This window comes from Streptomyces sp. NPDC051104 (assembly GCF_040682835.1).
GTDB classification, from domain to species: Bacteria; Actinomycetota; Actinomycetes; order Streptomycetales; family Streptomycetaceae; genus Streptomyces; species Streptomyces cynarae.
Genome location: NZ_JBFBBS010000010.1, coordinates 112,030 through 164,314, shown reverse-complemented (window position 1 = coordinate 164,314; position 52,285 = coordinate 112,030). Strand labels below are relative to the sequence as shown.

At 69.9% G+C, this 52,285-nt stretch carries 70 protein-coding genes (3 of these 70 only partly in view); 11 read left to right on the top strand and 59 right to left on the bottom strand.

Features of this window, described 5'->3' with window-relative positions; genetic code table 11:
• The 18 genes from AB0N14_RS17820 to AB0N14_RS17735 all read right to left on the bottom strand — a co-directional run.
• Window positions 1–242, bottom strand: partial view of a hypothetical protein gene (locus tag AB0N14_RS17820; protein ID WP_366026598.1) — the 5' portion only. It extends 346 nt beyond the left edge of the window; the window shows 242 of its 588 coding nt (coding positions 1–242); the start codon lies at window positions 240–242; its stop codon lies beyond the left edge, outside the window.
• Window positions 239–1,192, bottom strand: a complete 954-nt coding sequence (locus AB0N14_RS17815; RefSeq protein ID WP_366026597.1) for a ParB N-terminal domain-containing protein — start codon at window positions 1,190–1,192, stop codon at window positions 239–241. Before AB0N14_RS17815 ends, AB0N14_RS17820 begins: the two co-directional genes overlap by 4 nt.
• Window positions 1,189–2,532, bottom strand: coding sequence for a hypothetical protein (locus AB0N14_RS17810; RefSeq protein ID WP_366026596.1), 1,344 nt, complete (start codon window positions 2,530–2,532; stop codon window positions 1,189–1,191). Before AB0N14_RS17810 ends, AB0N14_RS17815 begins: the two co-directional genes overlap by 4 nt.
• 353 nt (window positions 2,533–2,885) lie before the next feature.
• A complete protein-coding gene (locus AB0N14_RS17805) occupies window positions 2,886–3,554 on the bottom strand; it encodes a hypothetical protein (RefSeq protein WP_366026595.1) in 669 nt (222 codons plus the stop codon).
• Window positions 3,555–3,687: 133 nt separating this feature from the next.
• The gene (locus tag AB0N14_RS17800) at window positions 3,688–4,440 is read right to left on the bottom strand and encodes a hypothetical protein (RefSeq protein ID WP_366026594.1); all 753 of its coding nucleotides are present in this window, start codon (window positions 4,438–4,440) and stop codon (window positions 3,688–3,690) included.
• A gap of 88 nt (window positions 4,441–4,528) precedes the next feature.
• Window positions 4,529–5,434: a magnesium chelatase domain-containing protein gene (locus AB0N14_RS17795; protein WP_366026593.1), complete on the bottom strand. Its 906-nt coding sequence runs from the start codon at window positions 5,432–5,434 to the stop codon at window positions 4,529–4,531.
• A gap of 191 nt (window positions 5,435–5,625) precedes the next feature.
• A complete protein-coding gene (locus AB0N14_RS17790; protein WP_366026592.1) occupies window positions 5,626–8,511 on the bottom strand; it encodes a DNA cytosine methyltransferase in 2,886 nt (961 codons plus the stop codon).
• A 159-nt stretch (window positions 8,512–8,670) separates the two neighbouring features.
• Window positions 8,671–9,567 carry a hypothetical protein gene (locus tag AB0N14_RS17785; RefSeq protein WP_366026591.1) on the bottom strand — a complete coding sequence of 299 codons (897 nt, stop codon included), beginning with the start codon at window positions 9,565–9,567 and terminating at the stop codon, window positions 8,671–8,673.
• A 79-nt stretch (window positions 9,568–9,646) separates the two neighbouring features.
• Window positions 9,647–10,555, bottom strand: coding sequence for a hypothetical protein (locus AB0N14_RS17780; protein ID WP_366026589.1), 909 nt, complete (start codon window positions 10,553–10,555; stop codon window positions 9,647–9,649).
• A gap of 73 nt (window positions 10,556–10,628) precedes the next feature.
• Complete coding sequence (locus AB0N14_RS17775) at window positions 10,629–10,811, bottom strand: hypothetical protein (protein ID WP_366026588.1); 183 nt, start codon at window positions 10,809–10,811, stop codon at window positions 10,629–10,631.
• A 33-nt stretch (window positions 10,812–10,844) separates the two neighbouring features.
• Window positions 10,845–11,276, bottom strand: a complete 432-nt coding sequence (locus AB0N14_RS17770) for a hypothetical protein (protein ID WP_366026587.1) — start codon at window positions 11,274–11,276, stop codon at window positions 10,845–10,847.
• Window positions 11,277–11,402: 126 nt separating this feature from the next.
• Window positions 11,403–12,233 (bottom strand): class I SAM-dependent methyltransferase, encoded by an 831-nt coding sequence (locus AB0N14_RS17765; protein WP_366026586.1) that lies wholly within the window; start codon window positions 12,231–12,233, stop codon window positions 11,403–11,405.
• A 97-nt stretch (window positions 12,234–12,330) separates the two neighbouring features.
• Window positions 12,331–15,786: a ParB/RepB/Spo0J family partition protein gene (locus tag AB0N14_RS17760; protein WP_366026585.1), complete on the bottom strand. Its 3,456-nt coding sequence runs from the start codon at window positions 15,784–15,786 to the stop codon at window positions 12,331–12,333.
• 69 nt (window positions 15,787–15,855) lie between these two features.
• Window positions 15,856–16,113, bottom strand: coding sequence for a hypothetical protein (locus AB0N14_RS17755; protein WP_366026584.1), 258 nt, complete (start codon window positions 16,111–16,113; stop codon window positions 15,856–15,858).
• 139 nt (window positions 16,114–16,252) lie between these two features.
• Entirely contained in the window at window positions 16,253–16,570 is a 318-nt protein-coding gene (locus AB0N14_RS17750) for a hypothetical protein (RefSeq protein WP_366026583.1), read from the bottom strand.
• Between the two features lie 33 nt (window positions 16,571–16,603).
• On the bottom strand, window positions 16,604–16,918 hold the full coding sequence (locus AB0N14_RS17745) for a hypothetical protein (protein ID WP_366026582.1): 315 nt from the start codon (window positions 16,916–16,918) through the stop codon (window positions 16,604–16,606).
• 101 nt (window positions 16,919–17,019) lie between these two features.
• A complete protein-coding gene (locus AB0N14_RS17740; protein WP_366026580.1) occupies window positions 17,020–17,337 on the bottom strand; it encodes a hypothetical protein in 318 nt (105 codons plus the stop codon).
• Window positions 17,338–17,402: 65 nt separating this feature from the next.
• On the bottom strand, window positions 17,403–18,077 hold the full coding sequence (locus tag AB0N14_RS17735) for a hypothetical protein (RefSeq protein WP_366026579.1): 675 nt from the start codon (window positions 18,075–18,077) through the stop codon (window positions 17,403–17,405).
• A gap of 168 nt (window positions 18,078–18,245) precedes the next feature.
• Here AB0N14_RS17735 and AB0N14_RS17730 point away from each other — a divergent pair, with 168 nt between their 5' ends.
• Both AB0N14_RS17730 and AB0N14_RS17725 read left to right on the top strand, forming a co-directional pair.
• Window positions 18,246–18,542, top strand: coding sequence for a sigma-70 family RNA polymerase sigma factor (locus AB0N14_RS17730; protein WP_366026578.1), 297 nt, complete (start codon window positions 18,246–18,248; stop codon window positions 18,540–18,542).
• 548 nt (window positions 18,543–19,090) lie between these two features.
• A complete protein-coding gene (locus AB0N14_RS17725; RefSeq protein WP_366026577.1) occupies window positions 19,091–20,323 on the top strand; it encodes an AAA family ATPase in 1,233 nt (410 codons plus the stop codon).
• Here AB0N14_RS17725 and AB0N14_RS17720 read toward each other — a convergent pair.
• The 6 genes from AB0N14_RS17720 to AB0N14_RS17695 all read right to left on the bottom strand — a co-directional run bounded on the left by AB0N14_RS17720 (window position 20,295) and on the right by AB0N14_RS17695 (window position 23,305).
• A complete protein-coding gene (locus AB0N14_RS17720; protein ID WP_366026576.1) occupies window positions 20,295–20,933 on the bottom strand; it encodes a hypothetical protein in 639 nt (212 codons plus the stop codon). The two genes, AB0N14_RS17725 and AB0N14_RS17720, sit on opposite strands and share 29 nt — an antisense overlap.
• Before the next feature lie 61 nt (window positions 20,934–20,994).
• Window positions 20,995–21,372, bottom strand: a complete 378-nt coding sequence (locus AB0N14_RS17715) for a hypothetical protein (protein ID WP_366026575.1) — start codon at window positions 21,370–21,372, stop codon at window positions 20,995–20,997.
• A gap of 157 nt (window positions 21,373–21,529) precedes the next feature.
• Window positions 21,530–21,655, bottom strand: a complete 126-nt coding sequence (locus AB0N14_RS17710) for a hypothetical protein (RefSeq protein ID WP_366026574.1) — start codon at window positions 21,653–21,655, stop codon at window positions 21,530–21,532.
• A 15-nt stretch (window positions 21,656–21,670) separates the two neighbouring features.
• On the bottom strand, window positions 21,671–22,030 hold the full coding sequence (locus tag AB0N14_RS17705; protein ID WP_366026573.1) for a hypothetical protein: 360 nt from the start codon (window positions 22,028–22,030) through the stop codon (window positions 21,671–21,673).
• A 151-nt stretch (window positions 22,031–22,181) separates the two neighbouring features.
• A complete protein-coding gene (locus tag AB0N14_RS17700) occupies window positions 22,182–22,688 on the bottom strand; it encodes a hypothetical protein (protein ID WP_366026572.1) in 507 nt (168 codons plus the stop codon).
• Window positions 22,689–22,768: 80 nt separating this feature from the next.
• Complete coding sequence (locus AB0N14_RS17695; RefSeq protein WP_366026571.1) at window positions 22,769–23,305, bottom strand: hypothetical protein; 537 nt, start codon at window positions 23,303–23,305, stop codon at window positions 22,769–22,771.
• A 187-nt stretch (window positions 23,306–23,492) separates the two neighbouring features.
• On the opposite strand from AB0N14_RS17695, the gene AB0N14_RS17690 reads away from it, so the two are divergent.
• A complete protein-coding gene (locus AB0N14_RS17690; RefSeq protein ID WP_366026570.1) occupies window positions 23,493–23,780 on the top strand; it encodes a hypothetical protein in 288 nt (95 codons plus the stop codon).
• 64 nt (window positions 23,781–23,844) lie between these two features.
• Here the strand turns inward: AB0N14_RS17690 and AB0N14_RS17685 are convergent, their stop codons facing one another.
• From AB0N14_RS17685 to AB0N14_RS17640, 10 genes are all read right to left on the bottom strand, one after another.
• Window positions 23,845–24,081, bottom strand: coding sequence for a hypothetical protein (locus tag AB0N14_RS17685; RefSeq protein ID WP_366026569.1), 237 nt, complete (start codon window positions 24,079–24,081; stop codon window positions 23,845–23,847).
• 359 nt (window positions 24,082–24,440) lie between these two features.
• Window positions 24,441–25,388: a hypothetical protein gene (locus AB0N14_RS17680; RefSeq protein WP_366026568.1), complete on the bottom strand. Its 948-nt coding sequence runs from the start codon at window positions 25,386–25,388 to the stop codon at window positions 24,441–24,443.
• Complete coding sequence (locus AB0N14_RS17675) at window positions 25,385–25,855, bottom strand: hypothetical protein (protein WP_366026567.1); 471 nt, start codon at window positions 25,853–25,855, stop codon at window positions 25,385–25,387. Before AB0N14_RS17675 ends, AB0N14_RS17680 begins: the two co-directional genes overlap by 4 nt.
• Window positions 25,856–25,865: 10 nt before the next feature.
• Window positions 25,866–26,822 (bottom strand): hypothetical protein, encoded by a 957-nt coding sequence (locus AB0N14_RS17670; RefSeq protein ID WP_366026566.1) that lies wholly within the window; start codon window positions 26,820–26,822, stop codon window positions 25,866–25,868.
• A complete protein-coding gene (locus AB0N14_RS17665) occupies window positions 26,819–26,998 on the bottom strand; it encodes a hypothetical protein (RefSeq protein ID WP_366026565.1) in 180 nt (59 codons plus the stop codon). Before AB0N14_RS17665 ends, AB0N14_RS17670 begins: the two co-directional genes overlap by 4 nt.
• Before the next feature lie 2 nt (window positions 26,999–27,000).
• On the bottom strand, window positions 27,001–27,693 hold the full coding sequence (locus AB0N14_RS17660) for a nuclease-related domain-containing protein (protein ID WP_366026564.1): 693 nt from the start codon (window positions 27,691–27,693) through the stop codon (window positions 27,001–27,003).
• A complete protein-coding gene (locus AB0N14_RS17655; RefSeq protein WP_366026563.1) occupies window positions 27,693–28,853 on the bottom strand; it encodes a hypothetical protein in 1,161 nt (386 codons plus the stop codon). Before AB0N14_RS17655 ends, AB0N14_RS17660 begins: the two co-directional genes overlap by 1 nt.
• Before the next feature lie 82 nt (window positions 28,854–28,935).
• Window positions 28,936–29,178: a hypothetical protein gene (locus tag AB0N14_RS17650; RefSeq protein WP_366026562.1), complete on the bottom strand. Its 243-nt coding sequence runs from the start codon at window positions 29,176–29,178 to the stop codon at window positions 28,936–28,938.
• A 109-nt stretch (window positions 29,179–29,287) separates the two neighbouring features.
• Complete coding sequence (locus tag AB0N14_RS17645; protein ID WP_366026561.1) at window positions 29,288–29,437, bottom strand: hypothetical protein; 150 nt, start codon at window positions 29,435–29,437, stop codon at window positions 29,288–29,290.
• Window positions 29,434–29,826, bottom strand: coding sequence for a hypothetical protein (locus AB0N14_RS17640; RefSeq protein ID WP_366026560.1), 393 nt, complete (start codon window positions 29,824–29,826; stop codon window positions 29,434–29,436). Before AB0N14_RS17640 ends, AB0N14_RS17645 begins: the two co-directional genes overlap by 4 nt.
• 146 nt (window positions 29,827–29,972) lie before the next feature.
• On the opposite strand from AB0N14_RS17640, the gene AB0N14_RS17635 reads away from it, so the two are divergent.
• On the top strand, window positions 29,973–30,311 hold the full coding sequence (locus tag AB0N14_RS17635) for a hypothetical protein (protein WP_366026559.1): 339 nt from the start codon (window positions 29,973–29,975) through the stop codon (window positions 30,309–30,311).
• Entirely contained in the window at window positions 30,274–30,726 is a 453-nt protein-coding gene (locus AB0N14_RS17630; protein ID WP_366026558.1) for a type II toxin-antitoxin system prevent-host-death family antitoxin, read from the top strand. The genes AB0N14_RS17635 and AB0N14_RS17630 overlap by 38 nt, the downstream gene beginning before the upstream one ends.
• A gap of 158 nt (window positions 30,727–30,884) precedes the next feature.
• Here the strand turns inward: AB0N14_RS17630 and AB0N14_RS17625 are convergent, their stop codons facing one another.
• On the bottom strand, window positions 30,885–31,145 hold the full coding sequence (locus tag AB0N14_RS17625; protein WP_366026557.1) for a hypothetical protein: 261 nt from the start codon (window positions 31,143–31,145) through the stop codon (window positions 30,885–30,887).
• A 496-nt stretch (window positions 31,146–31,641) separates the two neighbouring features.
• Window positions 31,642–32,457, bottom strand: coding sequence for a sulfite exporter TauE/SafE family protein (locus tag AB0N14_RS17620; RefSeq protein WP_366026556.1), 816 nt, complete (start codon window positions 32,455–32,457; stop codon window positions 31,642–31,644).
• A 228-nt stretch (window positions 32,458–32,685) separates the two neighbouring features.
• Here AB0N14_RS17620 and AB0N14_RS17615 point away from each other — a divergent pair, with 228 nt between their 5' ends.
• On the top strand, window positions 32,686–33,036 hold the full coding sequence (locus AB0N14_RS17615; protein WP_366026555.1) for a DUF6233 domain-containing protein: 351 nt from the start codon (window positions 32,686–32,688) through the stop codon (window positions 33,034–33,036).
• A gap of 54 nt (window positions 33,037–33,090) precedes the next feature.
• Window positions 33,091–33,303 carry a hypothetical protein gene (locus tag AB0N14_RS17610; protein ID WP_366026554.1) on the top strand — a complete coding sequence of 71 codons (213 nt, stop codon included), beginning with the start codon at window positions 33,091–33,093 and terminating at the stop codon, window positions 33,301–33,303.
• Window positions 33,304–33,316: 13 nt separating this feature from the next.
• Here AB0N14_RS17610 and AB0N14_RS17605 read toward each other — a convergent pair whose 3' ends face one another.
• Both AB0N14_RS17605 and AB0N14_RS17600 read right to left on the bottom strand, forming a co-directional pair.
• Window positions 33,317–34,333, bottom strand: coding sequence for an ATP-dependent DNA ligase (locus tag AB0N14_RS17605; protein WP_366026553.1), 1,017 nt, complete (start codon window positions 34,331–34,333; stop codon window positions 33,317–33,319).
• Between the two features lie 26 nt (window positions 34,334–34,359).
• Entirely contained in the window at window positions 34,360–34,545 is a 186-nt protein-coding gene (locus AB0N14_RS17600; protein WP_366026552.1) for a hypothetical protein, read from the bottom strand.
• 409 nt (window positions 34,546–34,954) lie between these two features.
• Between AB0N14_RS17600 and AB0N14_RS17595 the strand changes: the two genes are divergently transcribed.
• Both AB0N14_RS17595 and AB0N14_RS17590 read left to right on the top strand, forming a co-directional pair.
• Window positions 34,955–35,173: a hypothetical protein gene (locus AB0N14_RS17595; RefSeq protein WP_366026551.1), complete on the top strand. Its 219-nt coding sequence runs from the start codon at window positions 34,955–34,957 to the stop codon at window positions 35,171–35,173.
• Window positions 35,174–35,291: 118 nt separating this feature from the next.
• Window positions 35,292–36,503, top strand: a complete 1,212-nt coding sequence (locus tag AB0N14_RS17590; RefSeq protein ID WP_366026550.1) for a UDP-N-acetylglucosamine--N-acetylmuramyl-(pentapeptide) pyrophosphoryl-undecaprenol N-acetylglucosamine transferase — start codon at window positions 35,292–35,294, stop codon at window positions 36,501–36,503.
• On the opposite strand, the gene AB0N14_RS17585 is transcribed toward AB0N14_RS17590, so the two are convergent.
• The 5 genes from AB0N14_RS17585 to AB0N14_RS17565 are packed head-to-tail and all read right to left on the bottom strand — an operon-like array spanning window position 36,457 to window position 41,287.
• On the bottom strand, window positions 36,457–36,888 hold the full coding sequence (locus AB0N14_RS17585; RefSeq protein ID WP_366026549.1) for a low molecular weight phosphotyrosine protein phosphatase: 432 nt from the start codon (window positions 36,886–36,888) through the stop codon (window positions 36,457–36,459). The two genes, AB0N14_RS17590 and AB0N14_RS17585, sit on opposite strands and share 47 nt — an antisense overlap.
• On the bottom strand, window positions 36,873–38,021 hold the full coding sequence (locus tag AB0N14_RS17580) for a DegT/DnrJ/EryC1/StrS family aminotransferase (RefSeq protein ID WP_366026548.1): 1,149 nt from the start codon (window positions 38,019–38,021) through the stop codon (window positions 36,873–36,875). Before AB0N14_RS17580 ends, AB0N14_RS17585 begins: the two co-directional genes overlap by 16 nt.
• On the bottom strand, window positions 38,018–39,271 hold the full coding sequence (locus AB0N14_RS17575; RefSeq protein WP_366026547.1) for an ATP-grasp domain-containing protein: 1,254 nt from the start codon (window positions 39,269–39,271) through the stop codon (window positions 38,018–38,020). The genes AB0N14_RS17580 and AB0N14_RS17575 overlap by 4 nt, the downstream gene beginning before the upstream one ends.
• A complete protein-coding gene (locus AB0N14_RS17570; protein WP_366026545.1) occupies window positions 39,268–40,272 on the bottom strand; it encodes an ATP-grasp domain-containing protein in 1,005 nt (334 codons plus the stop codon). The genes AB0N14_RS17575 and AB0N14_RS17570 overlap by 4 nt, the downstream gene beginning before the upstream one ends.
• Window positions 40,265–41,287: a dTDP-glucose 4,6-dehydratase gene (locus AB0N14_RS17565; RefSeq protein ID WP_366026544.1), complete on the bottom strand. Its 1,023-nt coding sequence runs from the start codon at window positions 41,285–41,287 to the stop codon at window positions 40,265–40,267. Before AB0N14_RS17565 ends, AB0N14_RS17570 begins: the two co-directional genes overlap by 8 nt.
• A gap of 255 nt (window positions 41,288–41,542) precedes the next feature.
• Here AB0N14_RS17565 and AB0N14_RS17560 point away from each other — a divergent pair, with 255 nt between their 5' ends.
• On the top strand, window positions 41,543–42,817 hold the full coding sequence (locus AB0N14_RS17560; protein ID WP_366026543.1) for a helix-turn-helix transcriptional regulator: 1,275 nt from the start codon (window positions 41,543–41,545) through the stop codon (window positions 42,815–42,817).
• A 278-nt stretch (window positions 42,818–43,095) separates the two neighbouring features.
• Here the strand turns inward: AB0N14_RS17560 and AB0N14_RS17555 are convergent, their stop codons facing one another.
• From AB0N14_RS17555 to AB0N14_RS17510, 10 genes are all read right to left on the bottom strand, one after another.
• Window positions 43,096–43,788, bottom strand: a complete 693-nt coding sequence (locus AB0N14_RS17555; protein ID WP_366026542.1) for a hypothetical protein — start codon at window positions 43,786–43,788, stop codon at window positions 43,096–43,098.
• A gap of 248 nt (window positions 43,789–44,036) precedes the next feature.
• Window positions 44,037–45,206, bottom strand: a complete 1,170-nt coding sequence (locus tag AB0N14_RS17550) for an XRE family transcriptional regulator (protein ID WP_366026541.1) — start codon at window positions 45,204–45,206, stop codon at window positions 44,037–44,039.
• Window positions 45,166–45,783 (bottom strand): hypothetical protein, encoded by a 618-nt coding sequence (locus AB0N14_RS17545; RefSeq protein ID WP_366026540.1) that lies wholly within the window; start codon window positions 45,781–45,783, stop codon window positions 45,166–45,168. The genes AB0N14_RS17550 and AB0N14_RS17545 overlap by 41 nt, the downstream gene beginning before the upstream one ends.
• A gap of 103 nt (window positions 45,784–45,886) precedes the next feature.
• A complete protein-coding gene (locus AB0N14_RS17540) occupies window positions 45,887–46,612 on the bottom strand; it encodes a hypothetical protein (protein WP_366026538.1) in 726 nt (241 codons plus the stop codon).
• Window positions 46,573–46,989 carry a hypothetical protein gene (locus tag AB0N14_RS17535; RefSeq protein WP_366026537.1) on the bottom strand — a complete coding sequence of 139 codons (417 nt, stop codon included), beginning with the start codon at window positions 46,987–46,989 and terminating at the stop codon, window positions 46,573–46,575. The genes AB0N14_RS17540 and AB0N14_RS17535 overlap by 40 nt, the downstream gene beginning before the upstream one ends.
• Complete coding sequence (locus AB0N14_RS17530) at window positions 46,986–47,462, bottom strand: hypothetical protein (protein ID WP_366026536.1); 477 nt, start codon at window positions 47,460–47,462, stop codon at window positions 46,986–46,988. Before AB0N14_RS17530 ends, AB0N14_RS17535 begins: the two co-directional genes overlap by 4 nt.
• 1 nt (window position 47,463) lies before the next feature.
• Window positions 47,464–47,868: a hypothetical protein gene (locus AB0N14_RS17525; RefSeq protein ID WP_366026535.1), complete on the bottom strand. Its 405-nt coding sequence runs from the start codon at window positions 47,866–47,868 to the stop codon at window positions 47,464–47,466.
• Complete coding sequence (locus tag AB0N14_RS17520; RefSeq protein ID WP_366026534.1) at window positions 47,865–48,275, bottom strand: hypothetical protein; 411 nt, start codon at window positions 48,273–48,275, stop codon at window positions 47,865–47,867. Before AB0N14_RS17520 ends, AB0N14_RS17525 begins: the two co-directional genes overlap by 4 nt.
• Window positions 48,272–48,820, bottom strand: a complete 549-nt coding sequence (locus AB0N14_RS17515) for a hypothetical protein (RefSeq protein ID WP_366026533.1) — start codon at window positions 48,818–48,820, stop codon at window positions 48,272–48,274. The genes AB0N14_RS17520 and AB0N14_RS17515 overlap by 4 nt, the downstream gene beginning before the upstream one ends.
• Window positions 48,821–49,605: 785 nt before the next feature.
• A complete protein-coding gene (locus AB0N14_RS17510; protein ID WP_366026532.1) occupies window positions 49,606–50,139 on the bottom strand; it encodes a GIY-YIG nuclease family protein in 534 nt (177 codons plus the stop codon).
• A 78-nt stretch (window positions 50,140–50,217) separates the two neighbouring features.
• Between AB0N14_RS17510 and AB0N14_RS17505 the strand changes: the two genes are divergently transcribed.
• Entirely contained in the window at window positions 50,218–50,409 is a 192-nt protein-coding gene (locus AB0N14_RS17505; RefSeq protein WP_366026531.1) for a type II toxin-antitoxin system Phd/YefM family antitoxin, read from the top strand.
• 77 nt (window positions 50,410–50,486) lie between these two features.
• Here the strand turns inward: AB0N14_RS17505 and AB0N14_RS17500 are convergent, their stop codons facing one another.
• Window positions 50,487–50,921 (bottom strand): hypothetical protein, encoded by a 435-nt coding sequence (locus AB0N14_RS17500; RefSeq protein ID WP_366026530.1) that lies wholly within the window; start codon window positions 50,919–50,921, stop codon window positions 50,487–50,489.
• Entirely contained in the window at window positions 50,918–51,400 is a 483-nt protein-coding gene (locus tag AB0N14_RS17495) for a hypothetical protein (RefSeq protein ID WP_366026529.1), read from the bottom strand. Before AB0N14_RS17495 ends, AB0N14_RS17500 begins: the two co-directional genes overlap by 4 nt.
• Before the next feature lie 32 nt (window positions 51,401–51,432).
• The gene (locus AB0N14_RS17490) at window positions 51,433–51,774 is read right to left on the bottom strand and encodes a hypothetical protein (RefSeq protein ID WP_366026528.1); all 342 of its coding nucleotides are present in this window, start codon (window positions 51,772–51,774) and stop codon (window positions 51,433–51,435) included.
• 80 nt (window positions 51,775–51,854) lie between these two features.
• Window positions 51,855–52,064 (bottom strand): helix-turn-helix domain-containing protein, encoded by a 210-nt coding sequence (locus AB0N14_RS17485; protein WP_366026527.1) that lies wholly within the window; start codon window positions 52,062–52,064, stop codon window positions 51,855–51,857.
• Window positions 52,061–52,285, bottom strand: the 3' portion of a protein-coding gene (locus AB0N14_RS17480; RefSeq protein ID WP_366026526.1) for a hypothetical protein. The gene runs 30 nt beyond the window's last position; only the last 225 of its 255 coding nucleotides appear in the window; its start codon lies off the right edge, out of view; it ends in the stop codon at window positions 52,061–52,063. The genes AB0N14_RS17485 and AB0N14_RS17480 overlap by 4 nt, the downstream gene beginning before the upstream one ends.
• Window positions 52,284–52,285, bottom strand: a 2-nt sliver of a protein-coding gene (locus tag AB0N14_RS17475) for a WhiB family transcriptional regulator (protein ID WP_366026525.1). The gene runs 298 nt beyond the window's last position; a 2-nt sliver of its 300-nt coding sequence is all that appears in the window; its start codon lies off the right edge, out of view; only part of the stop codon is in view: it crosses the right edge, with 2 bases visible at window positions 52,284–52,285. Before AB0N14_RS17475 ends, AB0N14_RS17480 begins: the two co-directional genes overlap by 32 nt.

Genomic DNA, 52,285 nt, shown 5'->3' with positions numbered 1-52,285 from the left:
TCGTACTGGACGTCCAGGTGCCGGTCGTACGCCTCGACCCGCTCACGCCACCGGAACTCGGACGCCAGGTTCCTCACGTGCCCGTACGCGAGTGTCAGCTTCTGCGCGGCTTCCGTAAGGGTCCGGGTGCGTCCGAGGTCTCGGAAGGTGACGAACTGGCCGTGCTTCTTGGCCGTCTCGCTGGGCTGGCGCTCCCAGGGGTCCAGGGACGGGTCGAGGGTGATCGGGGTGCGGGTGCTCACTCGGGTCCGTCCGAGAGGAGTTCGTGGTTGGGTCCGGACAGGTACTCGCCGGCGAGACGCTCAAGGAGGCGCCATCCCTGGCCTTGCTCGATTTCGCCGCGTCCTTCTGCGGCTGCGATGGCCTTGTTGATGGTGACGGCGGCGGGTGCTGGGAGGGTGCGGGAGCCGAGGACGGTTTCGAGGCCGACGTGCCCGGTGTGGAGGTGGGTGCCGTCTGGGGCGGTGTAGCCCTCGGCGAGTTCGTCGAGGTGGCGTTCCACGATGGCGAGGATGGCGTGGAGCGCGGTGGCGACGTTGCCGACTTTGTGGGCGGCGTGGGTGGAGGCGAGCGTGTCGAGGGTTTGCTCGTAGTCGGCGCGTGCGGCGAGCCAGCTTTCGTTCTGGCCGAGGCGGGCCTGGTCGAAGGCTTCGCGGGCGGCTTCGAGCTCGGGCGGCAGGAAGATGAGGCTGACGGTGGCGAAGTCGAGGTTCGCCTCCGAGAGGCCTTCGGGCTGGACTTCGGCGAGGAGCTTCAGCTGGTCGTCGTCCAGGCCGGAGTAGGCGCGCCAGTCGACGTCTTCGATCTGGTCGTACAGCTGCTGGAGGGTGGCCGGGTCGTCCTTGCCGGTGATGGCGTTGTGTGACAGCTGGCGGGCGATCAGCTGGTCTTTCGTCTGGGCGTCCTCGATCAGCATGCAGGTGATCTCGGGCAGGCCGGCTTCCACGGAGGCGTCGCAGCGGTGGTTGCCGGACAGGATCAGTTCCTCGCCCTCCGGGTATTCGCCTGCGCCGTAGATCAGGGGGACGCTGGTGAGGCAGCCGTCTTCCCGGATGTTCGCTACGAGCCGGTCGTACTCCTCCTTGGTCTGGTAGTGGGCGTTGACGGGGAGGCGGGTGAGGTTGCGCGGGTCGCGCTGGACGAAGCGGGGCCGGATCTGTGTGGTCGGGGCGGCGGGGGTGTCGGTGGTCATCGCATGTCCTTGCCGTGCTTGGTCTTCCACAGGGTCAGGGCCTCGTTGAGGTCGTAGGTGCCGAGGGGGCCGCCGTACTGGAGCTGGTAGCGGTGGATGCCGTCGGCGCCGGGCTCGGTGCGCTTCTGCAGCTTCACGCCGGGGATGCCGCGCCCGTACTTCGCCGAGTTGGGGCGGTCGGTGAACGCGGTGGTGGACCAGGCGTCGATCCGCTTGGACAGCGAGCGTTGGACGAGGAGCTGTGCCTCGCGGGTGGAGGCCGCCATCACGATCAGCTTGGCGAGGCGCCGATAGCGGGTCCACGACACCGGGAAGTCCGACATCAGGTAGGCGGTGTTCGGGTCGAACTTCGGCGGCAGGTAGGCGAACGCGCCGATGACCTTGCCGTCGACGGCGACCGCGCACGCGATGAGCGGACTGCCGGGCTTGATCGTCTTGGACATGAACTGCGAGCGGATCGCCGCGAACTGGCCGCCGGTCAGGATGTGGATCGTCATCCGGTCGCCCAGCTCCTCGTCCGCGCCGATCTTCGGCATGGGGATCGGCTCGACGGCCTGGCGGGGCCGGACGATGCGGCGGGGCCCGTTCGCGGCGTACACGTAGATCGGCAGGCCGCGGTTCGCGGTCTGGACGACGCCGGCGAGCTTGTCGCGCAGCTCGGGGCGTTCGATGTGCAGGCCGAGGACCCAGTTCGGCCGGTCCTGGACCTGCTCGATGATGCGTTCCTTGCCGTCCTCGGTCAGCTCATCGAACGACGGCTCGGGCCAGTCGAAGGCGGCGTCGATGGACGCGAACTGCGCCTGGTAGTCCTTGGCGTAGAACGGCGGGAACATCACCACCGGGGCGTCGGCGGGCACCTCTTGGTCGAGGTAGTCGCGGACGTCGCCGGCGAAGAACGAGCCGAGCCGTGTCTGCAGGTTCCGCAGCTTCGTGGCGGTTTTCTCGTGCATGCGCGGCCACTGCTCGCGGGTGGCGTCCAGCATCCGCCGGTAGTAGGCGCCGTCCTTGCCGACGTACTGCAGGAAGCGGGTGCCGAGCATGAGGGTGGCGAGGAGGTCGGTGCGGTCCTCCAGGTAGGGGTGCAGCCAGCCCAACGTCTCCGCGTACTCTTCGCGGAGCGTGTACCGGAGTTCGTCACCGGCGAGGAACCAGCCGAGGGCGCAGCTGTACGCCTGGATGTCGTTGCCGTGGACGCGGCGCTCGTTGCCGAACCGGGCGTGCAGCACCCGCTCGATCGTGAAGTTCCCCGAGCAGCCGACGTAGATGTCCTCTCCGGGCCAGGTGCCGGCGTGCTCGTAGATGATCGAGCGGAGGGGTGCGGGGATCGATCCGTGGAACATGGGCCGCTCCTGGGGGTCCTGCAGACAAAGGGCGGCAAAGATAGCTGACCTGGGGCAACTGAGGCCCGGGCAAGGCGAAGGCCCTCACCTGGTGGTGAGGGCCTGTCATGGAGCGCCGGCCACGACTTGAACGTGGTCCTGTCCCCTGGAAGGGGACCGTGCGGCGGTTACACCTCCGGCGCGTGCCGATCGCGCCGCTGCTCAGAACGACCGGACTGACGGTGATGGTACATGAACGCTGTGTGATGCCGTTTGTGTCTGCCCTGGGCTGGGCTCTGTGGGACTGTGGCCGGGCCTGTGGCCGCCTCGTTGCCGGGGCTTGGGGTGGTGGGAGGCGGCGGGGGGTTGGCGGCTTAGGCGGGCAGGTGGCCGGAGAACAGTGCGGGTTGGACCGCGGTACGGTTCTCGGCCGCCCGGTCGCCGGGCTCCTGGCGCTCGAGGTGCTCGGCGACCGTCCAGTTCCACCAGGCCGCCCGGTTCTCGCGCGGGCCGCCGTCGAGGAGCAGCCGGTCGGCGCGGACGTCGTGCACGGTGCCGTCGAGGATCAGCCACACCTCGCACCAGGGACCGACTGCAGTGAGCATGGCGAGCTGGTGGATGTCGCCCCAGCCGGGGTGCAGGCCGCCGGGCTTGACCCACGTCCAGGTGCCGGGCCGGATGTCGCCGGGGCCGGTGACCCTGTGCCGGGGGATCGGCGGGCGCTGGCGGCGGCGCCGGGACGGCTTGGGCGGGTAGTAGTGGCTCGGCGGGTAGTGCGGGCGCCGGGCTGCGGCCAGCTCGGCTCCCTGCCAAACGACAACGTCCTTCGCGGTGTAGCAGCGCTCCCCCAGGTGCCAGTTCCTCGGGCCGTGCTTCTCCCGGTAGACGGTCTGTCCGCATGTGCAGCGGTTGGAGGTCAGGTGCTCGGCGGCCTCCGCGCAGGGCCAGGCCGTGGAGCAGGCACGGCAGGTCCAGCCGTCGGCGATGCTGGGCAGGTGCTCGTCGGGGAGGCGGATCGGGCGGATCGTCCATCCTGTGGCCATCTGTGGCGTCCTATCTCGGCAGGGTCTGAGGTGGTGGTGGGCGGACCGGCGGGGTCGCGGTAGACCAAGCGGTGAGGCCGGGGAACGCTGCCTGTTCCCCGGCCTCGCGGCGGTCAGGTGCCTGTGCCGGCCGTCAGGGAACGTCGAAGCAGAGTGCGCTGTGCGCGTGCTGCTCGTCGGAGCAGTTCGAGGCGTGCCCGGAGGACTCGGGCTGGGCGGCATCGATCACGGTGCAGGGCCAGACGGCTGCCATGCCGTGCTTCGCGTAGATCAGGGCTCCCGCCTCGTTCTCGAACCGGGCGGCGTTCTCCGGGTCGTGGCCGCACCCGTGGTGCAGGACGCCGATGGTCGTGGTGCGCAGCGTGACCCCGTCGTCCGCCCGGATCACGTACGGCTCACCGCCTTCGGTGTCGTGAACGTGGTAGCTGGCCGGGCCATCGCCGTCGGCGGCTTCGATCCGGTCGAGGACGGCGATTGCACCCGGGGCGATGACGAGGGTGACGCTGCTGACGCCCTCCACCGTGTACGGCGGGGCGGGCTCCAGTCCGGCGGCCTTGCGCTTGGCGGCGACGTCGGCGGCCTGGATGCGGCGCTTGCGGGCGATCTCCTGGAAGGCCAGGCCGATCGCCTCGCGGCGGGTGCCGGCCGTGGCCCACACCCTGCGCTGGCCGTTGGCGTCTCGGACCTCCCACTCGTCCGGGTCGTCCTTCGTGCGGTAGACGGCCATCTCCCAGTCGGTCACGTTGGTGTGCGCCGGGGTGTCCTCCGGGAAGCTGCCGGGGACGGTGAACAGGTAGCCGTTCTCGGCGAAGGGCGAGTAACTCGGGAAGCGGCCGGGGCCGTAGACGGCGAGGTGGACGTCGCCGGTCAGGTAGTCGTCGCGCATGGCGTTCCTCTCGGGTGCGAGCTGGTTGGATGAGGGGTCCCGGGGCCGGGGAGCGCTGCCTGCTCCCCGGCCCCGCTGGGCGGGTCGGCTAGTTGGCGCGGCCGAAGCACTCCATGAGGACGAGGGCCTGGCGGAGGCTGTCGACGCCGTGGATGCCGATCCCGGCGACGTCGACGTTGCCCATGTCGTCGTCGGCGACGACCGCGGTGGTGTAGCCGCTGGCGTACGCGGTGCGGACGGCGGCGTTGACGTCGGCCACGGGCCGCACACGGCCGTCCAGGCCGAGTTCGCCGATGAACGCCACCTTGTGTAGGGCGCGCGGGTCGAAGGCGCCGGTGGCGGCGAGGGCGGTGACGGCCAGGGCGAGGTCGGCGGCGGTGGCGCCGCGGGCGAGGGTGCCGTGCGCGGTGACCGTGAGGGCGGCGTCCGGCACGTCGTACCCGGAGTTGGCCATCGCGGCGCGGATCCGGTCGCGGGTCTCCCGCTGGTACAGGGGGTGCGGGCCTTCCAGGTTGAAGGCCCGTTCCCCGGCGACGCATTCGGCGCGAACGTCGAGCATCCGGCCGGGGGTGGCGGCGAAGCCGTGGGCGGTGCGCCGCTCGGGCTTGGGGGCGCCTGGCAGGAGGACGGTCCGATACGGCAGGCCCTCGGCGGCGGTCTCCCAGCCGGCGTCTTCCAGGCCGCCGAAGGGCAGCACCTCGCGGAAGAGGGCTTCGACGTCGCCGGTGATGCTGTCGTGCAGCGGGCTCGCCGGGGTGAATGGCGCCCGGTACAGGGCCTTGCCGCCCGCGTCGCGGACCTCGTACAGCTCGCCATCCTCGGTGTCGACGGTGATCGCGGCGGCGTCGGGCAGTGCCTCGCGGATGAGGCGGGCGGCGTAGGCGATGGTGCCCTGCAGGTAGGTCGCGCGGGCGCTCAGCGCGATCTGCCGCGCCTCCTCGCAGGCGGCGGAGAGGTCGGCGGTGGTCGGGTCGGTGTGCAGGACCTGGGTCATCTCGGTTCCCTTCGGATGGGCGCCCGCCCGGGTGGGCGGGCGCTCGGATGGGTGGGCGGTCAGGCGGGGGGCTGCTCGTCGGCGTGGATGGCGCTCGCTTGGAGAGGGATTTAGTGGGTAGTCACTATGTCCAACGCGTGACTACCCCTGGAGTTCCGGGTTGGAGCCGGGCTTTTCGAGAAATGTGCAGGTCAGGCGGCCATCGCGTACCGGTCGATGTCCTGGCCGGTGATGCACTCGACCAGGGCGCACAGCAACACCTCCGCCGCGTTCGGCGTGACCGCGTTGCCCAGCTGCCTGATCTGGTCCCGCTTGCTGCCCAGGATCTTGTAGCCGTCCGCGAAAGCCATCGCCCTCTTGATCTCCTTGGGCTGGAGCATCCGGAACAGCACCTTCGACAGGTCGTACTCGCCGTTGGCGTCGAGGAGCGCGTACCGGTCCCGGGTCGGCAGGGCGCCGACCGGCTCGCTGACGGGCCGGGCCTGGCCGCTGCCGTACGGAACGAGCAGCGGGTCTGCCGTGATCAGCGACTGGTGGCCGGTGGTCGTCATGGTCCGGAACGGCTCGTCCGCGACGGTGACCATCTGTGCGGGGTCGCCGTTCGGGGTGTTGTTCCGCATGACCAGCGGGCGGGGCGCCATGACCAGGCCGTGGTGATTGCCGCCGGCCGAGACGGTGTGGACCGGGTGGCCGATGTGCCGGGCCTTCTCCAGGTCGCCGCCTCCCCGCATGGGGACCACGAACGGCACGTAGGCGATCGCCGTCTCAAGCCGCGTTGTCTGGGTGCGCAGCGGCTCGTCCATCCGCATGGCTTCCTTGCCTTCGCGGCCTTCGCAGGGCACCAGGATGGGCGGCACGACCAGGGCGTCGGACTCGACGGTCGTGCGGGTCGGCATCGGCTGGTTCACACCGGCCGGGCCGTTGCGCCAGGTGCCGCCGGTCGGCACGAGGAACGGAGCGATGCGGTCGGCGTCGGGCCGGTCGGCGAACAGTGTTTCCTGCCCGCCCTGCTCGCCTCCGGGCTGCGGCCAGTACTTCTTCACTCCCGCCCGGATGCGGGCCATCGTCTTCGGCGCGAGACCCTCGGGGCATTCTTCGGTCTTCGGCCGACTGCCGATCGGCGTGCCCTTGATGGACCAGTCGATGGCCGCCGCAGCGGGCAGGACGTCGGGGCGGACGATCGCGCGGCACGACTTCTTCGGGCACCGGTAGTCGTAACTCGACCCGTAGCGGCCCATGTCCTTGCCCGGCTTACGGAAGACCTGCAGCGCGCTCACCATCTCGTCACAGCTCGCGCAGTACGCCCTGGGGCGCAGCCACTTGTCCCAGTCCGGGGTGCGGCCGAGGCTCTTGTGCCAGTAGGCGACGTACAGCCGGTCACGGCTCTGCGGGGCCTTGTGCACGCTCCTGGGGTCGGCGTGCATCGAGTTCAGCGCGATGACCTTCGTCCGGTAGCCCAGCTTATGGAACTCGCCGAGCCAGGCGTCCCACTCGGACCACGCGCGGACGTCGGTGACGTTCTCGACCACGCCCGCCTTGATCAGGCCGCCGCGCTCGATCACGCCGCGCAGGTACAGGGGCACCTCCTCCATCAGCGCCCGGCTGGCCTCCTCCTCTTCGGTCGGCCCGTCGTCCTGCTGGTCGGCGGTCTTGAACTTCTCCTCCTCCACGTCCGCGTAGAGGCTGAGCAGGTCGCCCTGGACGGCCTTGGCGAACGACCGCTTCTTGCCCTTCGCGATCGACCAGTTCGTGCACTCCGGGCTCGCCCAGAAGATGTCGGTGATCGGCCAGGCCCAGACCGGGGCCTTGCGGATGTCGCCGATGTAGTGCGCGACGCCCGGGAAGTTCATCTGGTGGGTCTGGATGGCCTGCTTCCAGTGGTTCGCCGCGCGGGCCACCCGCAGGAAGGGGACAGCGTCCGCACCCTGACCCGACCCGCCTGCGCCGCAGTTGCCGGTCCAGTGCACCAGCCCGTTGCGCCTACAGAGCCAGGTGCCGTACTCGACCGTGGGGCACCAGACGGTGCCGGTGTGGGTCGTCCACTCGGCGACCGCCTGGCGGAGCGGCTTGACGGTCACCCGTTCCAGGAGCGACACCCGCCACATCGGGTACGCCTTGCCCTTGTGCTGCATCTCCCAGCGGTGGATGGAGGTCGTCCGGCCCGCGAGGATCGCAGCGAACTGGAACGCTTCCGCGCGGTCCTGCCGGTTCTGCGAGAGGGACGAGTCCCGCGCCCCATCGCGCACACGAGTCGTCCCATCCGCCAGCATCGACGCCTCGATCAGCAGGTCGAGCTGGGCCGGTGTGAGGGAGCGCAGCCAGTCCGGGTCGAGGACGTGGTCGGGGGCGGCAGCCAGGATGGGCGCCGCGGCGGCCACGTTGAGCCGCCAGTACCTCGTCCCCTCGTAGTCCGCGACGTTCCAGGCGGGCTCGCCGCGTCGCCGGCCAGCTCGGCCCATCGGGGGGCCGTAGAGCGCGGTCAGCGCCCGCTCGATCCGCTCGCACTTCGCGCGGTTCACCGTGGGCGACTGGGAGAGGTGCAAGCCGCCGTTCTCGCGGTAGCTGCCCTCGGTCCACGCCCAGCCGACCAGCTCGACCAGCGCGTCATCGTGGACGCTCTGGGTTGGGGCCTCGAAGGGAGCGCTACGGACGACCGAGGACTCCACATTGAGCCGGTCGGAGGTCCGGACTTGCCAGACCAGGCGACGCCCTGCCTGGGTGCCCACCCGCTGCTGGACGGGCCAGCGGTGGCCTTCCGTCACGAACGCCGAGAGCCCCTTGCCCTCCACCCGCAGCATCTTCGCGTCGGTCACCTCGAACACGTTCATCCGCTGGATCGGCACCCAGCGCGCGACGCCGCCCTCGGTGTTGAGGCTGGCCACCAGGTCACCGACCGCCACCTGGTCGTACCGTCGCCATCCGTGCGCCGTGAGGATCTCGGTCTCGGTGTCCGCGCAGAACCAGTCCATGACGCTGAGGTCGCCGCCGTCGTGCTTGTAGGCGCGCACGCGGCGGGGGGCGTTGGCGGCTTTGGAGGCTGCCGCCCACTGGCGGCTGGTGGAGTCGATGTAGGGCATCTGCCGTCTCCCTTGCTCTCATGGCTCCGGGCGAGCCGATCGCTGTCGGCTCGCCCGGTGGCTGGGGTGAAAGGTTTACACAATCATCTTTGCCAAATTAGCTTTGGAATATCGGTCATGATCCACGGAGTTCGGCAAAGGATCGTCAAACCGGCCCGGTCAGGGCCGGAACGGGATCTGCGGGTTGAGCTGGCCGCCGAGCGCGTACCACTGCCAGTCGTGGCCGCCGACCGCGTACCGGCCGTCCTTGTTCGGCTGGAGGACCTGGACCGCCTGCTCGCGCTTCTCCCCGTCCAGGTACATCCAGCAGACGACGAGCACGACCGCGTACTTCAAGGGCTCGGTGGAACCGTCGTGCCGCACGGCGCAGTCCCCGCCTTCCAGGACGTGCACCGTGTCGACCGAGTCGTGCCCGTAGCGGGCGGCGTCCGCCTGGGTTTGCTCGGCGATGCGCCGGACGGTGTCGAGGTCGAACCAGGGCTTCACGTACCCGTCGCGCTGGTCGTCGGGGTCGACCATCGCCGGGTACCGGTCGCTGTCGTTGGCGCACACCAAGACCTCGACCATCTGGCCCCGCTGCCGGACCGGTGCGGGTGCGCTCTCGTCGAGCTGGAGGGCTGCCGCCGGCAGCAGGTCGAGCCGGTAGGCCGGCCGCCCGTCGCGGTCGGGCTGCTCGGTGCACAGGTCGTACCAGACGTCGCGCGTGCTGTCGTTGAGGTAGGCCGTCCACTCGCTCATGCCGTGGATACCGTTCCCGGCCTCGGCGGCGCCGACCGTCTCGGTGAACGTCCGCTCCTCGCCGGCGAGCGTCCAGTACCGGCCGTTGGGGAACAGTGAGCCGTCCTCCCCTTCGACCAGCTCGACGGCACTCGCGTCGAACGGGGCGTCGGGCTCGTAGCCGGTCAGGATGTCGCGCACCGCGGCGGCGGTGGCGACGAGCATCGCGCGGCCGAGCTGGTCGCGCGCGGCCCGGTCGGCGTCCAGGGCGGCGTGCGCGGCGGCGCCGAGGTGGGTGGGGATCTCGTAGGCGGGGCGGGAGGCGGGCTGGGTGGTCATGTGACGTCCTCGTTTCCTTGTACTGATGTGGAGTGGGGGGCCGAGGCGGGCCTGTGAGCGCCCGTCCCAGCCGGGCGGGTTACTGGGGGGCGGGCGCGAAGGTGAGCCGGTAGAGCGCGCTGGACTTCTCGTCGGGGACCAGCACCCAGCCGGCCGCCGTCTCGTCCTCGGTGGTCTCCTCGTAGGCGGCCCGCAGGATCGCGTCGGCCTCGCCGAGCGTCTCGGTGTCGAAGGGGCCGGTGTCGTCGGCCGTGTCGATCTCGACGTCGCCCGCGAAGACCGCGCAGATGTAGGGCGGGCCAGTGACGTCGACCAGGGCCGACGTCGCCTCGGGGGCCAGTGTTCGCAGGACCTGCCCGGCCCTGTGGGTGGCGGCGGCGAGGGCCGTCGTCGGCTGGCCGTCGCGGGTCAGGCCGCACAGGCAGTCGGTCTCGTGCCAGTCCTGGGTGTTCCCGCAGGCGCAGTTCCAGGTGACCACGCACCACGGCCACTCCCTGCCCCCGAGGTAGTAGCCGCCGTCGACCTGCTCGATGACGTCGAAGGCGCCCGAGCCTTCGTCATCGACCCACTCCCAGTGGACGCACACGACGACCACGCGGGCGGCGCCGGCGCCCCGGCCCGTGGCCCTGTTCTTCGTCTTGCGGGCGGCCCTGCGGGCCTGCCGGTTGACGGCGATCGGCGTGACGGTCGGGGTCTTGCCGCGCCAGTTGATGCGCAGCGCGACGGCGCGGGCCGCTCGGTCGCCGTCCTCGTTGGCCGTGTAGGTCTCGCCGCTGTCGATGACGTGGACCGTGTCGGGGCTGCCCTGGCGGCCGTCGATGACGTGGATGGTCTCCATGGACGACCAGCCGTAGCTCTCGGCCATCTCGATCGTTCCGGCCGATACCTGCCGGGTGGCGTCGAGGGTGAAGCGGTAGGTGCGCCACTCGCTCTGCTGGCAGTCGTAGGGTCCGACGATGCTGTCCAGGGTGACGCGCGTGTCGATCACTGGGATTCCCTCCGGGTATGGGTCCGGCCGGGACCCCGCGGGTCCCGGCCGGTCGGTCGTGCGCTGGGCGGCCTTACTCGCTGTCCTGCGCGGGGCTGATGGCAGTGGTGTGGTCGTGTCCGGTCTCCGCGCGGTCGTGGGCCATGCCGCGCGCGCAGGTGGCGAGGTGTCCGGCCCATCCCTTCTGGGGGCCGTCGGGGATGATCCGGTAGACGAAGCAGCGGTGTCCGCAGAAGTTGCAGTAGGCACCGGCCATGTCGTCCTCCTTGTCGGGTGCCGGTCGGGCGGGTTAGAAGAGGCCGCCCTGCTGGTGGTCGGTCTTCGGCTGGGCGCCCAGCTCGGGCACCTCCTCCCCGGTCAGCTCGGTCCACCACTTCGCGAGGAACATGCGGTGGCACCAGCATTCAGGCGGCGCGAGCCGGTCGTACCGGTCGAAGCACAGGAGGACGAGCGGGCTGTCCAGGTCGTAGGCGCCCGCGATGCGGATCAGCTCGTCGCGGATGGCCCCGAAGCCGCGCGCGTTCAGCAGCCGGCGGTAGCTGAACTCGTAGGCGTCCCGCGCGTTGATGCCGAGCAGCTCCTTGGTCGGCGTGACCAACTTCGCGTGCGCGGTCAGCGGGTACGGGAGCGGGAAGCGCGGACGGCCGACCGTCGTGCGGACCGGTGTGCCCATGTCGGGCGTGAACTCCTGGTAGGTGCAGGTGGCGAGTCTGACGTCCACTCTGTCGTCCCTTTCGTGTGGGGTTGGGGTGGGTGGAAGGTTCTACCGTGATCCTTTCCTAAATCCACTTTGTTTAATCCATTTTGCGAAGCTGGATATGCAAAGTGGACTCAAAGAGATCGCGGGTCAGGCGGCGGTCTCGAAGAGGTCGAGCTGGCGGGGCTGGCGCAGCAGCCAGTCGTGCGTGCGCAGCGGTCCCCCGGCGTACCCGGGGAGGAACAGGAGGCAGGTGCGGACGTTCGTCCCGCAGACCGCGAAGGAGTCGTCGGGCAGGGCCTCGATCTCGCCGCCGACCTCCTCGACCACGGCCCGGAACTCGGCCGTCTTCTTGTCCTCCCACCACATGAGGCCCGCGCTCATGATGGAGACCAGCACGCCGTCGTCCTTCATGAACTGGATCGCGTGAAGGATGTGGTCGAGGCCGCCACTGAAAGGCGGGTTCATCACGATCCGGTCGAAGCCTTCCGCGTACTCCAGCGGGTCGAGCTTGAGAAAGTCGGCAGCGAAGACCCTGCGGCAGTCGCCCTGCGCACGGAGCATGTCCGCACGGAACTCGTCGCACTCGACGGCGTCGATCACGCCGCCGCGCCGGGCGATCTCGGCGGTCAGCGCGCCCGATCCGGCGGAGGGCTCCAGGACCCTGTCCCCGGCCCGGATGCCCGCCAGGTCGCAGACCCGCATGGCGAGCGCGGGCGGGGTGGGGAACCAGCCCTGCTCGTACTTCGACGGGTACTCGCCGGCCGCCAGGCACTGCCGCAGGTGCTCCTCGATCCGGTGCGGGAAGACGTGCGCGCGGACCTTCTTGGCGCCGACCCACCGGCCGCCCATCTCCTTGAGGACCTTGTCGACCTGCCCGTACACCGGCCGGTCGAGTTCGAAGGGGATGCGTACGAGGTCGTCGCGGATCTCGGTGCGCGGGTCGGTGAGGACCTTGAGGGCGTCGTCGGTGAAGCGCATGGTCTGCCTCCTGGGCGGGTTGGAGGGCGCGCGCCGCGCTGGGCGGCGCGCGCCGTAGGGGGAAAGGTCGGACTAGTGACTAGGCACTACATGCAGCTCAGGCGGCGGCCTCGGGGTTGATGACGATGCCGCTCGCGCGGACTTCCGCGTGGGCCTGGGCCTTGCGCAGGTTGGCGCTCACCTTGCCGATCAGCTTCGCCAGGTGGTCCATGCGCATCTGGTGGCCGGGGATGCCGCCCGGGGTACCGGCGAGCAGCAGGGCCAGCTCCTCCGGGTCCGCGGTAGCCAGCTCGGAGAGGATCTCGCCGGCGGTCGACAGGCGGTCGATCTTCTTGGTCAGCCTGGCGCGCGCGTCCATGATCCGCTCGCGCTCCTCGGCGGTGACGTCGTGCGCACCGGGGATCTCCTCCTGGGTGCTGCCGTCACCCTCGGCGCTCTCGTCGGCGAGGACGAAGAACGAGCCCTGCGACTCCCGCCGCTTCTCCTCGGCGAGGCACGCCTTGACGAACTCCTCGGCCGCCCGGTCGTTCGGGAAGGCGCCCCGGGCGTACTTCGCGAGGAACCGCATCTGGTTGTCACAGCTCAGCTTGGAGACGTACCAGGCCATCCCGACCGGCAGGTGCGCCTTGCTCAGCGCATCCTGCGCCTCGTCGCACAGCTGGAGGAGGTCGATCCGCCAGCCGACGTAGGCGGCGGACTTGCCGCACATCTCGGCGACCTCATCGATCGTGTACTCGGCGTCCACCAGCCGCTGGAAGCTCTTGGCCTCCTCCATCGGGGTCATGTCCGCGCGGCCGACGTTCTCGGCGACCTGCTTGGCGAGCGTCTCGCGGTCGCCCTCCTCGACGCCCCGGGTGACCATCGCGTCCAGCTCGGTCAGGCCCGCCATCTGGGCGGCGCGCCAGCGCCGCTCGCCCATGATGAGCACGTACCGCCTCGTGGAGGGGACGTAGCGGAGGCTGACGGGCTGGAGCTGGCCGAGCTTCTTCATCGACTTGGCCAGTTCCTCCAGCTTGGCCTGGTCGAACTCCTCGCGCGGCTGGCTGGGGTCGCGGTCGATCCGGTCGACGGGCACCCGCTTGGGGGTGGCCTTGACCTCGGCCGGGGTCGGGGCGGGCGCGTCGGCCTTCTTCGCGGTGGTCTTCTTCGGGGCGGGCTTCGTCTTGGCGGCGTTCTTGGCGGCCTTGGCGGTCGCGGTTGCCTTCTTGGCGGGCGCGGTGGTGGTCATGGTGGGTGCCTCCTCGGTGGTGGGGTTTAGTGGGTAGTCACTATGTACAACGCCTGTGGAGGCCGTGTGGTTCCGGGTATTCCCAGAGAAATCGCTGGGCAGAGGGGTTTTTTCGGCCCCCTCCGCCGACTCCTCGGCCTCCGTCGCAGGCACCTCCTCCGCCTCGGCGGCGGGCGCCTCGACCTCCAGGGTCGCCTTCTCCTCGCCGGCCGCGGGGACCTCGGCAGCCGCCTCGGCGACGAGGTGGGCGCCCAGGGTGGAGGACCACGCCTGGAAGTCGAGCGGCGAGTACCAGCCGTCCGTGGAGGCGATTCCATCGTCCACGTACGCACGGTAGGCGGCGTCGAGCTCGGCAGTGCGCTCGATCTCGGGCTGCTCGCTGGCTCGCTCGGTCATCTCGGCCATCTGGGCGGCGTGGCGCTCTCGGCGGGTGAGCCGACGTCCATGCTTCTCTTCCTCGGTCACTGCGGCCTCCTCGGTGGGTGCGGTTAGTGGGGAGTCACTATGAACAACGTTGAGAGGGGCCGTGTGGTTCCGGGTGTCGTTAGAGAAACCGCAGGTCAGAAGGGTTTTTTCGCTCCCCTCCGGGTCGCCCTCCGTGGCCTTGGGGGCATCCTCGGCCGGTGCCGAGTCCTCGGCGGCCGCGCTGGCCAGGGCCTGCGCTTCGGCCATCTCGGCGGCGCTCCTGCGGCCGGTCACCAGGTCCCACTGGATCAGGTACGGGTCGCCGGGCACGGACACGCTCCGGGGGTTGACCCGCGTCACCTCGTGCCACTGACCCCCGGCCTCGACGTAGTCACCCCGCTTGAAGTCGGCCCTCCCACAGGTCTTCGTCGGCTCGGGCTCGTCGCTCACCGTCTCTGCAGCGGGTGCCGCCTGCCCCTCGGCCGGGGCCTCCTCGACGGCGGGCGGCGGCGCCTCCTCGGCCGCGGCGGGCTCCGCCGGCTGCTCGGGCTCGGGCTTCGGCTCGATGCTCCGTACGAAGCCGCTCCGGTCCCGCGAGACCGCCCAGTCGTCGTCTCCGTACGCGTAGCCGCGCTCGTCGAGGATCTTCGCGATCTCCTTCTGCAGAGCCTTCGACCAGACCGCCCGATGGAACTTCTCGCCCTCGGGTGGTGTGATCAGCGTCGGCTCGAAGTCCTTGTGCGGCCGGCTGTTGCCGTTGAGCCACGTCAGCTCGGCCACGGTGCCGCCCAGGTCGCACGTGACGAACAGCCGCTTGGCCACCTTCGGGTTGCTGCGCTTCGCGGCCTTCGCCGTCTTCGGCTTCGCCGCCTGGGCCTCGCGGACCGCGCTCGCGGGCTGCGCCTCGGATGCCTCGCGGGCCTCTTTCGAGCCGGGCACCATCCCGTCGGCACGGAAGGCGTCCATCGCGGCCTCCGGGCAGCGGGCGCGCACGTTGGTGTAGTCGGCCGTGTGCGTCCAGGTCCTGCCGCGCTCGGTGGCGTCCTCCAGTGTCATCACCTGCTTCGGGGCCAGCCGCAGGTTCCACGCGATGCTGAGCGAGGTGGGGTTGACCCGCTTCGCCTGGTACCAGGAGCCGCAGTAGTGCACGTAGTCGCCCGGCGCGAAGTCCTCGGGGCCCCAGATCTTCACCCCGTCGGCCTCGGCCTGCTTGACGATCTTCTCCCAGTGCTCGATCTCTTCGCGGAGGTCGAGGACGTTGACCTCGTGCCGCTCGCCGTTCCAGCCCTTCTCGGCGGCCTCCGCCACGTAGCGCTCCTGCTGGCGGAGGTCGGCACGTAGCTTCTTGAGCCGCCGCAGGGTGCGGTACGGGTCCTTGCGGAACCGCTCGTAGTTCTCGGCCGCGCGCGCCCGGTCCGACCAGTACGCCGCCCGGTCGCGGTCCTCGATCGACTTCCGCATGTTCGTGTCGATCCGCTCAGCGTCCCGTTCCGCGCGCCGCTGGCTGTGGTGCCCGACCAGGATCGGCTGCCCGAACGGGATGCCCCGCATGATGCTCCGGGCCGCGGCGTGCCGGGCGTCGGAGGAGGCCACGGCCCGGCTCGCGCGGTCGCCGAACCGGTCGGCGCGGTTCTCGGCGCGCTCCTCGCGATCGGCCTCTGCCTCCTCGAAGGACCGGCGCACGCGCTCGTTGATCTCGACCGTCACGGTGTGCCCGGCCGCACGGAGGGCGTCGGCGGCCCGGTTGATCCGCCAGGTGTCGGCCGCCTTGTCGCGGGACCGCTTGATGAACAGGCCGTCCACGTTGCGGGAGAACCAGAAGCCGAACTCGCGGACGATCTCGAAGACGCCGTCGCCCTTGCTGGAGCCTTCGAGGATCGTGCCTTCGGCTCGCGTGTGAGTGATCGTGATCTCGGCCAAGGCCGGGACTCCTTTCAAGGAAGGGAGACGGCCCGGCGGTTGCCGGGCCGTGGGTGGTGGTCGTGCAGGTCAGTGGACGCGGGTGGCGGCCATCGCCGCCTCGACGATCGCGAAGGTCTCGCCCCAGGTGGCCTCGATGTACTCGGCGGTGTCGCCGCCCCAGCCGCTGCTGCCCGCGATGAACGCCCGGCCCTGGCCCTCCTTGGGGAGGCGGACCGTCCAGTCGAAGCCGTCGACGCGGACCTCGGTGGAGAGGCCCTGGCCGGTCCGCCGCCAGTCGGAGGTGGTGGCGGCCTCGAAGATCGCGGTGATCGTGGTGGCGTCCATGGCGGGCTCCCTTGAGGTTGGGGTGTAGTGGTTAGTCACTATGTACAACGCATGTACAGGCTATGCGGTTCCGGGTTGACCCCAAGAAATCGAGAGAAATCGCAGGTCAGAGGGCTGCCGCCGCGAGCTCCACGGGTGCTCAGGCGGAGACGGCGGCCTTCGCCTGGTCGAGCTGGGCGCGGGCGGCCAGGCGGGCGTCGGACCAGCCGCGGATCAGCGCGGTCCCGGCCTCGGCGGCGGCCTCGCCGGCGGGCAGGCCGCGCTCGCGCCCGGCCAGGTAGCAGGTGCTGACCATCTGCACGGCGCTCGACCGGGTGAGCGTCTCGACCAGGCCGTCCAGGTCGAGGTGGGGGAACGACTCGTGCAGGGACATCGCCGAGAAGGCTGCGATCCTGCCGACGGCGTCGCCCAGCTCCTCGGCGAACTGGGTGGAGGCGGCGGCGAGCGTGGTGGTCATGGCGGGCCTTTCTGCTGATGGAGTGGAGGGAGGTCAGACGGCGCGGGCGATCTGGTCGACCATGCCGAGCATGTGGCCGGGCAGGCCGAGCGTGCGGGCCTCGCGGGCGAGGGAGCGCATCTCGGTCTGCACCCACCGCTGGTGGGCCGCCGCGTCCTCGGCGATGGTCACCGCGAGGCGGCGCAGGACGTCCCGGTCGAGCACGCCCTTGGTGACCGCTCGGCGGACGTCGATCGCGCGCTTGGTGTTGCCCGCGCGGATGAGCTGCCGGGAGAGGTCGAGGGCGTCATCTGCGTCTCCGGCCTCGGCGACCAGGGTGATGTCCTCGATCAGGGTCTGGATGCTCATGCCGCGCTCCTCAGAGGGTGTAGTGGTTAGTCACTATGACTAACGCGGGGGGCAGCCTGGGGTTCCGGGTTGCCTCCGGGAATGTCGCGAGAAATCGCAGGTCAGATACCTACCGGGCAGCCGAGGCCGCGCACCTGGGCCTCGTCGTCGACTGCCGACCAGGCCCAGAAGAAGCCGGGGGTCTCGTCGTCGACCATCTCCCGCTCCAGCGCGCTCCGCAGGATGCTCACGAACTCGTCGCGCGGGAGGTCGCCGATCAGGTCGGCGACCTGATCCATGGCGACCTCGCCGCGGTTGTCGCAGTCGACCGCGCAGAGCTCGTCGGCTCCCGCACCGCAGACCCCGCACTCGTCGCTCGTGTCGCACGGCTGGGCCTTGAGGGCGACCCGGACCAGGCTCTCGAAGGTGATGGCACTCATGACTGCCTCGCTTTCTGTTCGAGATGGAGGGCGGGGCCGGCTGACCCCGCCCGGGCGGCCGGGGGTCAGCTGGCCAGGATCGCCTCGCCGACCGGGGTGAGTGTCACGGCCTGGCCCACGTAGAGGCTGGTGGAGCGTGACTGGGTGGCCCACCCCTGCGCGATGACCCACTCGACCATGTCCTTGCGGGGACGCTCGCCGGCCTGGACCGTCACCCGGGTCTGGCCGAACCGGAGTTCCTGGATCTTGACGCCGTTGTCCCGGATGGCCGCCAGGGTGCGCTTCTGGGCCGGAGTCGCGTTCGGGACTTCCACCGGGGCGGACGCGGGCGCCGGGGTCTCTTGGGGCACCGCGGCGGGCTCCTCGGCCGGGGCGTCGTCCTCGATGTCGATGCCGCCGGTGTTGCTCAGGAAGCGGCGCAGGCCCTCCTGCTCGTGCAGGCGCTCGGCATTGGTGACGAGGCTGGTGCTGAGGGAGACGCCGTACTCCACGAGGGCCTCCATGACCTTCTGGCGCATCCTGGCGAGGCCCTCGCGGACGCCGTGCTTCTCGATGCGGACGAAGAGGTCCTTCCAGGGCCGGGCCTGCGCGTCGGCCACCATCACGGCTTCCATCAGGTAGTCCAGCCGGGAGCCGGGCTTCGCGCAGGCTTCCGCCAGCTTCTGGCGGGCGGTCTCGGCGGCCTCGGTCTCGCTGGTGGCGCGGATGGTGAGGAAGTGGAGGGCGGTAGTGGCGTCCATGCCGGACTCCTTGTGGGGGTGAGTGGTGTAGTGGTTAGTCACTATGTATAACGCTTGTACGGTGCATGTGGTTCCGGGTATTCCGCGAGAAATCGCAGAAAATCGCAGGCCAGAGGCCCGACACGCCGCAACGTGACCGCCATAGTGTCTCCCCACTATGCTGGCTTCATGGACGACCCCAAGCTCCCGGCCCCGTTCGCCGCCCTCGCCGACCTCGCGGCCGAGCCGACCACCGAGCAGGCCCGCAAGCTGACCGCCGCACTCAAGGCCGTGCCCGAGCTGCAGCGCTGGCTTCGCGTCCAGCGACAGCGGACCACGCGCGGCCTCCTCGACGCCGGCCGCTCCCGCGAGGAACTGGCGCCGATCCTGGAGGTCTCCAAGCAGCGCGTGTCCGACATCGCCAGCGGCCACCTGAACTCGGCCGCGCTCGCCCGCAAGGCCCGCAGCGCCGCCAGCTCCGACTGACCGGCCCGACGCGACGAGGCGCCCCGCACACGCTGTGCGGGACGCCTCGCGCATTCCGGCGGCCGGTCAGGTTGGCTTCAGTGAACAGGTCGAGTTGCTCGGCCTGGTCGGGGGCGGCCGGGAGCGGGGGCAGCTCGACCGGGCGCAGCGGGACCGGCGCGGGCAGCTCGGGCTTCGGCGTCGGCCGGGCGGCCTCGGCGCGCAGTTCGGCGACGACCTCACGGCCGGGTTCCCGTCATCACCGAGCCGTACGGCCCCGGCAGCAAGCGCGTCAGCATCACCGCCGACGGCCGCGACGGCCGACCCTGGCTGAGGCTCTGGACAGACGACGAGGAAGCCCCGAACCCGGTCGTCCTGGCCGCCGAGTTCGCCGCGTGACCCCGGACAGCGTCCGGACAGTGTCCGCGCAAGTCAGCCGATCGTCTCGTTCCTCCCAGGCGTGAGGAGGGCCAGGAGGCAGCGTCCAACTGGAAATTATGAGTTATCCGCAGCGTCGTGCGCTATCTTTAGAGACATCCGCAGGCGACGAGTGCTGAAAGAAGGCCCGAGTGGCAAGTTGGAACGAAGCGCCGGAGAACACGCTCGAAGGAGCCCGGCGGCTGCTGAGGACGACCTTCAGCCCCACGACGCCGATCCAGCGGCAGGAAGTCTTCGCTGGACGTCGCGACCAGTTCGAAGCGGTGCGCGACGCCGTTGAGCAGGTCGGCCAGCATGCGGTGATCTATGGAGACCGAGGCGTCGGCAAGACCTCTCTGGCGATGGTGTCCCAGGAGATCGCGAGGATCGAGGGCTACTTCACCTCATTGATCACCTGCGACAGCACGGTCGACTTCACGCAGGTCTGGAAACAGGCGTTCCGCGAGATCCTCGTGACGAATCCCGACGGCACCGAAGGCGACGCCTCCTACCTCCTCGGTGAGGACACCCTCCGCCCTGACGACGTGAGGCTGGCCTTCAAGCTACTGAGCTTCAACGCGCCGGTCGTCGTGTTCTTGGACGAGTACGACACCATCGCCCAGACGGAGAGCGGCGTGCTGTTCGCCAACCTCGTCAAGATCCTCTCCGATCATGGGATGGACGTCACGGTGGTCTTCGTCGGAGTGGCCGAGGACGTCAACCGGCTGATCGCCGACCACGCCAGCGTCCAGCGGGTTCTGGCCGAGGTCGCGATGCCGAGGATGGCCCCGGAAGAGCGCAGCGACATCGTCCGACGGGGCCTCGAAGGTGCCGGAATGAGTGCCGACGACGAGGTCTATGAGCGCATCTCCCTCCTCAGCCAGGGAATGCCGGCCATCGTCCACCGGCTCGGTCAGCAGTCAGCTTTCGAAGCCCTGGACCGCGGGTCTCACCACGTGACCGCCGCAGATGTCCACTCCGCGATCAACGTGGTCGTCTCCAAGAACATGGAGAGCGTCTCCACCACCTACGATCACGCGGTGTTCTCCACTCGGTCGGACACGCTCTTCAGCGTCGTCGCCCTCGCATGCGCGTGTGTGACCACGGACGAGAAGGGCTTCTTCACCTCCGGCGCGCTCAGGCGCCCTCTGAAGAAGATCACGGGAACCTCTTACGAGATCCCCGCCTACTCGGCCCACCTGAACGACTTCTCCACCAAGCGCGGCCCTCTCCTGGAGAAGGTCGGTGGAACACGGGCATACCGCTACCGGTTCCTCAATCCGCTCTTCAAGCCCTATATCGCTCTGCGGGCTCTGAAGGAAAACATGATCACGCACGAGATGCTGACCAACCTCCTCAGCGGAGACATGGCTGACGACAGCTGAACCTGCCGCCAAATCCCTCGCCCCAACCCCTGAGACACGTGGGTTCGGGGCGAGTGGCATTTGAGAATCCGCGAACCCGTCGGCTTCGCTGGGCGGCGGACTCGCCGGTCGGGGCGCTCGCAGTGAAGCCGCAGGAGCACATGGCGAAGCCGTCGGCCGCGCCGCCGGCCTGGATGTGGTCGTGGGCGAGCAGGCCGAGGCGGGCGGCGAGGGTGAGGCGCACGCGGCCCTGGCTGCCGACGGCGACCAGGCGGCTGGCGCGCAGCCGGGCGGACTCGCCGGACGGGATCTCAGTCCCGGCGGCCAGGATGTAGCGGCGGTCGACGTCGAGGACGTGACGGGCGCCGCCGACGCCGACGAGGGCGAGGATGGCGCGGGTGCGCTCGTCCAGGTCGCCGACGGGCAACTCGGGGTCGAGGACGATGGCGCGCACTTCGGTCGCCCGGGTGGTGGCGTTGACGCGGCCCCAGCTGATCCGGGCGCCTCCAGTGCGGGTGGCCTCCATGGCGCAGCTGCGGTTGCGGGCACGGCGCAGGAGCATCAGGGCGTGCGACTCCTTCGCGGCGCCCTGGGTGCTGCCGCCAGCGTGGGTGACGGTCTCGCGGAACATGGCCTCTCCTTGCGTGGGGGTGGGGCCCGGCCGCTGCGGGCCGGGCCGGGTGACGTGGGGTTCAGCAGCCGCAGGCGCCGCTGAGGGCGCGCTCCTGGAAGCAGCCGCCGCAGGTCTTCGGGGCGGTGGCCTGGGTGGCGTGGCGGGCGGCGGCCCGGCGGGTGGCGGCCGAGCGCGGGGCGACCTCGGGGGCACGGTTGGTGATGCCTGAGACGGGCGCGGCCGGGCCGGTGGCGCCGGCGGGCAGCTTGCGGAAGTCGGCGCGCAGAGTGCGGTAGTTGTTCCGCTTGCTCTGCCGGGTCCAGCGGGTGGTGATCCGGCCGGTGGCCTCGTCCTGCTCGATCTCGTGCATGGAGGTGAGGAGCTGCGCGCGGAGCAGGATCGGCATCGCGGCGCCGGGCACGGTCTCGGTGCGCTCGACGGTCGGCTGGCCGGGCATCCAGACGGCCAGGTGAAGGTGAGCGCGGGACGCTGCTCGGGCGGCACCGGCCGGTCGTCGGGCAGGTCGCGGCTCGGGCTGGGCAGCTCGGGCCAGTTGGGCGCGAGGCGGTGGAGGAGGGTCAGGCGCTGCATGCGGGGTCCTTTCGGTCGGGCGGTCACTCGGCGGCGTCGCAGCTGCAGAGGGTGCGGAAGCCGTCGGGGTCGATCTCGATCTGGTCGCCGCAGTCGGCGCAGCGGCTGACGCGGGTGGCGGGCTGCTTCTTGGCGGGCTCGTCGGGCATGGGCGGAGGTTCCTCTCAGCTGGCGAGGTCGAAGGCGTGGGCGGCGATCCGGTGCTTGCACACGTGGATGGCCTTGAGTCCGGCCGGGCAGGTGCAGGCGGCGCGGGCGGTCTTGTAGGTCTTGCTGCCGTCGCTGCTGGCGGCGAGGTAGACGCGGTTCTTGCTGCTCTTGCGCAGGGGGATCAGGCCGCCCTGTTCGAGCAGCTCGATCGCGGCCTCCACCAGGTGCGGCTTGTAGGTGGCCAGCTCGGGCGAGCGTGTCGCCCGGCGGACCTTGGCGCGGCACTTCGGGCCGTAGCCGTCCGGCGAGGGGTTCCGCAGGACGCGTCCGCACTTCGCGCACCGGTGGGTGGTGGTGGAGGTCTTGGCGCTCATGCGAACTCCTCGGGGGCTGGTGAGTGAGTGGTTCTACTTCCATTTTTTGCAAAATCGACTTTGCCTAACCTTGTTTACAAAGCTGATTTAGTAGACGTCTAAGAAGCCGCTGGTCGGCGGGCCGCTCGAGGCGGCGCGCCGGCCGGGGCGGCTACTTCCCGGCGGGCCGCTTGCAGGAGTCGTGCCGGTGGCAGTTGCAGCGCCTGCAGTCGGCGCACATCTGCTCGGCCTCCAGCCCGCACCGGCCGCAGCCGCCGGACGCTTCCAGGTCGGCGTCGTCCAGGGCGAGGGAGAGGTCGACCAGCGCCTGGCGGTCGAAGCGGCGCCGGGGCTTGCACCGGCCGTCGCAGTGCAATGGGCCGCCGCGCAGGACGGCGTCCTCGCCCTCGTGTCCCTCGCAGGCGTAGGCGGACTCGTCGGCGGGCTCGACCCGTACGGTGACCGCCTCGACCATCAGCGTTCCGACGCCCTCGACGTCGGCGCGGGACCGCAGGTCACCGACCGTGAGGATCATCTCTCGGTCTCGGCCGTCCTTGTCGGTGATCGGCTTGCCCTGGGCGCGGGCGACGCCCCAGACGAGGTTGCGCAGCTCTCCGGGGCCGTCGCAGACGTACTGGCGGTCGTCCATGCCGGGGTGCTCGATCGTGACGTCGTACATGCGGATCTCTCCTGGGTTCGCCGTGCTGATGGGTAGTGAGCGCGGCCGGGACGGGCGGTCGCTCGCCCCGGCCGCCGGGGTCAGCTTTGATCGGCGGCCGGCCCGAGGTCGCCGAGTTCGGCCTCGGCCGCCTCGATGCCCAGCCGTGCCGTCTCGTCGTGCTCGCGCAGCCACTCCAGGGCGGCCGTCAGGTCGGCGAGCGCGGCCTGCCACTCCGGGTCTTCCGGGTCGGGGTCGGTGCGCACCCGGGCGGCTGCCGCGCTCGACTTCCGCCGCATCTCGAAGATCTGCTCCCGGGCGGCCGTCGCCTTACGGGACTCGGCGCGCATCTGGCCCGCCTGCTCGCAGGACGGGCAGAGCACAGAGATCCGGGCCTTCTGCTCGTCGTTCAGGGCCCGGTCGACGTCCTGCGCGCACAGCGTCGTCGCGCCCTCGGGCGCCGCGAAGTGCGGGGCGAAGTCGCGGCGGCCGTGGACGATGAGCACCGCGGCCGCGTCGGCGAGACGGTTGATCTCAGCGTTCCGCTCGCCGGGCTCGATGACGTCGCCGAAGGCGCGCGCGGCGGCGATCAGAGGGCTGTCGCCGGTCAGTCGGTGGAGCGGGGCACTGTGGGTCATGCGCTGACCTTTCGGTTGGGGTGGAAGTGGCGATACCTCCATTCTTTACAAAATCGACTTTGCCTAATCATATTTACTAAGTGGAGTTAGTAAAGGATGCCCCAAGGGGCGCAGGTGGCACGGCGGAGCCGCTCGACTCGCGTCACTCAACGTGTTTTGCAAAGTTGACTTGTGGAAGACTGCGAACATGCCCAGGAAGCCAGGACCCCAGCCGCAGCCCGACCACAAGCTCAGCGACGAAGCCCGCGCCGCGATCAAGGCGTGGGAGGATCACGTCGCCAAGGAGGAGGAGCTGCGCGAGCGGGCACAGAAGGCCCTCGCCGACGAACTCAAGGCGAACCCGGACCTGCCCGTCGCGGCCCTCGCGAAGAACCCTCACGTCCCCTGGGGCATCGGGACACTGTGGAACATCGTCGCCAAGTACGACGTCCCGGCCCGCCAGCCCGCCAAGTCGAAGCGGTCGGCGGAGAGCTGACACCGGCCGGGGAGTGCCGCAAGGGGCCGCACGCATTTCGCGTGCGGCCCCTTCGACTTGCCGATCACAGGTGGCTGGCGATCAGTGCGATCAGGATGAGCGCGGCGGCAATGGCGACGGCCTGCCATTCCTTCCCCTGCGGAGCACGGAATTCCGGCTGCAGGATCGCCTCGCCGATCGGGTGCATTCCGTCGTGCAGCTCGTCCCGGTGCTTCTGACCGCGCCTTTCGGCTCGCCCGCGCGTCGCATACGGCTCGGACACCAGGCGGCAGTTCGGGCACTCGTACTGGAACTGGAACACGGTCCTTATCTCCCCGGGCGGTCTGTCAGTGCGACGCGAGATAAAACGGCGCTCCACCAAGGTAGCGGGATCTGCCCGCAAGAGGGAGACGGATGCCGGGAGTTCGAATTTCCTCGCACCTCTGCTCGGGCCCGGCGGGGCCGAGCGTGCGGGGCAGCGGGTGAGGGGAGCGCCCCTCTCCTCCCCGCCTCGGCCGAGGTATCGGCGGTAGGTATCCGGTAGTAGGTACTGGACCGGGGCCCCTCTCAGGGCGGGGGAGGGGAGGGGGTGACGGCACTCCCCTGCAGCCCCCCCCCCCTGCGCCACCCACAGGCGGGCCCCCGTACAAACCGCGTACGGGGGCCGGGGAGCGGGGGCCGTCAGCCGGCTGATTCTGCCTCTCGGGGGCGGCCCGACTGGAGGGTCAAATCGGGCACCAAATGGGCGGGCAATCGGGGGCGATGGCCGAGGTCTTTTGCGAGGTCATCGACGTGGACGCCGGGGGGTGTTTTCTGGCGTCCGCCGATGCGGAATTTCATCTGGTCACGGACCGTGATTCCGGCACGCTCCAGCAATTCGATCATGTCCTTCCGGTCGAAGCTGCCGGGCACTCCCCGGTCGTGCATTTCGGCGAATAGGTCATCGACCGGGACACCCTTCCCTTTCGCGTCTCTGCGTCCGGCCGCTCCAGCCGCCGCGAGTTCTTCCACCCATTTCCGGATGGATTCCCGCTGGACCGGCCAGGGGTCCTCTTCCGGCTCCTCTTCTGCATGCTCCTCCCCCGCAACCGTTTCTTGATCGTCTGGGGTCTCCCCCGGCGTTCCTTGATCGTCTTCGGGTTCGGCGGGCTGGGGCGCGGCGACGAGGGCGGCCACGAACCAGCCGACGACGAGGACACTCACGATGACCGTCCGGTACGGGCGGAGCACGGCCAGGACGGCCCCGCCGACGGCGACGAGGCCGCCGACTGTGACAAGGCCGACCAGGAGCAGCATCGCCGCCTGCTCCATGCGGTCGGACCCCGTCTTCGCCGCCGCGACAGCTTTCGGCGGGGCCTTCTTCACGCGGGCCGGCTGCCTGCCCGGCTCGGCGTCGGCGGGCTCGCCCTGCTCCTGGCCCTCGCCGCCGTCGGCCTTCTCCACGGTGGCGGCCTTGCCGGTCGGGGTAGGAGCGGCGGCCTCCGCCCCGCCGCTCGCCTTCGCGGCCGACCGTGCCGCGCTCATGAGGCCGCGCAGCATCAGCCGCAGCAGGACGCCCGATCCGGCGAACAGGTCCCGCACGAGCCGCTTGGGCTGCAGGACCTCCATGACCTGGCCGACGGCGCTCATCCGAGCTTCGCGATCTGCGCGATGCCCATGCGGACGACGTTCACGAAGATGCCCCAGACGCCGCCTGCCGTGCCGTAGGCGACGGCGGCGGCGATGCCGATGACGGCCGGGTAGACCTTCTTCTTCCAGCTCGGGCCGAAGGCGAGCAGGGTGAGGAAGAGGGCGATGCCGCCCTGGCCGGGATCGCCGAGGCCGCTGCCGTTGCCGAACAGAGACGGGGCGACTCCCCCGACGCCGTTCGCCATGTCGGCCCAGACCCCGCCGGCCGCCACCCAGATCGTGCCGGTGACGATCCCCCACCATGCGGCCTGCTTCTTGTTCTGGATCTTGACGAAGTCGGAGCCGCGCACGCCGAAGACCAGGGCGGTTCCGGAGCCGAGCGCGAGTCCCGACACGGTGATCGTGCCGAGGATGGCGCCGCCGCTCATGGCGGGGACGGCGCCCGGGGCAGCAAGGATCAGGGACACGTCGGGCCTTTCAGACGACGGGGCCGGGCGCGTACAGCGCGGTGGCCAAGAGGGCGGAGGCGAGGGGAATCCGGACGACCCAGCGCCCGAGCCAGTGCCAGGTGCGAGTGCGCCGGTCGACCAGCCAGTACAGGCCGCCGCACATGCCGCCCGCGGTGAGCAGGAGGCTGATGGCGTTGGGGCCGAAGCCCCACTGGGTGCCGTAGTGGTTGAGGTAGGCGACCGGGACCGGGGCGAGGCGGCGGCCGATCTCGGCAGCCCCGGCGATGATGACCGCTCGGGAGACCGGCGGGACGGGCAGGATGCGCCGCACGGCGGGGAAGCGGGTGACCCACCAGGCGCCGTATCCGGCGGCTGCCGAACTGACGAGCTGGAAGATGCCCACCGCGCCGTGCTCGGCGGCGGGCAGGAATTCCTCGAGCATCGGGACCAGTCCGACGCCGTAGCCGACGCCAGCGGCAGACAGGTTGAACGCGATGATCCGCATGCCGCGGTCGTCGGACGCCGCGGTGAACCGGGAGCGCACCGCCGATCGCTTGGTGCCCGCCGGAACCTTCTGCACGGGGCCGCCTGGAGCGGGCGACGGCACAGCCGGTGACCGCCTCGTGCGCCTCTTCCGACTCCTCTTGGCCGACGTTCCTGCCGGGGTGTCTTCGTCGTCGTCCGGGTTGTCGTCGTCCTCGTCGGCGCTCTCGCCCTCGGCGTCCTCGGGCTCGTCCCCGGGCGCGGAGTCGTCCGGCTCGACCAGCACCTGGGGACCGTCGTCTTGCAGCTCGTCCAGGGCGGGCCGCTCGGTGTTCCACCAGTCCGGCACGCGGGGCTGGCTCGGGGGCACGGACGGCGGCGAAGTCGGTGCCGGGGTGGTCGGGTCGCCGCTGTCGCTCGGGTCGGAGTGTCCGACCGGGCGGGCGCCGAGGCCAGCCATGACCCGGCGCACCCAGCGCTCGTTCGCGTCGGGCGGCGTCACGACGTCACCCCCAGCCAGGGGAGCAGCATCCGGGTGACCAGGAAGTAGGCGGCGCCGGTGGCGGCACCGCACCCAAGGGCGGTCAGCGCGGCGGTCCAGCAGCTGCGGTACCTGCGGGGGTTGACGAAGAGGCAGCCGAGGATGGTGAGGATCAGCACGTCGATGTTGTCGAGCACGGTCAGTCTCCGAGGTAAGGGGGCAGCACGCGGGCAGCGGTGTCGGCGAGCTGCGCGGCACGGTTCGTGCGGAGCTTCTTGCGGTCGGCAGCGCGCAGGACGTCGCAAATGTCGACGGCCGGGACCAGGCGCAGGCCCTGGAACTGCAGCCGCTCGCCGCTGCGCATCGGGCCGTCCACGACGGCGAGGGCCTCGGGGCGGACGCCGAGGAGCGTTTCCACGGCCTGGGCGCCGCGCTTGACGCCACCAAGCCAGTCGGTGATGTCCTGCAGCTGACTGCCAGGACGGCCGCGGTAGAGCCGACCGCCCCGGATGGACAGGCGACGGCTGGCGTCCAGGCTCTTGGGGTCGAGGACGTACACCCAGCCGCGCGGGCTGATGGCGAGCAGGTCGATGTTCGTGCGCTTGCCGGGGATGCTGCGGTCCGGCAGGAACACCCAGCCCTCGCGGACGAGGTCCTGCAGGAGCTCGAAGACGCGCCGCTCCCCCTCGGCGCCGCGCTCCCACTTCTGGGCGTTGGCCTCCGCCTGGGTGCGGATGCCGAGTGCGGTCGCCAGGCGGACGAGCGGGGTGCGTAACTGCCGCGCCCGGGCGGCGGCCGAGGCACCGGCGCCTGTGATCTGGCGGCCGGGGCCGCGGCAGCGCCACCACCAGTAGGTGGCGACCGCAGCCCCGAGCAGCAAGACGGTGCGCATCAGGCCGTCTTCCTTCGCTTCTTCAGCTCTCGGTCACGGGTGCGGCGCACCGTGTTCTGCAGGTCCGGCCGGTCGCCGTGGACTTGGCGGACGTCATCCGTCATGGTCTTCAGCTCGGCCTCGTCCAGCGGAGCGTCGACGGCCCACGCAGGGTTCTTGTCGAGCAGGTCGCGGACCGTCGCGGCGATGGACTGGCCGATGGGGTGCGCTGCCCCGCTCGGCGGCGGGGGCGGCGTCTGCTGGCCGGTGGGCGCGCCCGCGCCCACCGGCGGGACGGGCGGCACCGGGACGGCCGGGGGCACCGGCGCCGACGGTGCGGACGGCTGTCCGGACACCGTCTTGGACAGCGACGGGCCCTGTCCGGACGGCGGCGGCACCGGCGGCGTGGGCGGCTCAGGCGGCGTCTGGACAGTCTGTCCGGACGCCTCGGGCGCCTGTCCGGACACGTCCGGCGCGGCGATCTGCGGCGCCTGGGCCTGCGTCAGGATCGCCTCGGCGGCCCGGAACTCCGGAGACTGCACGGCCCGCATCGCGTTGGACCGCCGGTTCAGCCGGGCAAGCCGCATGCCGAGCAGGAACCGCCCGGCGATCTCCTGCTCCTGCTGGTCGACCCAGTCCGCGACTCCCGGGGCGAGATTCACGCGGTCCAGGCCCATCACCAGGAACCACAGCCCCTTGGCGAGCAGGTCGAGGCACGAGCCGACGACGCCGGCGGGCAGCTGGTGCAGCTGGTCCCCGTACGTGATGACCGACCCCATGCTGATGATGAGGGCCACCCACCCGCCGACCCGGGCATGCTGCGCCCGTGCGGCGCTGACCCGCTCAAGATGTTCAATCCCGAGGCAGGCCAGCCACGAGGACGTGAAGACGACACCGACCGCGTACGCGACGGCCGGGTGCAGCATCCGGGACAGCAGCCCGCCGATACTGGCCGTCGTCCCCACAGCGGCCAGGAGCGTGACGACGATCGCCACGCCGGTGACCCCGCGCCGAATGACCTCGTCCCAGTCGCGCGGCGGGAGGGCCACGTACGTGGTGTACGGCACGCGCCGGGTGGAGGCGCGGCCGTCGATGACGGTCGTCTCCTCGCGCTCCCGTGTGACCTTCTTGTAGCGCACGCCCGGCTGCCGGGGCTGCGGCGTCTCGGGTGTCTGGGACATAGCTGTGCCCTTCGGGCTCGTGGATCGTCAGGAGGCCCGGCCGCCGTCCCGAGGGGGAAGTGCGACGGCGGCCGGGCCGGTCTCAGGGGTTGACGCCAGGGGCGGGAGGCTCGAACGGGCCCCGCTTGCTGCGGCGGCCCCGTTCCTTGCTGGCCGCCACCTCGGCGGGCGTGCGCCGCCTGTCGCGGTCGGAGATCGCCTGTACGGCCGCCGTCTGCTCGTCAGCGCGCCGCCTCCCGGCGGCCTGCTTCTTCTGGCGCAGCTCCTGGGCCAGGGCGCGGTCATCGCCCGGACGCAGGGATCGCAGGAAGTCACGGGCGCCCATCAGCGGCCACCTCCTACGAGGGCCAGGACGAGACCGCCCTGCCACCAGCCGCCGCAGCTCCCGCAGACGAGCTGCCCGTTCTCCTCCTTCATGGGCTGTCCGCAGCAGGTCACCGGGCACCCCCTGGGTTCCGAGCGGACGTGTTGTTGCCGTCGATACGGGCGTTGTCCTGGCCCATACGTGCCGCCCCGCTCTCCCGCTGCTGACGGCCGGCGGCATACGCCTCGCGCGCCTTCTGCTGCTCGGACTGGGCGCTCACCGGGCACCCGCCTTCGGCTCCCGCCGCGGGGCCGGAATCGTCGGGATGACGCGCCGGTTGTCGTCCGCCGCCCAGTCGTAGCCGAGCCTCTGCGCGGCCTGCGCGACCGTCACCGCGAACTCCACCCGGGTCACGCCCGCGGGGACCTCGCCGACCGTCCGCAGCGCCATCCGGGAGACGTTCACACCGCCGCCGTGGCAGCTACGGCCGGCCTGCTCGTAGGCCTTCGCGCCGACCAGGACGGCGAAGTCGATGCCGTCAATCGCCTTGTCCGGCTCGTCCGTTGCGAGCGCCCCGGCGACCTTCGCGAGGACCTCAGCGGCCTTGGACTCGTGTTCACCGGAGACGTCCCGGTTCACAGGCGGGCACGCCTCAGTAATCTTTGCCATGCGTCAGCTCCATCTGACGTGGCCCCCGGTCGGCGTTTCCTAGGCCCCGACCGGGGGCCGACTTGTAGCCGCAACATCGTGTTGCTTGCCCGACTGTATGGGACTCCCATACAGTCGGGCAAGCGGCCACGTCGAAAAGGAACCGGATGGCCGACGAACAGGCGGGTGTGGACGAGGAGGCGCAGAGAGTGTTCGACGCTCTGGACGACCTCATGGCCATGGAAGACGAGGGCGCCCGCGCCCGCGCGATCAGCGCCGTCCTGCGCAGACAGCAGGACCTGATCAAGAGGCTGAGCGGCGTCCGTCGGGACTACGTGCTCAAGCAGCGGGCCGCAAAGGTGTCGGTGCGGAAGCTGGCGGCCGAACTGGAAGTCTCCCCCTCCACCATCCAGGACATCGAGCGTGGCTACTCCGGGTCCGGCAAGACCCGGCCACGAAAGGAGAAGGATGACGCCACAGGAAGCGGAGGCGACGCAGACGCCTGAACGCACAGCGGTCTACCGGCTGTTCGATGAGGACGAAGCGCTGCTGTACGTCGGCGTCGCACAAGACCCGCGGGTGCGCTTCAGACAGCACCGGCGCGAAAAGCCTTGGTGGCCACAGGTCGCCGTGCGCGAGGTGGAGTGGCACGACAGCCGCGAGCAGGCATTGAAGGCGGAGGCGGACACCATCGCGCGAGAGCTACCCCGCCACAACGACGTCGGAGTGCCCTGGCCCCATCATCGCCTCGGTGAGGCTCCGGCGAGGGTCGTGAACTTCAGCACCTTCAAGGCCTGCCTCCGCCTACTGGTGGACGAGGTGGCAGACACGGGGGCGCCACTGGCCATCACCCACCAGGGAGCGCCGAGAGTGATCGTCGTGCCGTACTTCGACAGGCTCCAGGCAGAGCCCGAGAAATGAGCCAGGCGGGGCAGGGCGGCTGCTCTGTGCGTTCACCGCGTACAGCGCCCCCGCCTCCCCGCTCTTGGATTCGGGGGCGCTGTGGCGGTGGGGGCGGCCGGGCACTACGGGGGGAGGTAGGTGCCCGGCCGCCGGGGGGTCGCAGGACCGTAGCAGCGTCAGTTGTTGTGCCGCTCGCGCTGGAGGCGCTTCGTCAGGTTCGTCCCGTTGATTTCCAGTTCGGACATGTGCGGGATGGTCGCCCCCTTTCGGCGGATCCGGATGCAGTCGAGGGCGACGAGTGCGAGCGCGACCGTCAGTGCGGTGCGGGCGCCGTACTGGTGGTGGACCAGGACGGCGAGGACCGCGGCGACGAAGACGAGGGCGGGAGTGGGAGGCCTTCCCTCTACTCCCAGGTTTCGCCAGTGCTGTGCTTCCATGTGCACTGTCCTTTCTTTTTGCGAGTCAGGGCGTTCGCGGGGGTCGCCTGCCGGGGCGGCCCCCGCTTTTTGGTGCGTGTGATCCGCTGTGTGGGGCGGTGTCGGGGTCCGGTGTATCTGAGCGGTCTGATTACCGTCAACGGCGATCTTGTTACACTGCGTAACAGGCCAGGCGCCGACGAGTGCGGATGCGTCCGTTCGTGGGGTCTCTCCGCGCCGATGTAGACGCTAGGCGATGAAATCCGGCCCTGGCGCCGTCAGGGTTTTTGATCAGCCATCCGCGGCGATCTTGATGCTCGATCCGCGCGGATGATGCTGCGATACACGCAGGTCAGAGCCACTATAGGGATTCCTGTAGAGCTTGTGTGATCACACAAAACCCGAGCCAGGAGCGGCAGTTGAAGGGTGGCGAAAAGTCGTCCTACTCGGATGATCTGTCGCAGCGGAGGTTGAGTGGTTTTCATCGAAGGTTGAGTGCCGAGTTGTTCTGGCCCGGTCAGTCGTGACGAGCGAGCTTGATTGCGGAAAGCAGCAGGATCACGGCCAGCAGGGGGATGAGGACCGCATCCGGGAACACGCCGAGCAGCAAGCCGCCTAGCAGCGATCCGACAATCGAGCCCGCAACCATGGTCACGGTGAAGCGGAGATTCGCGCCGAGGACAGCGAAGCTGCCGTCGCGGCTGTAGCGGGCGAAGGCGACGAGCATGGTGGGCAGCGAAATGAGCAGGGAGAGGCTGCCCGCGGTTTTGATGTCCTGTCCGAACAGCAACACGATCGTCGGGATCAGCAGCTCGCCCCCGGCCACACCCATGATCGCCGCGACGACGCCGATGCCGAAGCCGGCCACGACACCGCAGGGCACCTGGGCCCACAGCGGCAGCGCGAGCGTGCCCAGGGGGGTGGTGTGCGTGACGACCAAGGCGGCAGCCATGAGCACCATCAAGGCCGCCAACACCTTGTAGAGGGTGGCGCTGCGCATGCGTACTGCCCAGGACGCTCCGGCCCAAGCCCCGAGCAGGCTGCCGGCCAGCAGATTGACCGCGACCGGCCAGTGGGCAGCGACCTCGCTGGCCGGGACTGCCGCCAACCGAGCGGGCAGCGCGGCTACGACCACGACCAGGCTCATCGCCTTGTTCAGGATGACCGCCGAGAGCGCGGCGAACCCGAAGAGGCTGATGAGCAACGGCAGGCGAAACTCGGCACCGCCCAGCCCGATCATCCCGCCCAGCAGGCCGATGGCCGCTCCCGCGCCGAACACCACGGGTGCCGCGTGTGCGGGGCGGAGAGGAACAACGTTCTGGTCGGCGGTCACGGCGGGCATCCTCGCAGGTGGTCATCCGCCCCCGCTACAGCGTGATCTCACGTTCAGGTGAAGGCACCTGCTGCCTGCTCAGAGCTCGTCCAGACCTCCGAACGCGGGCACCATGTCCGCCCCGCCGATCAGCCTGCTCAACCTTCGCTGAGAACGCTCAACCTTCGCTGCGAGAGGTCATCGGATCGATACCGATACCCGACCGGCCCGGGACTTAGAATCGAACGCATGACCGACCCACCATCTCGTCTTGAGCTGCTGCAGTTCGCGCGGCGCGTGGTGGTGCAGCAGGCGACGAGGGCGCTGGCGCAGATCGACGGTTGGATCGCTGAGGAGCAGAGACGGGAGGAGGCGCGGCGGCGTGCCGAAGAGATGCGGCCCCCTCCGCCTGAGTGGCTGGTCCAGTACGGGCTGAACCGGCAGAACCTCGATGCGGTGCATGTGGGTGGCTGCTGGGTCGCGGCGAAGAGCGGCCGGTGTCGTCCGGCGACGCGGGCGCAAGTGTTGGATGCGCTGCGTCAGCAGGTGCCGGCATGCACACACTGCCGTCCGGACACAGCACTCGGGTTCCTGGAGTAGGAAGGAGGCGGCTGTCCAGATGCGTGTCCGGACAGCCGGGATGATCCTGTGGACATGTCTGGGCAGCGTTCCGTGGTGGTGCGCGGGCCGTCGGCTACGGGCGGCCGTGCGGTGACGGTGGACGCGGTGATCCTGGGTGTCGCGTACAGCGTGGGGGACGTCGAGGAGTTCTTGAGGCGGGCCGGGTTGGAGGACGTCGACGCGGCGACGTCGGACCTGATCGAGTGGCGTGACGGCGGCCCGGACGTGTGGGTGCCCCAGGAGTGACTGGACTGCTGGGTCAGCCCGAAGCGGGTGTTGAGCCCTCACCGAACCGAGGTGCGTCGTCGGGTGCCATGTCGTCGCGGAGCCGGGTGAACCGCACTGGGTGCCGCCACGCCCCGCGGTCTCGCACTGTGTCGGCGTCGATCTCGGCCACGAGGCGGGGGGCGACGAGGGTGACGTCGAGGGGCTCACGCGAGCCCCAGGACGCGGTGAACCGCATCCCCGCCCAAGGGTGGCCGCCTCCGCCTGAGACGAGGTGCTGCGCGAGCTGTTGAGCGGCGGCGGGGCGCAGTGGTGTGCTGCGGCCGACGGGCTGGAGGGTGCCCTCGTCGTCGTAGCGGCCCAGGACGAGGGATTGCGGGCGGCGCAGCGTCCCGGTGATGCCGCCGATGATGGCCTCGGTGGTGTGGCGTCGGCGGATCTTGTACCAGCCCCGGACGCCAGGAGCGTAGTTTTGCTGGAGGCCCTTGATCACGAGTCCTTCGACGCCTGGAACCTGCGTCCAGGAGGTCAGCCACTCCTGGGCGGTAGCGACGTCGGTGGTCATCGGGCACAGCGTCCAGGGGGCTGTGAGGCTGTACGTGGTGAACAGCGACTCCAGTTGTGCGCGCCGGTCCGTGTACGGGACGCGCAAGAGTTCCTGGCCGTCGTTCTGCAGGACGTCGAACGCGATGAAGTGCGCCGGCAGCACCTGGGCCAGCCGCTTGGCGGTGGCGCCGCTGGAGGCTGCCCGGCGCTGGAGCGCCTCGAAGGACAGCTGCTCCCCTGCCCACACGACGATTTCGCCGTCCAGGACCAGACCGGCGGGGAGATCTGCGGCAGCCCGGACCAGCTCGGGGAATCGGCCCTGCACCAGACTGCCCCGGCGTAGCTGCAGCAGAACCGGGCCGGGTTCCGCGGTCGGGGTGTAGAGGATCGCGCGGTAACCATCAAACTTGATCTCGTAGGCGAGCCCGCCGGGGAGCGCGCCGGGGCCCGGGAGCGTATCCCGGGCCTGGGCGAGCATCGGTTCCACCGGAGGGCGCAGCACCATGCTGCCGTGCGTCCGCGAGGGCTGGGTCAGCCGCCGGGGTGCGCAGGTGCCTTGAGCTTCCAGCCGCTGCCGCTACAGGCTTCGTGCAGGGGCGGGAAACGGTGCCCCTTCACGTCGGTGCTGTACTCGTGCCCCTGGCCGCAGTCGCATTCGTAGATGCCTGAGACGGGAACGGTCTCGCCGGGGCGGTGCACCTGGTCTTCGTCGGTCATGCCTTCTGTCTATGGCCGGGGAGGCTCAGGCGCGAGCTGTGCGGTGCTTGCGGGTGACCGTTGGGCGGGTGGCGCGGCCTCTGCCAGCGCCTGGTCGGTTGGCCCGTCGGGGGGCGTGGTGTCGGCGATTGCGGGGCCGGGGAAGAGAAGTTCCTCCAGTGCGGCTGTGGCGAACAGGAACGCCACCATCAGGACCGGTATGAGCAGGGCAAGCAGGAACACAGCACCTCCCGGGTCAGGTCGGTGTGGCGCCTGGTCGGGCCGTTCTCAGGATGAGCCCGAATGGCGGACTGCGCATGTCGTCCGGGTGACGCGGTGGGGGTTTTCCACAGGCCTTCTCGCGGCTGATGGCCGGGCCGTACGGTGCTGCTCCAGACCACGAGCACGGGGGTGTGCGATGCCGTATCGGGTGGATCTCGCGTTCCAGGTTGAGGAGGCTCTGGCCGAGCTTCCCGACGATGGCCGCCGGGAAGTCATGGAGACGATCGCCGCGGTGTTGGTGCGGCGGGACGTGTGGCCGGCGACCGGGAGTTGGGAGGGCGCCCTGTGGTTCGGGGCGCGCTCGTGGGTCCAGTTCGTTGCCTACTTGGACGGTATCGAGGTCGTGAACGTGGGCTGGGCGGGCTGAGGGCGCCGGGGCCGCGGCCGACGCGTGGCGTGGATTCGCGCGAGGCGACCGAGCCAGCGTTCCGTAGCCGCTACTGTGGCGGCTCGTCTGATCTCCGTTTCGCCGAGGAGCAGCCCCGATGCACAGCGCCCCTTTCCGTCTCGTCGTCACGGGCGGCGGGACCGGTGGACACACGTATCCCGCGCTGACCGCGGTTCGCACGCTGCAGGCCCGGCTCGCCGCCGAAGGCCGGGCGCTCGAGACACTGTGGATCGGAACGGCTGACGGCCTGGAGGCGCGCGTCGCCCCGGCCGAGGGCATCGCCTTCACCACGGTGGCGACCGGCAAGATCCGCCGCTCCAAGAACCCGCTCAAGATGGCGTCGCCGGCGAACGTCAGGGACATGGCCCGGGTGCCGCTCGGCGTGCTCCAGGCGCGCCGGACGATCGACCAGTTCCAGCCGGATGTGGTGCTGGCGACCGGCGGCTATGTGGCTGTCCCGGCCGGGCTGGCGGCGCGGATGTGCCATCGGCCGCTCGTGCTTCATGAGCAGACGGTGCGCCTGGGGCTGGCGAACCGGAAGCTGGCTGCCTCGGCGGCGCGGATCTGCGTGTCGTCGGAGTCGACCCTTGAGCTGCTGTCGGAGTCGGCGCGCTCGGTGGCGGTGGTGACGGGCAACCCGGTGCGTCCCGAGGTTCTGTCCGGACAGGCGGACAGGGCTGTCCAGGCGCTGCAGCTGTGGGGCTTCGACCGGCAGCTGCCGACCGTGTACGTGACCGGCGGGGCGCAGGGCTCGCAGCAGATCAACGGGCTGGTCGGCGAGGTGCTGCCGTGGCTGCTGCAGTACGCGAACGTCATCCACCAGTGCGGCCCGGCCAACGAGTCGGGGCTGCGGGCGCGGGCGGCCGGGCTTCCGGCCGAGTTGGCGGCCCGCTACCACCTGACGGGGTTCGTCAGTGGCGAGCTGCCCGACGTCCTGGCCCTGGCCGATGTCGTGGTGTCGCGGAGCGGGGCGGGGACGCTGGCGGAGCTGACCGCGCTGGGCAAGCCGGCCGTGTTCGTGCCGTTGGCGTCGTCGGCGGGGAACGAGCAGGTGCACAACGCCCGGCATCTGCAGGAGGCCGGGGCGGCAGTGGCGCTCACCGGTGAGGTGACGGCGGCCCGGCTGCAGGAAGCAGTGAGCCCGCTCCTGGCCGATGCCCAGGTGCGGTGGGGCATGGCGGAGCGGGCCCGTGCGTATGGCCGTCCGGACGCGGCGGATAGGCTCGTGGACGAGGTCCTGTCCGCCGCGGCGGGTCAGCCGGTCACTGGTCAGGCTGGCCGACGTGGAGAGCCGTCCCTGCCTCGATGAGGACGGCGCAGTCGTTGAACGCCGCCTGGTCCTTGCCCATGGGGTCGGGGACGTCGCGGTCGTTCAGGTACAGGCGGAGCTTGGGCTGAACGTCATCGTCGGCGATCTCGTGAAGGACGTCGAGCACGGAGGCGTCCATCGCCAGGACGGTGTCGGCCCAGTCGAGCATCTCCCGGGTGAGCTGCGTGGCGCGGTGGCCGGTGAGGTCGAGACCGAGCCGTCGGGCAGCCTCGATCATCTGCTCGTTGGCGGGCTCGCCTTCCCACTTGCCGATCAGCCCGGCTGAGCGGACTTCGAGTTCACCAGCACCGCGCCGGGCGAGGGCGAGCGCGGCGAACGGCGACCGGCAGTAGTTGCCGAGGCAGACGGTCAGGACCTTGCGCACGATGCGGCTCCCACGGTCTTTAGGGCCTGGCCGAGGGCGGTGACGACCTGGTCGACGTCCGCCTCGCTGAGGTGCTGATGGAACGGCAGCGTCAGGACCTCGGCGCCGACTTGCTCGGTGGCGGGCAAGTCGCGACGCCACTGGGCGAACGCGGGCTGCAGATGGTTGGGCGGGTAGTGGACGCCGACGCCGATGCCGCGGGCCTTCATCTGCGCGTGCACCTCGTCCCGGTTGGGGATGAGGACCTGGCACAGGTGCGGTACGGAGTGGTCGGGGTCGACGTCGACCAGGGTCACGCCGTCCAGGTCTGCGAGGGCTCGCCGGTACGTGCGCCACAGGGTGCGGCGGGTCGTCTCGGCCTGCTCGAAGTGGTCGAGCTGAGCGAGGCCGATGGCGGCGTTGATGCCGGACATCTGGTAGCGAAGCCCGAAGCCCTCCACGGTGTAGCTGGTGGTCTGGGCGCGTTCGGCCTGGGACTGGACGACGCCGAGCATACGGATCCGGCGGAGCGTGGCGGCCTCAACGTGGCCGCGCGGGATGACGACGCCGCCCTGGCCGCAGGTGAGGTTCTTAATCGGGCCGAACGAGAAACAGGTGAGGTCTCCGGTGGCGCCGACGCGGCGGGTGCCGTTGCGGGAGCCGAAGGCGTGCGCGGCGTCCTCCACGATGGCGATTTCGCGGGCGGCCAGCTCCTTGCGGATGCGGGAGAAGTCGATGGCCCGCCCGCCGAACAGGACCGGCATGATCGCGCGCGTGCGGTCGGTGACGGCGTCCATGACGAGCTGGTCGGTGACGCACAGCGTGGCCGGGTCGATGTCCACGAACCGGGGTGTGGCGCCGGTGGTAAGGATCGCCTGGATGGTCGCGCAGAACGTCATGGACGGCACGATCACTTCGTGGCCGGGGCCGACTTCGGCGGCGAGCAGTGCCGTGTGCAGGGCCGCGGTGCCGGACATGACGGCCACGGCGTCCCGGACGCCCAGGAACTCGGCGATGCGCCGCTCGAACTCCTCGGTGACGTCGGTGTGCCCGTACTGGCCGGTCTCCAGCACGCGGGCGACTGCGGCGGCCTCCTCGCCGTACAGGAACGGCGTGTTGTTGCGTCCGGCGCCCGGTTTCACGGTGGTGGTCATGACGGCTCCGTGGTCGGTCGGATGATCGGTCGGACCAGCGCGCTCGCCGTCGTCAGAGCCGAGGATGCGTCCGCAACCGTTGGCCCGGCAGCGACGAGCAGGCCGATCTTGTGGCCGGACTGGTCATGCGGTCGTACGAGGTCGCCCGGCTTGGCGAACAGCTCGATATCGGTGATCCCGGGGAGGTTGCGGGCTTCGGCGACGCCTTCCCAGGCGACGAGTTCGCCTTCGGCGGCGAGCGGTGAGCCGATCAGCTCCAGCGCCGCGTGCGCACCGCGCGTCGGCGCCAGGTGGTCGGCGAACGGCTCGCCGAGCGCGAGCGCGATGAGCGCACGCACGACGTCCACGCCGTACGCGGCGGCGAGCAGTCGCGGGACGCCGTCACCACCGAGGCGTGCGTTGGCCTCGATGACGCGCTCCTGGCCGTCCGTGCCGAGGACGGCGTCGAAGTTCGCCGGCCCGTTGTCGATGCCGAGGGCACGGCACAGCCGTTCGACGGTGGCCTCGAGTTGATCCTGTGTCGCCGAGGGCAGCTGTGCAGTGCTCAGCCGCCTGACGACGAAGCTCCCGTCGACGAACGCCTTGTCCTTGATACAGGTCATCAGCGCTTTGCCGTCGTGCATGAAGACCTCGATGGCCAAGGGGCGGCCTTCAAGGAATTCCTCAGCGATCACGGTCTGAGAGGCGGAGTAGGAGCGGGCGTAGGCGACGGCGGCGGGCAGGTCGTCGGGGCCGGTGATGCGGCTGACGCCCTTGCTACCCGAACCGTCCACAGGCTTGATCACGAGTGGGAAGCGCATCCCTGCCGCTTCAGTGACGACCTGGTCAGGGTTGTCGGATACGGTCCATCCGTACGTGGTGACGCCGCAGGATGCGGCGATCGCGTGGAAGGCAGCCTTGTCGCCGGCCGCGAGTGCACTCTCGGGATACACGTAGGCGGTGCCGTAGTGCAGGCACAGGGCGTGCCAGCTGGCCAGCGCGGCGTCGCTTGCGCCGCAGACGATCCCGGCGGGGTGCACGTCGCCCAGCGCGTCGGCGATGGCGTCGGTGTGCCGGGTGGAGATCTTCAGGGTCGCGTCAGCGAACGGAAGCGCGGGAGCGTCCGGCCGCATGTCCACGGCGATGGTCGGGATTCCGCGACGCCGCGCCTCCTGGTAGAGCGGGATCTGCTCCTCCGACGCGCCCAGCACAATCAGTGCGTCCTGCGGCCAGTGCTCAGACATGCTGTCGGGCCTGACAGTGGTCTTCATGCTGTGGCTCCCCTCGGGGCGACGATCTCCAGCTCGGTGACGTCGCCGACGCGCAACGTCTCCAGGAAGTTCGTGAGGAACATGCCGGTGCGGTAGGTGAGCTGATCGTGGTCGACCGGCCGACCGAACAGGCCGTTGACCATCTGGCCGACCAGGTCCGCGCCGGCGGCCTCGGTCAGCGCGAACCCTCCGGCGATGCGGCCGTTCAGCTCGGTGATCGTGACTCGGCCGTCGTCTGTGATGAACCCCTGGACGCAACTGAGGCCCTGCGCGCGGACGGCCCGCAGCGTGTCCACGACGAGGTCGTGCACGGCTTGGTCCTCGAACGTCGTGGAGACGGCGACGCATCCGGCCCTCACCAGGTCGCGGCGGCGCAGGATCACCGAGGCGCGGCCTTCGCGGTCCACGAGGCAGTCGGCCGTGAACTCGGTGCCGTGAATGCGTTCCTGCACGATCGCGCCGGGGACCAGTTCGCACAGCACGCGGGCCTGCCGCCGGGACGTCGGCATGTGCACGCCCTGGGCGCCGTGGCCGACTCGCGGCTTGACGACCAGCTCGATGTCGGCGGGCACCAGGTCGAGGTCTTCGGGGTCCCAGGTGCGCGGGGTCGGGATGCCGTGCTCGGTCAGGGTGTCGTGGAAGCGGGCCTTGTCGATGCAGTTGTGCACCGATTCGGCGTCCGGCAGCCACAGGCGTACGCCGTCGGCTTCGAGGCGGGCCCGCAGGTCGAGCAGCGGCGGCAGGTCGTTCTCGATGCCGGCCACGATCGCATCGACGGCCAAGGCTCGGCACAGCTCGGTGATGGCCTCCGGGTAGTCGGGGTCGTCGGCGCGCGGGATGACGTACGGCGAGACGTCGTCCAGGAAGAAGCCGGGGGCGAGCGGGTTGGCGTCGACGGCGACAACCCGGTGGCCGAGCCGCAGCAGGCTGCGGGCGAGGCCGAAGCCCGGGTTGGCGCCGACGCCGGTGACGAGAATCCGGCGCGGGGTCTGGTCAGGCATGCTGGCGTTCCTTCTCGGAGATGGGCTCGGTGCGCGGGGAGGGCACGGCCGGCAGAGGGCTGCGGGAGAGCGGCGCCCACCGGTCGGGGTTGCGGCGGTACCAGTCCGCGGTCTCCTCCAGCCCGGCCTTGAAGTCGCGGGCGGGCCGGTAGCCGAGGGCGGCGAGCTTCGACCAGTCCATGGCGTAGCGCAGGTCGTTGGACAGCCGGTCCGGGATGTACGTGACCCGGTCCCAGTCGGCGCCGCAGATCCGCAGCAGCTCCCCGGTCAGGTCCTTGCTGGACAGGTCGGTGCCGCCGCCGATGTTGTAGACCTGGCCGGGCACGCCCTGGCGCAGGACGAGTTCGACGCCCGCGCAGTTGTCCTCGACGTGGAGCCAGTTGCGGACGTGCTGGCCCCGGTCGTGGAGGGTGACCTGCTCGCCGCGCAGCAGGCGCGTCACGAACAGCGGGATGATCTTTTCCGGGTGCTGGTTCGGCCCGTAGTTGTTCGAGGAGCGGGTGACGCAGACCGGGACGCCGTACGTCTGCCAGTAGCTCAGCGCGATCAGGTCGCTGGCGGCTTTCGACGCGGCGTAGGGGACGGTGGGGCGGAGCGGGTAGTCCTCGGTGGCTGCGCCTTCCAGGAGCGGCCCGTACACCTCGTCCGTGGAGACGTGGATGAACTTCTCGATGCCGTGCCGCATGGCCGCGTCCGCGAGGTTCTGGGTGCCGTGGACGTTCGTGGTCAGGAACATCGTGGTGGTGGTGAACGAGCGGTCGACGTGGGACTCGGCGGCGAAGTGGACGACGGCCGTGTGCTCGCCGACCAATGCGTCGACCAGTTCGGCGTCGAAGATGTCGCCGTGGACGAACTGCAGCTTGGGGCTGAGGAACGCCGATCCGAGATTCGCGACGTGGCCGGCATAGGTCAGTGCGTCGAGGACGGTGACCTGTTCGATGTCGTCGGCGTCCAGGATGCGCCGAACGAAGTGTGAGCCGATGAAACCGGCGCCGCCGGTAACCAACAGCTTCATGTCTTGCCTCCGGTGAGAATGACCGGTCGACGGCATGGGTGTGCCGCAGTTGGGGGTGCCGGTCGTGGAGACGCCCAGCGGTTGCCGGGTGCGGACCTCACCATGGCGGCCCGCGCGGGCGGTGCGGAGCGGGCAGGCGGGCATCGGCAAGCGGTGTGCGGATCCCGCATACGGCGTGCATCCGCGCGCCCTCCCAACGTCTGCCGAGCGGCGCTACGTTCTCCCTCACCCGATTGCGGGTCCGAGGAGGTGCCCATGGGCGCGGAGGAGATCGGTGCCCTCTTACGCGGGGCGCGCTGCGCCGCGCGGAAAACGCAGGCCGAGGTCGGCAAGGCCACTGGTTACTCGGCGTCGGCCGTCTCGCGCATCGAGAGCGGGCAGATGCAGGTCGACTACCCGACTCTGCTGAAGTTCGCCGCGGTCCTGCGGATCGCACCCGAGCAGCTGCGTGCGTCTGCCGTATCCGGCATGGCCAATGTCGCTACGGTGGCTGGAGGTTGCCGGTCGGTTGAGGAGGACGAGGTGCGTCGTAGGAACCTGCTGACGGGAGTGGTGGCAGCGGGGGCGACGGCCGTCGTCGGCGCCGGGCCGGCTGCCGCCGCTGCCCAGCCCGTGGATTTGGACGTGGCGCTGTTCCGGCTGCCGCAGGCGGAGCCCGTGCCGCTGCCCCGGCTGGTCGCGCAGATCGCTGCCGCCCGCCGGGACTTCTGCGCAACCCAGTACACGCGGCTCGGGCAGACGCTGCCCGGTCTGATCGCGTCGGCGACCGCGACGCGGGACGCCGCGTCGGGCCGGACCCGGGAGCAGGCCGACCTGGCGCTGGCCCGCAGCTACGTGCTCGCTGCCGAGCTGGCCGCCAAGCAGCACTCGGATGCGGCGTGGGTGGCCGCCGACCGGGCGCTGGCGGCTGCGCGCTGCAGCGGCATCCCGGTGGCCGTCGGGGAGGCCTCGCGGCAGCTGGCGATCGCCATGCGCCGCTCGGGCCGCTCCACAGCCGCGGTGCATCTGCTGACCAAGGAGGCCGCCGACCTGGACGCCTCCCGCGACCACACGGGTGCCGTACGGACGACGCTGCTGCTGACCGGCGCGTACTCGGCGGCCACCGGCCGGGACCGGACAACTGCCCTGTCGCTGCTGGAGGAGGCCGAGGAGGAGGCTGGGCGGCGGACGGCCGTGCCGGGCCTGTTCACGGTGGAGGCCACTCGCACGCAGGTCGACGTGTACCGGATCGGTGTGCTGAACGCGCTGGGCACCCCGGACGAGGCGGTGCCGGTCGCGGCCCGGCTGAACGTGGACCGGATGTCGACTCCGGAGCGGCGGGCGCGGGCATGGACCGATGTCGCCCGCATGTGGAACGCGCTCGGCGACGGCAAGCAGACGTTCGCCGCGCTCCGCCGGGTCGAGCAGGAGGCGCCCCAGGAGGTGCGGCGGCCCGCGCTGCGGGCGCTGACGGCCGGCCTGCTGTACGGGCCGACCCGCATCGAGGGCGTGCGCGAGTTCGCGGCCCGCACCGGCGCCCTGGTCGCCTGACCGGACGTGACGAAGCCGCCCGCCTGAAATCCCCCGTGGCGGGCGGCCCGTGCCTGAGTGTGCAGAGATCAAGGTCGGCTGCGGCAACGTACCTGTCCTAGGCCGCTAGACGACACCGGCACGACGTCGGCGGCGGGACTCCAGCCCGCGTCACGCTCTTGACAGGAGAAGTGGCCGCTACCTGCGCACCTGCGAGTGGAGGACCATAGTGCGCATTGGGCTGTCGACGCAGCCGGATTTACGCCGGCTGGCCGGACTGGCATCGGTTCGGGCACTCTTCAGCACAGCTCACCGGCGTCGTACTTGACCAGCTTCCTGGTTTCCTTGTCCCACACCCAGATCGGCGACTCACGCCACAGACTCGGGTAGTCAAGGACCGGTTCCGCGTACGGGTTTGCCTCGGGACCTGGCAATGGCTCGCCTGTCGAACGATCTACCCAGCCTACGGGCACCTTCTCCGGCCGCCACTCGGCATTACCAACAAGGATCGCAGCGAGGCTCTGGATACCGACGCCCCCCTTGCGGATGGGGAGCCTCCATTCACGCTCGTGCAGCCACGTTGAGCGCTGTTCGGTGCGGACAGCCCAGTGCCCTAGATCGGCCTTCTTGAAGTCCTCGTGCACATCCGGCGGTACATACGCCACGGCACCGCCGCCATGTCGATTGATCATGGACCGGGTGGTGACCACTCCCCATGGGTCGAAGCGTCGCCACTGGATCAGGTGATCCAGATGTTCTGGGGGGCTCTCGGAGAAGCACAGACACGGCATACCCGACTCCCCAGGGTCGGCGGCGCCGAAAGGAGCGAATGCCCGGAACTTGCGCTCCTGAAGGATCGCCTCCAGCCGCGCCTCGGGACTCGCGCTCTGTATCTCCTCCGGCACCCAGTGCGGCCGGGGCCCGTTTCTGCCTGTGAAGTGATACAAGTACTCACTCTGCGCCGGGCCAACCATGCCCAATTCCATTGCCACTTCCGCCTCCAGCCGATCGCAGCCCTACCTAGTCATACCGCAGGGCGGGCGCGCAAGCACCGGGAACGGTAAAGAAGGGGTTTCCACTCATTCCTGGTCCCAGCGGGCGTCAGCTTTCCTGGATTCGGCGCAGGTTGACATCAAGGCCAGTGCCGCCTGGCGCGAACTTCCTGTTCGTCTCAGTCGAGGGTGCTCGCCGACGATTACGCGACAGCTTTTAGGGACGTAGACCGAATCAGCGATGAACACTATGCGTGCTGCAAGTCCCGACGCCGATCACGCAAACTGACCACTTCACCGCTATGCGAACTCTGAGACGGCGTGGAGAGCTCGGGCGCAAGTGACCGCATAAGAACGGGATGCAGGCCGAGTTCTTCCGCAGTCTGACGTAGGGACGGCGAGGTGCCGAACCGGCGCTTCATCATCATGCGCATGAGAGCCGGTTGCTCCGGGTGAACGGTAACAGGCTCCCGAGACCTCCACTGGTTAGTGGCCATCTGCCGGTAGAGACTGGAACGACGAGTGCTGTCGATGAGCCCTAGCCCAAACGCCCTCTCGATCAGCGCCTGCATAGAAATACCCCAGTTGGACTTCAGGACCGCCAGGTTCCGAAGAGTGAAGTTCCCACTGAGTGCCTCACGCGCTTGCTCTTCCGGGATGAGGAAGGCACCGGCAAACCTGTGCGCCTCTGCCTCCGCTTGTTTTGTCGAGATAGTGCGACGAGCCGGATGCAGCACAAGATGTCCCAACTCGTGTGCCACAGTGAAGCGTTGACGATCTCCGGCATCCGAGCCGAAATAGGCGATCAGCTGCGGATCGGATACCCCTCGCCAGCACGAGACGCCGGAATGACCGATGGCCACGTCCTCCTGTTCGCCAGTGCCGTCGACGAGTACCAGAGGGACAACGGGGATTCCGGCGCGTTCGCAGGTCCGAATGACGTGCTTCAGGATTCCATCGCGGGCAACGCCGAGAGCATCCCGAGTCTCCGCTGCCAGCGTCTCGATAGTCGCTTCGTCAATCTCACCTTCCGCACGTGGCACCGGGAGGCGCCGCATGCGCGTCTCCACGATGAGCTGGGAGGCTACGCGATATGCCTCTCGCGCTGTCGCCTTGACTCGATCAATCTCCTTGGCTGAGGCACTGGCCTTCTTGCGGAAGTGAAGTGTGTCCGTCGGGAGATCGTCTGGGTCCACAAGGAAGAAGCTATAGGGGGTGCCCGTGGCGCGAGCGACGGCCAACAGAGTCTCCTCGCTGGCAGTTTTGTCTCCCCTTTCGATACCGGAGATCATCGACTGCGTCACCCCGGCAATGCTCTCAAGTTCCTTCTGGGTCAGCCCCATGAGCATGCGGAGCGTGCGCAGCCGCGCACCGGTATCAAGCACTTCCCTCTCCAGTTCCTTCTTGCGTTTCGTCATCTTCGAACAGGAAACCAAGGTCGATCTCTTCGTCGCTTGAGATGAACTCGAGCTTGGAAAGATCCTCTGCACTGCGCGGTAGGAGCAAGTCGTAGTCCGACGTTGAGACCGCTCCAGCTTTGAACGACCTTGTTGGCCGGACGACGCGGATGACCACCTCACCCTTCTCATCAACATCCCACACCGCCAGGAGTTGACTCGCCTCCACTCCGATGAGATCGGGCACCGGGTTTCGATAATAGTTTATGCGAGCCCGGTTTTTCCCTGGCGGAGGCACAGAATCACCGAACGGCGAACGGTGGAGCAGGCGAATGGACATCGCATTCCGTGACAAATGGATTCGCCCGCTCCCGCGACGGGAAGGGCTCCAGCCAGCGAGGTCCTGTCGCAGCAGGTGGGCCAGCGCGTGGTCTCGCGTCAGGTCTGTCCGGCCCTTGAGGAAGCGCCGGCCGGTCATCTCGTGTCGATCATAGTGATCGTCCGCGTTCAACCGGCCCTGCTCCAAGGCCTCATGGAGCGGTGCGGCGAGAGGCGTGATGGCCTCCGTAATGAACCGTGCATCCTCGGGTCTGAGCATGGCAGTGATTTTATGACCGAGATTCTCAGACTTGCAAGCATGTGGCGCCGCAGCCATCCCTGGCGGTGCGTCGACGGTCAGGTCGGCGTGGCAAACATGGTGGTCAGCACTGTCCGATCAGCTTGGCCGAATGGCGGACGAACGACCGAACCTGTAGGAGGACTTCGTCGCATTGATCTCTGACATCAGCCATCTTGCGGCCTCTGCGTGTGGTGGTCCCCCTGCCGCTCGGATCGACGAGATCCAGCTCGTGTGCGACCTCGTTACGGGCGGCGAAGAAGGGCCCCAGCTTCTCGATCACAGTGTCTGTTATGGCGGCGGAGGCGATCCCTAGCGCGTCTCTGACCTTCCGTAGGTCTGATACCTGCTGCAAGCTGGACCCGGTCAACGCGTCAACATAGGACTCGATCAGCCGACTTCTGGGGTCTCGGTCGATCAATGCGGTCCTGATGTGCTTGGGGGCCTTTGCCCCGTTCAGCTGCTCGTTCACAAACGCCTTGAACCTGCCCTCAGCGTCCGTGTTGCCGTTGACGAGGACCGGAAGCGCGTCACGCAGAAGCCTGCGGAGACACGCGTCCAGTCCCGAGGAGCTGAAAACGAGCGCCGCTCGCAGCTGATCGGTCTGATCGTGGGACAGCCGACCTCGCGGGTCGCTTTCCTCCGCGGACTTGAGGCGGAGGACGTGGAGGGTGTCGAACAGTCCTGAAACGCTTGCATGAGCACCAACCAGGTAGTTCCACGCTCCCTGTGCCTCAGGAGGGCAGTTTCGCGGACGGTTGCCGAGCGGAGTCAACTCCAACTTGACGATCTTGCTGTTCCCTGATGCCACCTGGCTCCACCTCGAATCACACCTCGCCCCGGCAGAGCATTCCTAACACGGTGGAACCCGAACGGCGGCAGCACCTCCGCCAACGCCAACTCGCCTGCCTCCACGTTCTGAATCGGCATGCCGAAGACCGTGCCGGGCTGCTGCTCGTGGCGGGCGTGCCGCTGGGCCTTGGCGCGGGCCTGCATACGGCGGAGGACCTGCGCGCTGGTCGGCTGCTCCCACGTGTGCATCCCGACCGAGGCGATGTAGCCCCGGCCGTGTGTGGCCTCGGGTATGCCGCACCAGCGGCACCCGGACGGCACCAGCGGATGCCCGTCGGGGAAACGGATCGGGCCCCGGCGCAGGCCGGTCTTCTTGTCGCGGGTCACCAGGGTCACGAGCCGCTCCCCCGCTCCCGCTTGGCCCGCTCCTCGGCGACCACCTCTTGCGAGGTGCACACGGCCATCTGGAACAGCATCAGCAGCCCGTCGACCAGGTCGCTGCCGTCCGGCGCGGAGTGCTCGTACAAGGCGGTGAACATGGCTTCGGCGTGCGCCCGGTCGCGGTTCGCCCACGCGGTGGTGAACTGCGCCGCGAACCGCACGTGCGGCGGCAGTACCTCCGCCGATTCCCACTCGCCGGTCTCGGTGTTCTGCACCGGCATCCCGAACACCGTGCCGGGCTCGTGGTCGCGGCGAGCGATGTGCGAGGCAGTCTCCGCGAGCATCGCCGCCAGCGCGTACGCGCTCCCCCAGCCGGCCGCGATCAGCGGCACGATCAGGTCGACGCCGCCCTCCAAGTCGCCGCTCACGCCCATCGCCAGCGCCTCGCCGACGATCCTGGGCCCCTCGGCCTGTGCAGTCGTTGTCACGTCAGTCCTCCCGCGGCCACGTCGTGCCGTCGCCGTCGTCGTGGTCTTCTTCGTGGTCCGGGTCGAGCTCGCAGAACACCTCGGAGCCGACCGAGTTGTGGTTCATCTCGCCGCAGACCGGGCCGGTGCGGACCGGCCGGTCTTCCCAGCCGTCGCGGGCCGCGTCCTCGGCCGCGCGACGCCGGCGGGTCTCCCAGCCCTTCGCCGCGGCGGCCGACCGGGCGGCGACCGCCTCGGGCCGGTTCCGGCGCGCCGCGCGGGCCTCCTCCCGCAGCCGCCGCATCTCGTCCGCCGCCTGCTGAGCGGCAGCCGCCAGGCCGGTGAACAGGGCGCTCATCGCGTCCTCACGCCGGGCCGGGTCGTGCGCCGCCTGGTCGAACAGCTCGGCCGCCACGCTGCGCTTCACGCCGACTCCTGCAGCAGTGCCAGGTCGTTGCGGCAGACCAGCAGCGCCCGGGTCACCGTCTTCGCCCCATACCGGCGTACGGCCTCGTCCTGGCCCAGCTCGGCGACCGCGCGGGCCACCTCCTGCAGCGGCACCGCCGGGGTGACGTTGCCGGTCTCGCCACGGCGCCGGTTCGTCGCACAGAACAAGCACTCGCCCCCGGCCGCCGGGTCAGTCGGCGCGTTCGGATGCTGCGGGCACCGGCGCGCCAGCGAGGCGCGGGCCACCGCGAGGAGCCGCCGGGCCGCGTCCATCTCGTCCCGGATCTCGTCCAAGTCCTCCGGAGCGGGCTGCAGGGCGATCAGGTGCTCACCTCGCACGCCCAGGGCGCGGAGCGCCTCGCCCAGCTCGGTCACCTTCTCGATCATGCGTTCTCTGCCTTTCGCTGCTCGGCCTGGCACGCCGGGCACAGGCCTGCGGGGACGTCGTAGTCGGCGGGGCCCTTGAAGGGCGCTCGGCATTCGGGGTTGTCGCAGTCCCGCATCCGTGTCCGGGGTCCCGGGACGGTGGGCCGCGGCGCGCTCGAGGAGCCGCCCTGCAGCGGCACCGGGAACGCGCCTTGGGTGTACTCGGGAGCGGCGGGCTGCCGGTCCTCCTGGGTCCGCTCGCAGCTCCTGCAGGGCTCGCCGGTGGCAAGGTCCGTGCCGTCGTCGCACAGCGGGTGCGTGCAGTCCCCGCGCCGCACTAGGTCGATCGCGACGGCGAAGAGGCTGTCGATACCTCGGCCGTCTGCGGAGAGCGCGTCGTCCTCGAACCGTCGCTTCACCCACCGGCGGTCGATGCGGGCCACCAGCTGCGGGGTGGTGACGCCGGTCGCCAGCTCGGTCCGGATCGCGTCGACCACGTTGTCCGGCATCGTGTGGCAGGCCCGTTCGAACTGCTTGCGAAGCCACTCGGGGTACATCGCGATCACGCAGCGGATCGCCTCGGGAGGAATTTCGCTCTCGGACTCGTCGTCCTGCGCGGCGGAGCCGCTCCCAGGCCCGCCCCCACTACCGGTAGTTGGCCTACGGCCGGAACCACCCGTATTCGTCGTTTTCTTAGCCCGTTTTCTAGAAGACGTACCAGCGTGTGGCACGTCGGTAGGCGGTACGTCGGTGCTACCTGCAGGAACGTCCGTTTCCGCAGGTCGGTCTGACGTGCCACCATCCGGTACATCGGTGACGTCCGACGTACCACCGTGCGGTACGCCGGTCCCACCTGCGGCGTTGTGGACGTCGGCCGGGGTCCCCTCGCCCGACGTACCACCGTGCGGTACGCGGGTGCCACCTGCGGCGTTGTCGTCGTCGGCCGAGGTGCCGAACTCCGAGGTACCACCGGGCGGTACGTCGGTGCGACCTTGACTGTTCCGGTCGGGCTCGTCCGTGTCCCCCTGCGGCACAGCGATCCCTGCAGGCAGGTCATAGACAGTCAGCACGGTCCCGTACCGGCCGCCCGCCAGCGGCTCCCGCTCAGCGACCATGTACCCGTGCTGCTTCAACTCGGCGAAGGCCGCACGAAAGGCCCTTCGGCCAGGACTGGCCTTCCCGTGCTTCCTGACCGACGCCTTCCACATCTCGTCAGCCGTCGTCTCGTAGCCGTCCGGCCGACTCAGCAGCTCCACAAGGATTCCGCGCGCCATGTGGCTCAGGTCCTCGTTACGCGCCGTCGCGTTCGGGACCTGCACGAAATCGCCGGTGAGACGTGAGCGTCGAACTTTCACGTCGCCTCGTTCTCTGGGTTCATGGGACGGACAGGGGCCATTGCGAGGCCGTCGAAGCACGGCGGGGGCGGAGCAACCGGGGTCGGGAACAGCTCCGGGGCTGCCAGCAGGCGGGCAAGGTCGCGGACGAGGTCTGGCGACGCGATCCGGTGCAGCTCAGCGGCGATGGACTCCGCCCCGTCCTCGAAGCGGATCTCCATGCGCGTGCGGGCCGTCATTCCCTGGCGGTTGAAGATGGGCCGCTCAGCCATGATCGCTGCAACCTCGGCCGCCTCTGCCGCCTTGTGGCTGCGGTAGCAGGACACCGCGATGTACTCCGCCAGCGACCACCAGGGGGACGTGCGCCTGTGGTCTGCCAGGCGCACGCTGAGGCACGACGAGACCCCGATGTAGAGGGGCTGACGGCCGTGCGCATAGAAGCGATAGACGGCACTAGCGCCGCCGCCTTCCCCCCGAGCGAGGAGGTCTCTGGGGCGAGCGTTGCGGTCGAACGGGCGCACAGGAAAGTGCCGTGCCTGTTCCTTGATCATGCTCGAATTGTACAACCCGACGCATTTGCTTTTCCGTCGTACATGCACACTCGTCTGGGCTACATGTACGCTTGCTTTATGAGTGAGTCGCCTGAAGCCCGGATGGGTGTCTCGGATGCCCGCGCCAACCTGACCGAGGTCATCGCGCGGGTACGCCTGCTCCAGCAGCGCGTGATCCTGACCCGGCGCGAAAAGCCGCAGGCCGTCCTCGTGTCCCCGGAGTTCTACGAGCGTGCCCTGGCCGCCCTCGGCGAGCCGGCGGGCGACTGACCGACACGCAGGCATGCCGAGGCGGGGGCAGCCCATCCGGGCCGTCCCCTCCTCGCGCGTCCGTGTTGTCCTTCCGCTCATCCGGCCTGCCGCCCGCCGACCAGTGCTCCGGCCGCCTCGGTGGCCCGGTTGAGCATGCGCACCCACGCGTCGAACGGCCGGTCGCGGAACAGGACCACCGGGTCCACCACCCGGACGACGACGGCGGCCGTGCAGGCGAAGGAGACGCCGGGCACGGTGCAGTCCGGGTCCGCCTCCAGGACGCCGTCCGTGTGGACCTCGTACAGCGATCCGTCCGGCTTGAAGGCAGCGTAGACGCGGGCGACGTCGCGGCCGATGGTGACGTATACGCGGTCGCCTCGGGCATGTTCGGGGCTGGCGCCGAGGGCCTGCGCGGTGCCGGTCAGCGTGCGCTCGACGCCGGTGACGACCGGCGGAAGGACGAGAGCGCCGGGGCGCAGGCCGGGGACGCCGCGGTGGAACAGGCGGGCGCCGGGCGGCAGGGTGGTCACGCGGCTGCTCCGGGGGTGGTGCCGAGGGCAGCGTGGCCCATGCTGCACAGGCCGGCCGTGTCGGCGACGAGCTGGACGACGCAACGGACCAGGTGTTCGTCACCGATCTGCGCGGCGGCCTCGAAGAGGGCCTCGTCGGCGGCGGTGTCGCCGTTGGCGTAAGCGACGATGAACCGCAGCGAGAACAGCTGCGCCGGGCTGTCCTCGCCGGACTGTGCGCGGTCGGGGCGGAGTTCGGGCTCCAGCTGTTGGAGGACCCACATGTCGCCGCGGCTGGGCTGCGGGGCCTGGTCGCCGAACGTGACCTGCAGGGAGCGGGTGGCGGCGTGTCCGAGGGCGCAGCAGATCCCGTAGATGCGGTTGATGTCGCCGTCGGTGGCGACGGCCTGGATGTGGTCGGCGGCGGTGTCGGCGTCGCCGTCCATGGCTGCGGCGAGGGCCGCGTAGATGCGCCGTGCGGCGGCGTCGGTGTCCATCATGAGGTGCTCCGGGAAGTGCTCGTGAGGGTGGGTCAGCAGCCGTCGAGGTCGATGTCGATGTCTGGTCCGTGGCCGCCGTGGTGGCCGTGGCTGCCCGTGTGCGGCGTCTTCGTGGCGTGCGGGGCCTTCGAGATCCGGGGGGCCGGTCGGCGGGTGGCAGGGGCCTTGGTGGTCTTGGGCGGGGCCGCGGGGACCTTCCGTACCGAGCCGGCCGGGAGGCGGGTCGGCTTCGCCGCGGCGGCCGGGGCGGCGTGCAACTGCCCGGCGCCCTGGCATCCGCTGTCGTCGTCGCCGAGCTGGCCGCTGCAGGCGGTGCCGATGATGAGCGCGGCGACCGCGGCGGCGGCGAGGCCGACGACGGTTCGGTTCTCCATGAGGTGTCTCCCGGCTGGTCGTTGAAGGGGCCCGGGGCGGCGTTGACGGGGAAGCAGCCGCCCCGGGCCGGTCGGTGGGGTCAGGCCTGCTTCTTCTTGGGCTTGGCGCCCTTGATGCCGCCACGGCCGCGCAGCGTGGTGCCGACCGACAGCAGGAGGTTGTGTACGGTGCCGTACGAGTAGCCGTAGTGGTCGCGCAGGTTGCGGATGGACGACCCGCGGTAATACCGATCCCTCATCTCGAGCGCGATCCGTTCGCGCTGGTCGGCGGGGATCTTCGCGTACTTCACTGTTCGCGGAGCCTTTCGTTCTCCCAGGCCTCGGCGTACTCCTCGACCTGTCGGGCGATGGCCTCCTCCGCGCACACCTTGTGCGCGGGTCTCCCGTCGCTGTCTCGCAGCGGGGTGAGGCCGGGGCAGTAGCGGCACTTCCTCTCGACGCCGCCCCAGTGGCTGCCGCGCGTCCAGTCGAGGACGCCGGTCGGCGGCGGTTGGGGCCGGCGAGGCTGCTT

Bases quoted from the DNA above. Each gene is read 5' to 3' on its own strand.
- AB0N14_RS17815 (WP_366026597.1), bottom strand. From the start codon at position 1,192: ATGACCACCGACACCCCCGCCGCCCCGACCACACAGATCCGGCCCCGC.
- AB0N14_RS17810 (WP_366026596.1), bottom strand. From the start codon at position 2,532: ATGTTCCACGGATCGATCCCCGCACCCCTCCGCTCGATCATCTACGAG.
- AB0N14_RS17805 (WP_366026595.1), bottom strand. From the start codon at position 3,554: ATGGCCACAGGATGGACGATCCGCCCGATCCGCCTCCCCGACGAGCAC.
- AB0N14_RS17800 (WP_366026594.1), bottom strand. From the start codon at position 4,440: ATGCGCGACGACTACCTGACCGGCGACGTCCACCTCGCCGTCTACGGC.
- AB0N14_RS17795 (WP_366026593.1), bottom strand. From the start codon at position 5,434: ATGACCCAGGTCCTGCACACCGACCCGACCACCGCCGACCTCTCCGCC.
- AB0N14_RS17790 (WP_366026592.1), bottom strand. From the start codon at position 8,511: ATGCCCTACATCGACTCCACCAGCCGCCAGTGGGCGGCAGCCTCCAAA.
- AB0N14_RS17785 (WP_366026591.1), bottom strand. From the start codon at position 9,567: ATGACCACCCAGCCCGCCTCCCGCCCCGCCTACGAGATCCCCACCCAC.
- AB0N14_RS17775 (WP_366026588.1), bottom strand. From the start codon at position 10,811: ATGGCCGGTGCCTACTGCAACTTCTGCGGACACCGCTGCTTCGTCTAC.
- AB0N14_RS17765 (WP_366026586.1), bottom strand. From the start codon at position 12,233: ATGCGCTTCACCGACGACGCCCTCAAGGTCCTCACCGACCCGCGCACC.
- AB0N14_RS17755 (WP_366026584.1), bottom strand. From the start codon at position 16,113: ATGGACGCCACCACGATCACCGCGATCTTCGAGGCCGCCACCACCTCC.
- AB0N14_RS17750 (WP_366026583.1), bottom strand. From the start codon at position 16,570: ATGACCACCACGCTCGCCGCCGCCTCCACCCAGTTCGCCGAGGAGCTG.
- AB0N14_RS17745 (WP_366026582.1), bottom strand. From the start codon at position 16,918: ATGAGCATCCAGACCCTGATCGAGGACATCACCCTGGTCGCCGAGGCC.
- AB0N14_RS17740 (WP_366026580.1), bottom strand. From the start codon at position 17,337: ATGAGTGCCATCACCTTCGAGAGCCTGGTCCGGGTCGCCCTCAAGGCC.
- AB0N14_RS17735 (WP_366026579.1), bottom strand. From the start codon at position 18,077: ATGGACGCCACTACCGCCCTCCACTTCCTCACCATCCGCGCCACCAGC.
- AB0N14_RS17730 (WP_366026578.1), top strand. From the start codon at position 18,246: ATGGACGACCCCAAGCTCCCGGCCCCGTTCGCCGCCCTCGCCGACCTC.
- AB0N14_RS17720 (WP_366026576.1), bottom strand. From the start codon at position 20,933: ATGTTCCGCGAGACCGTCACCCACGCTGGCGGCAGCACCCAGGGCGCC.
- AB0N14_RS17715 (WP_366026575.1), bottom strand. From the start codon at position 21,372: ATGCCCGGCCAGCCGACCGTCGAGCGCACCGAGACCGTGCCCGGCGCC.
- AB0N14_RS17710 (WP_366026574.1), bottom strand. From the start codon at position 21,655: ATGCCCGACGAGCCCGCCAAGAAGCAGCCCGCCACCCGCGTCAGCCGC.
- AB0N14_RS17705 (WP_366026573.1), bottom strand. From the start codon at position 22,030: ATGAGCGCCAAGACCTCCACCACCACCCACCGGTGCGCGAAGTGCGGA.
- AB0N14_RS17700 (WP_366026572.1), bottom strand. From the start codon at position 22,688: ATGTACGACGTCACGATCGAGCACCCCGGCATGGACGACCGCCAGTAC.
- AB0N14_RS17695 (WP_366026571.1), bottom strand. From the start codon at position 23,305: ATGACCCACAGTGCCCCGCTCCACCGACTGACCGGCGACAGCCCTCTG.
- AB0N14_RS17690 (WP_366026570.1), top strand. From the start codon at position 23,493: ATGCCCAGGAAGCCAGGACCCCAGCCGCAGCCCGACCACAAGCTCAGC.
- AB0N14_RS17680 (WP_366026568.1), bottom strand. From the start codon at position 25,388: ATGAGCGCCGTCGGCCAGGTCATGGAGGTCCTGCAGCCCAAGCGGCTC.
- AB0N14_RS17660 (WP_366026564.1), bottom strand. From the start codon at position 27,693: ATGCGCACCGTCTTGCTGCTCGGGGCTGCGGTCGCCACCTACTGGTGG.
- AB0N14_RS17655 (WP_366026563.1), bottom strand. From the start codon at position 28,853: ATGTCCCAGACACCCGAGACGCCGCAGCCCCGGCAGCCGGGCGTGCGC.
- AB0N14_RS17650 (WP_366026562.1), bottom strand. From the start codon at position 29,178: ATGGGCGCCCGTGACTTCCTGCGATCCCTGCGTCCGGGCGATGACCGC.
- AB0N14_RS17640 (WP_366026560.1), bottom strand. From the start codon at position 29,826: ATGGCAAAGATTACTGAGGCGTGCCCGCCTGTGAACCGGGACGTCTCC.
- AB0N14_RS17635 (WP_366026559.1), top strand. From the start codon at position 29,973: ATGGCCGACGAACAGGCGGGTGTGGACGAGGAGGCGCAGAGAGTGTTC.
- AB0N14_RS17630 (WP_366026558.1), top strand. From the start codon at position 30,274: ATGACGCCACAGGAAGCGGAGGCGACGCAGACGCCTGAACGCACAGCG.
- AB0N14_RS17625 (WP_366026557.1), bottom strand. From the start codon at position 31,145: ATGGAAGCACAGCACTGGCGAAACCTGGGAGTAGAGGGAAGGCCTCCC.
- AB0N14_RS17615 (WP_366026555.1), top strand. From the start codon at position 32,686: ATGACCGACCCACCATCTCGTCTTGAGCTGCTGCAGTTCGCGCGGCGC.
- AB0N14_RS17610 (WP_366026554.1), top strand. From the start codon at position 33,091: ATGTCTGGGCAGCGTTCCGTGGTGGTGCGCGGGCCGTCGGCTACGGGC.
- AB0N14_RS17605 (WP_366026553.1), bottom strand. From the start codon at position 34,333: ATGGTGCTGCGCCCTCCGGTGGAACCGATGCTCGCCCAGGCCCGGGAT.
- AB0N14_RS17600 (WP_366026552.1), bottom strand. From the start codon at position 34,545: ATGACCGACGAAGACCAGGTGCACCGCCCCGGCGAGACCGTTCCCGTC.
- AB0N14_RS17590 (WP_366026550.1), top strand. From the start codon at position 35,292: ATGCACAGCGCCCCTTTCCGTCTCGTCGTCACGGGCGGCGGGACCGGT.
- AB0N14_RS17580 (WP_366026548.1), bottom strand. From the start codon at position 38,021: ATGACCACCACCGTGAAACCGGGCGCCGGACGCAACAACACGCCGTTC.
- AB0N14_RS17575 (WP_366026547.1), bottom strand. From the start codon at position 39,271: ATGAAGACCACTGTCAGGCCCGACAGCATGTCTGAGCACTGGCCGCAG.
- AB0N14_RS17570 (WP_366026545.1), bottom strand. From the start codon at position 40,272: ATGCCTGACCAGACCCCGCGCCGGATTCTCGTCACCGGCGTCGGCGCC.
- AB0N14_RS17565 (WP_366026544.1), bottom strand. From the start codon at position 41,287: ATGAAGCTGTTGGTTACCGGCGGCGCCGGTTTCATCGGCTCACACTTC.
- AB0N14_RS17560 (WP_366026543.1), top strand. From the start codon at position 41,543: ATGGGCGCGGAGGAGATCGGTGCCCTCTTACGCGGGGCGCGCTGCGCC.
- AB0N14_RS17550 (WP_366026541.1), bottom strand. From the start codon at position 45,206: ATGACGAAACGCAAGAAGGAACTGGAGAGGGAAGTGCTTGATACCGGT.
- AB0N14_RS17545 (WP_366026540.1), bottom strand. From the start codon at position 45,783: ATGCTCAGACCCGAGGATGCACGGTTCATTACGGAGGCCATCACGCCT.
- AB0N14_RS17520 (WP_366026534.1), bottom strand. From the start codon at position 48,275: ATGATCGAGAAGGTGACCGAGCTGGGCGAGGCGCTCCGCGCCCTGGGC.
- AB0N14_RS17510 (WP_366026532.1), bottom strand. From the start codon at position 50,139: ATGATCAAGGAACAGGCACGGCACTTTCCTGTGCGCCCGTTCGACCGC.
- AB0N14_RS17505 (WP_366026531.1), top strand. From the start codon at position 50,218: ATGAGTGAGTCGCCTGAAGCCCGGATGGGTGTCTCGGATGCCCGCGCC.
- AB0N14_RS17495 (WP_366026529.1), bottom strand. From the start codon at position 51,400: ATGATGGACACCGACGCCGCCGCACGGCGCATCTACGCGGCCCTCGCC.
- AB0N14_RS17490 (WP_366026528.1), bottom strand. From the start codon at position 51,774: ATGGAGAACCGAACCGTCGTCGGCCTCGCCGCCGCCGCGGTCGCCGCG.